The following is a 57,671-nucleotide window of genomic DNA, read 5'->3' on the forward strand; positions in this document are numbered from 1 at the left end:
ATCTACGAAGCAGGCTTTATGCCCAGGGGGCGCCCCCATCTCACCAGCAACTTCCCGATGATCAGTCGGGGATCATCATACCCGGAGGAGAATGATCGGGATATAAGGGGCGCCATTCATGGCGACCAAAAAAAGCAGGGAGAAATTCCACAAACCCGCTGCCGCACATTGTATCACCGGGCCGACGGATTTTCCCCCACCGAGCCGCGCACCACCATCCAGCTGTCAAACGCGGGTAAGGCGCCGGGGGATTGCTGGCGGATATGGCAAATCAACCGGCGCGCGGCTTCGCGCCCCATTTCATACACCGGCTGGGCGACCACGGTCAGCGGCGGTGACATCAGCTCGGTCCAGGGAAAATCGTCGTACATCACAAAAGAGATATCTTCGGGTACGCGCAGGCCGCGTTTGGCCAGACCGCGCAGGATGCCCATCGCAATCAGGTTATCGGAGGCAATCAGCGCGCTGGGTGGTTCGGCGAGCGCCAGCAGTTCAGTCAGGATCTGCTCAATGATGGCTTCGCTTAGTGCATTAAGCCGAATCAGCGCTGGATCCAGTTCCTTACCTGCGGCCCGGTAGGCATCAATCATTCCACTAACACGTTGCGCCACCGGCGTGGGGCCCAGCGTGATTGCCGGCGAATACGGTGCAGCGCTGCGCATGCTGGAGAGATAAGCAATACGCTGATGCCCGGCCGCCAGTAATAGCTCCGTCGCCTGTTTGGCCACTGCGACAAAGTTCGCCTGGATGGTCTCCACTTCCATCCCCTGCACTGCCCGGTCGAACATCATTAATGAACGCCCTTCTGCCAGCACCTGGCGCAGATGTTCATTATCCTCAAACAATGAGCTGCATGGCGCGACGATGATGCCATCGACGCGCTTATCCAGCATCACGCGCACGGCTTCCCGTTCCTCGTCCAGCGTTTCATCGCTGTTACTCAGCAGCAGGTGAAAACCCGCCTGGCGCGCGACGTCGGCCATGCCGCGCAGCGCGAGGCCAAAGTGCGGGTTTTCAATGTCGCCGACAATCACCCCGATAGTATTGGAGCGGCCGGTGTTCATGCTGCGCGCCAGCTCGTTCGGTCGGTATCCCAGCGCTTCAGCAGCCTGATTCACCCGCATCTGCACGTCTTCACTGACGGAACCATACCCGCCCAGCGCGCGTGCCGCCTGAGCTTTTGAAACATTGGCGGCGCGGGCGACGTCGGCGACGGTCGGACCGCGTGAACGAGCATTTTCATTGGTCATAATTATTTCGAATCACAAGTTGATAACAACATAATTGACGCTGCTGATAGCGTGTGCTTAATATCAGTATATCCGAATGAGACCGGTCTCACAACCAGAGCCGGTTTCATTTTGCCCCGCGTTGAGACCGGTCTCAATAACAATAAACCGGCTTGGCGAACTCTGAAGTTTCACCTGCACAGACGGAAGAGCCTTATGACATCGCACAAACGTTTCAATCACCTGACCGCCGCCCTGTTCGGCACGGCAATGCTGGTTTCCGCCAGCTGGAGCGCCCACGCCGCCAGCGACAGTAATCCCTGGGGTTTGATCGAACCCGGTCATCTCCGCGTTGCCAGCCTCGGCGACGCGAAGCCCTACACCTTCACCGATAAAAACGGCAACTTCACCGGCTTTGACGTCGAATTCTTCAAAAATGTGGCGCATCGCATGGGCATCGATCAGGTGGATTTTATCGGTCAGGACTTCTCCGCCATTTTGCCGGCGGTGGCAAATGGCCAGTATGATGCCGGCGTCGCCGCGATTGGCATCACCCCGCTGCGCGAAAAAACCGTCGATTTCTCCACCGGCTATCTTGCGGGCTATCTGACGGTGCTGACCCGCAGCGATTCCGGGGTGAAAAACGTTGAAACCCTGGCGCATAAACGGCTGGGGGTGATTCAGGGCACGCTGCAGGAGAACTATGCGCTGCAGCACTTCAAACAGACCGATCTGGTGCGTTTCCCCGATAACAACGCAGCGGTGTCCGCGCTGAATAACGGCACGCTCGATGCCATGTTCCTCGACTACGAAGCCGCCAAAGATTATGCCACCCGCTTTAAGCTGGTCACGGCGGCGAACATCCCTTCATTTGACGCGCCTGCGGGTGTCGCCATCGCCAAAGGCAAGCCCGAGTTCAAAGCAGCGCTGGATAAAGCCATCAAAGCGGCGATGCAGGATGGGACCTGGAAACAGCTGTACCAGAAGTGGTTCCCGGGTTCGCCAATGCCGCAACAGTATCTGCCCGGCGGCCAATAACCCTGCGCATCGTTATGCGTGAGACTGCATCCGGTGACGGCGCATGTCCGTCACCCGCAACCGAGAATCGGCTATGGATCTGATCACTATTCTTTCCCGTACGTTTTTTGATATTCCATCGATGATGGACGTCCTGCCACAACTGCTGGCAACCGGACTGGTGAACACCATCATTATCTCCGTGGCGGCCACCGTGCTGGGCACGTTATTCGGCCTGATACTGGCGCTGATGGGCATCTCGCCCTCGCGCTGGCTGCGCGTGCCCGCGCGGCTGTATACCGATCTGTTTCGCGGCTTGCCTTCCATCCTCACCATTCTGTTGATTGGTCAGGGCCTGGCGCGTTTCAGCTATCAGCTATTTGGTCCGACGCCGTATCCGCTCGGCATTTTTGCCCTGAGCCTGATTGCCAGCGCTTACATGGGCGAGATTTTCCGCTCCGGTATCCAGAGCGTGGAACAGGGGCAGATGGAAGCCTGCCGGGCGCTGGGAATGAGCTATGGCCGGGCGATGCGCCTGGTGATCATTCCGCAGGGCATCCGCCGCGTGTTGCCTGCGATAGTCAATCAGTTCATCGCCATCATCAAAGACTCGTCGCTGGTTTATCTGCTGGGCCTGATGACCGGTCAGCGTGAGCTGTTCCGCGTCGGCCAGGATGCCGCCGTGCTAAGCGGCAACCTGTCACCCCTGATGCTGGCCGGGCTGTTCTATCTGGTGATCACCGTGCCGCTCACCCACGCCGTGAACTACATCGACGTCCGCTACCGTACCGGACGTCGCCGCGCCACCGCGCCACAAAGCGGCCTGAAGGAGCTCGATGAAGTGCAGCAAAAGCGCAACGTGGTTCCGGCGGTCTCACTTACCAGCGAGCGAGGACATTAATATGGCCATGCCATCTGCATTTCACGGCGCCAGCCTCGAGCTGCGCAATCTGACGCTGGCGTACGGCCCGATTGAGGTGCTGCGCAACGTGTCGCTGAGCATCGAACCGGGCACCACCACCTGCATCATCGGTCCCTCGGGATCGGGAAAATCCACCTTACTGCGCGGCATCAATCGCCTGCATGAGCCGAAGAACGGCGATGTCTTACTGGCCGGGCGTTCTGTGCTCAAGGACAAGCCCGATGCGCTGCGGCTGAGAATTGGCATGGTATTTCAGCATTTCAACCTGTTTCCCGATCACAGCGCGCTGGAAAACGTGGCGCTGGCACCGTGGAAAGTGAAAGGCCGCCCGAAAGCCGAAGCGCTGGAGATTGCCCGTCAGCGGCTGGCTGAAGTGGGACTTGCTCAGCGAGCCGATCACCGGCCGCGCGATCTCTCCGGTGGCCAGCAGCAGCGCGTGGCAATAGCGCGCGCGCTGGCAATGGAGCCGGAAGTGATGCTGTTCGATGAAGCCACCTCGGCACTCGATCCTGAGCTGGTGAAAGGCGTTCTGACGCTAATGGCCGATCTATGCCAGCGCGGCATGACCATGGTGGTCGTGACTCATGAGATGGGCTTTGCCCGGCGCGTGGCCGACCAGGTAGTGTTTATGGATGAAGGCGAAATCGTGGAAGCCGGCACGCCGGAACAAATCTTTGACCGTCCGCAGTCCGCGCGCCTGCAGCGTTTTCTGTCGGAGGTGCTGTAATGACACATCTTCAGGTTAGCGGCCCAGTCCGCACGGCGCTGGTGGGATTTGGTGTCGCCGGCAGCGTGTTTCATGCACCGCTGATTGCCCATAACGACGACTATCGTCTCGACGTTATCGTTACCGGCGATGCCCAACGCGTAGCGGCGGCGCAGCAACGTTACCCCCAGGCGCGCGTGCTGCCGGACTGGCCAGCGCTGCTTAAGGCCATTGATGGCGGCGAGATCGGCATCGATCTCATCGTGCTGGCCACGCCGCCGGCGCAACACGCGGAGCAGGCTGTACAGGCCAGCCAGCGCGCGATCCATCTGGTGGTGGATAAACCGTTCGCACCAGACGTGCAGGCGGCAGAAATGATGATCGCTGCCGCGCAGCAGGCCAATACCTTGCTCACCGTGTTTCATAACCGACGCTGGGACGGTGACTTTCTGACATTACAGCGCCTGGTGCACCAGGAAGCCTTCGGCACCGTAAGGAGTTTTGAGTCGCGTTTCGAATGGTGGCGACCGCAGGGATTCGGCAACTGGCGTGACAGCGTCACGCTGGCACAGGGCGGTGGTTTGCTGCTGGATCTCGGCAGCCATCTGATTGACCAGGCCATCCAGCTCTTTGGCCCGGTAGAACACGCCACGGCAGAGCTGGCGCGCCATTCCGGCCCGCAATCGGACAGCGACGAGGACTGTTTTGTCTCATTGCTGCACCACTGCGGCGTGCGCTCGCGGCTGTGGATGAATGGCCAGGCGGCACTGAATGCGCCGCGCTTTCACCTGCTAGGCAGCAAAGGCGCTTTCACCCACTGGGGGCTGGACAATCAGGAGCCGCAGCTGGCGGCTGGCATGTCGCCCGGCGATAGCCAGTACGGCGTCACGCCGGCAGAAAACTCTGCCCGGGCCGGCACGGTCGGGGCAACCACAACGGTGCCGATTGAACGTGGCCACTACCCCGCTTTCTATCAACTGTTAGCCAACGCCCTGATACATGGCGGGCCGCCGCCGGTTGATGCGCGTGAAGCGCTCGGCGTTTTACAGCTTATTGAGCAGCTCCATCGGCAGCATCGCGTACGTATTGCCTGAAGGGCGAACATTTTTTTAACAGAAGGAATGAATGATGTCTGACAAAACCGTGGCAAAAACCGTCATCGTGCTGGGTGGCGGCATCCTCGGCGTCTCAACCGCCTGGCAGCTGGCGCAGGCGGGCGCGCAGGTCACGCTGGTGACGGAAGCGGCACTCTGCTCCGGCGCCACCGGCCGATCCCTCTCCTGGCTCAACTCCGCGGGCGAGCGTTCGCAGCCTTACCATGCGCTGCGCATGGCGGGCATTGACCGCTATCGCACGCTGTTTGCCCGCCATCCGCAGCTCGACTGGCTGCGCTTCGATGGCGCGATTTACTGGGCCGCTGACGATGACGCGGGCACCAAAGCGCGCCATCACTATGAAAAAGCGCAGGGCTACGACTCAAAGCTGATCAATCGCACCACGGTCGGTGATGTCGATGCGCAGGTGAATCCGGCCAGCCTGAGTCAGGTGGCGATTGCCAACCCCGGTGAAGGCTGGGTCAGCCTGCCGCACCTGGTTGAGCATCTGGTTCAGGCATTGCGCGCGCTGGGCGGAGAGATCGTTGAGCACGCCGGTAAAGCCAGCGTGATCACCAAAGATGGCCGGGCCAGCGGCATTCGCAGCGAAAAACGCGGTGAGCTGCTGGCCGATCGCGTACTGGTAGCGTGTGGCCCGTGGACGCCGGAAGTGGTTGCCCCGCTCGGCGTGCACATCCCCAACGGTTCTCCGGTCTCTATGCTGGTAACCAGCCAGCCCGGCGATCACCGGCTGCAGGTGGTAATGAATACGCCGCGCGCGGCGGTCCGGCCTAATCCCGGCAACACCATCGCCGTCGATCACGACTGGTATGAAGAGCACATCGTCGCGCAGGCCGACGGGCAGTACAGCATTGATACCGCAGTCATTAACCAGCTGATGGCGGAAGCGGGTAACCTGATCGCTGACGGCGCGCCGCTGCAAGCCAGCAGCTGGAAAATCGGTCTCAAGCCGATTCCCGGCGATGGCGAACCGGTGGTCGGTGAGCTGCAGCAGGTTCCCGGCTGTTTTGTTGTCTTCACCCATTCCGGCGCCACGCTGGCGTTGATCCTCGGTGAGATACTGACGCAGGAGATGCTCACCGGCGTTAAACACCCGATGCTGGCGACCTTCCGCCCGGAAAGATTCAGCTAACGTCAGGACCAGCGCCACGAAGAAAGTGGCGCTGGCTACACGCCCTGTTGTCTGTCACACACCGCGACTTTGCCCGATCCCATCGCCTCATCCACGCGCCCTTTCCGCTTCCCTGCTGGTCTGATATCCGCGTATTGCCGGTTTCTTTTCCGATGACAACCGCCAGGGCCAGATAAAATAAGAGTCCGCTATTGAGGCCATAAAGCTACAGCGGCGGAAAATGTCACATTTTTCACGCAAATCACGACAATCTGAACACAGGAAAACCCATATGCGTATCGCCATACTCGCCCTGGAAGGCAGCGTACTGTCCGCCGTTGCCGGAATGACCGACCTTTTCTGGATAACCAACAAAGCGATTGCCTCTTCCTCCGTGCACGCCGCACGCTTTCCCGATAAAGCTTTTGAAACGCTGATTGTCAGCGCCAACGGTGACCCGGTGTGGGATACGGAAGGCCGCCTGATTCACATCGACAGCTCGTTTCAGGGGGCCGGTGCGGTTGATGTGGTGATTGCGCCCGGCATGTTGCTGGGTCCCGATCTGCAACCGATCAACCTCGACAGTATCCGTCAGGCTGCCGGCTGGTTTAACAAACTCTATCAGCAGGGTGTCTGGGTTGCTGCTGCGGGCACCGGTGGCGTGATCCTTGGCGAGGCGGGTTTGCTGAATAACCGTTCCTTTACCACCACCTGGTGGGTCAGCCATATGCTGCAGGCGCGCTATCCGCAGGCGCGACTGGCGAAAGGCAAGACGCTGGAGGAAGACGATCGCGTCATTACCAGCGGTGGCTGTTTTTCGTGGATATCGCTGGCCCTGTATATCATTGAAAAAAGCGCCGGCAAGGCGGTGGCGGACCTTACCCGGGAGATGTCGCTGGCCGATAACCCTGTGCTGCACACCCACCTTCCCGGCTCGCCGGGTACGGGGAAAAGCAGCACGCCGTTTCTGGTGCGGGCGCAGGAGATCATCCGCCTGGAAAATCCAGCCATCAATGCCGCGCAACTGGCTGCCGCGCTGAACGTTACCGGGCGTACTCTGCAGCGCAGAATGAAAGCCCTGTCGCAGGAGACGCCAAAAGAGTTTATTACCCGCATCCGCATTGAACTGGCCTGTACCATTCTGGCCAGCACCGACGTCAGCGTGCGTCAGACCGCCATGCAGTGCGGCTACAGCGAAGACACCGCCTTCCGTAAAGCCTTCCATCAGGTGATGGCGATGACGCCGGCCCAGTATCGTGAGTGGATAGCACACCGTAAGGCGCAGGTAATTAGCGCCAAATAATACGCCACGCATTTTGAAAGTTTTTTAATTACTTCAAAATTAATGATCCTGAGAAGTTAATTTATTCATATTTTTTGAAATAACCTTTTGTGATGTGATGCCGATTAACGCTGAGTTGTTGTGTTCTTCCTTTTAAACTTTTTTCCAGGTAAACAGATGATGAATATTACTCAAAGACTTACCCTGGCTTTCATTTTGCTCTCAGCTTCACTGGTGGTGACGGGTATTATTTCTGTGCGACTGCTGGGCGGTTTTCAGGACCGTTTTGAATACGTACAGGCTAACGCAATTCCTTCTATTCGCGATTTATCCGAGCTGATCGATCGCAGCAATAAACTCTCTCTGTCGCTATATAAGCATCAAAGCCAGACTGACAATGCGCGCATGCCGCCGGTCGAGAAAGAGATCGCCCAGCGCCTGGCCGATATTAAAACGCTGGCAGAATATTATTTAGCCAATGATATCTCCAGCGACGAAGACAAGCAGATCACCATTAAAGGCCTGGCGACGCTGCGGCTGGTGGAGTCGCGGTTGCCGGCGTTTCTTGCTGCTTCACATGCTCATCAGGATGACGTCACGCTCGGCATGCTGGAAGCCGAAAGCGGTATTGGCGGCGCCATCAGTCAGTTAAAAAATGATTATCGCCAGCAGATGGCGCTTAATTTGTCGCTGGGTGACGGCTTGCGCGTGGTGAACCAGGAGATCTATCACCGCACATTCTGGGGATTGAGTGCCGGGGTAACGCTGACACTGCTGTTACTGGGTACGCTCACCGCGTTAACCCTGATGCGCATTCGTCAGAGCCTGAAAGCAATTGGGCAGGTAATGGATCACGTTGGCAGCAGCCTTGACCTGAGCGTCACCGCCGATGACAGCAAAAAAGACGAAGTCGGCAACATGGCCCGCGCCTTTAACCAGCTGCTTGACCGGGTTGGCAGCGCGCTGGCGCAGGTCAGTACCGCTTCTCACGCCGTCAGTTCGGCGTCGGCACAAATCGCCGCCGGCAACGAGGATCTCTCCTCGCGGACGGAACAGCAGGCCGCCTCGCTGGAACAGACGGCGGCCAGTATGGCGGAACTGAGCGAAACCGTGCGTCAGACGGCCGACAATACCCGCCAGGCCAATCGTCTGGCCGGTAACGCGACAGAACTTTCAGACGCCAGCGCGGTGTCGCTGGGCAATATGCTCAGCACCATGGCGGAGATCCGCTCCAGCTCGAAAAAAATCGCCGAAATTGTCACGCTGATCGAAGGCATTGCCTTCCAGACCAATATCCTGGCGCTTAACGCTGCTGTCGAAGCGGCACGCGCCGGTGAACACGGTAAGGGCTTTGCGGTCGTCGCGGGTGAAGTGCGCAACCTCTCACAGCGTTCGACCCAGGCGGCCAGAGAGATCAAACAGCTGATCGATACCTCTTACAGCCTGGTGGAATCGGGTGCGGTACAGGCCGAAGCAGTGGAAGAGAACATGGCCGGACTGAAAACCGCGTTCCGCCAGGTGAATGATTTAGTCAGCGAAATTGCGGCGGCTGCGGAAGAGCAAAACACCGGCATCTCGCAGGTGCACCTGGCGATCAATCAGATGGATGATGTGACGCAGCAGAATGCGGCGCTGGTAGAGGAGGCCTCTGCCGCATCGGCGTCATTGCAGGATCAGGCGCAAACCCTGTCCGGCCTGGTGAATCAGTTTTCACTGGCCGGGTCCGCGCGACCTGCTGAGCGCCCGAAAACGGTCTCCGCGCTGAAACGTCCGGCTGCTGTACCCGTGGCCGCCGGTCACGGCATGGACGCGGACTGGCAGAGCTTTTAACCCCATCCGGCCAGCCTGGCGCTAAATAGCGCATTATTCCGGACCGCCGTGACGTTGACGGCCGGTCCGGACTGACTCAGGTGACAGCCGATCAAAGCAGCTGGCTGAGGTGCAGCTGCCCCATCAGCAGCGGGTTATCGCTGTAATCTACCGGGATGGCCACCACGGCCGGTCCTTCCACCTCCATCGCCCGCCGCAACGTGGGTTCCAGCTCAGCTGCGCTGTTCACCGAAAATCCAGCGGCACCAAACGCCTGCGCGTAAGCTTTGAAATCCACCGGCCCGAAGTTCACACCGGAGACGCGCTGGTATTTCTTCTCTTCCTGAATCGCCACCATGTTATAGCCATTGTCGACCCAGATGATGTGCAGAATATTGGCCTTTAACCTGACGGCGGTTTCCAGCTCCATGCTGGATTGCAGAAAGCCGCCGTCGCCCGACACCGAAACCACTTTACGGGACGGATCGACCAGCCAGGCGCCAATCGCCCACGGCAGCGCCACGCCCATGGTTTGCTGCCCGTTGGAAATCATGATTTGCCGGGCTCGGAAGCTGTAGAGATAACGGGCAATCCAGATATGAAAACTGCCCATGTCGACCGTCAGGCTGACGTCACTGTTAATGATGTCCTGCATCGCCCGGACGATACGCAGCGGATGCAGGGCGAACTGATCGAGGCTGGCACCCTGCATCGCCAGCAGCTGACGCTGTTGCTGACGATCCTGCAGAATGGTGGCGGCAGCGTCGCTGAGCTGCAGCGGCGACGTGATTTGCGCGGCGATTTTGCGTACTGTCCCGGCGATATCGCCCACCAGTTCAGCGTCGGGTTGGTAGTGGTTATCGGTCTCGGCGGGCAGCACGTCGATGTGCACCAGCAAGGCGTTGCTGCGGTTCCACATGGCCGGTTCATACTCGACCGGGCTGTAACCGATGGTGATAATCAAATCCGCCTGCTGGAGCAATCGGTCACCGGCCTGATTGTTAAACAGGCCAACCCGCCCGGCAAAGCGTGAGAAGTGATCCTGCCGCACCGCGCCCGCCGCCTGATAGGTGCTGGTCACCGGAATACGGCTTTTGGTTAACAATTCATGAATCGCCGCGCTGTTTTCCGGCTGGCTGGCCATCAGGCCCAGCAGGATCACCGGATTTTTCGCCCGCGCAATCTCGCGGCTTACGGCATTCACCAGCGCGTCTGGCGCAGCGCCCAGCGTGATGTGTCCTGAACGCTGTAACAGGCTGCCTGACACCGGCTGGTCAACAATGTCCTGCGGCAGACTGAGGAACGATGCGCCGCCGCGCCCGTTTTCGGCATGGCGAAACGCGTTCGATACGCACTCCGCGAGCGCCGAGGCATCAGTGACTTCGACGGCAAATTTGGTCACCGGGCGAAACATCGCCACCGTGTCCATGCTTTGATGCACCTGTTTGGCACTGTCAGAGCGCTTAACCGCCCCGCCGATCGCCACCACCGGATCGCCTTCGCTGGTGGCGGTGGCCATGCCGGTCACCAGGTTTGAGCAGCCGGGCCCGGAAGTCACCAGCGCTACGCCGGCGTGGCCGGTCAGGCGGCCCATTGCCGCGGCCATAAACGCCGCGTTAGCCTCATGACGCACCGGAATCAGCTGAATGGAAGAATCTACCAGCGAATCAAACACCTTGTCGATTTTGGCACCGGGAATGCCAAAAATATGGTTTACGCCCTGCGCTTCCAGCTGAGCGACAACCAGGTCTGCGCCACTGTTCCACAGCGTCTGGGTTTTAAGCTGTTTCATGATCACCTCTGCGATTAACTTTCGACGGAACGGATCGCGGCATCGAGATCCTGAGGATTGAGATCGGCCTGTAAAAACTCGCGATCCTGCGGCAGGTCGACCACCAGCTTGCTGATGGCACCAAACGTCAGCGTGCCCTGCTCCAGCACATAGTCGAGGATATGCCCGCCGCCCTGACGATCGTCGGTGATGAAGTGCTCGTGATAGCCGGCGACGTTAATACCCTGCATATATTGCGGCGTGCGGAATCCAATCAGCTCACCGTCACGCTGGCGAAAATCGAAGGTGGGCTGATTGCCCAGCACTTCCGGCATAGAGCGATACGGACGGCACTGGCAGGGCACGGTGCGCGTCTGCACTGAGGCAAAGCGACCGCTCAGGCGCAGCGCGCAGAAATGGTTATCGGAAGTTATGATGCGATCAATCACCTGATGGACGTCATCGCGCGTGGCGGTATGCGCAAAGCGGTGCTGATGTTCCGGTTTGAAGAAGGTCATCACGGCGAACGGGGTTTGTTGTTCAGGCCGTGCCGGGCTGGCGCTGCCATCGGCGCGCAGCTGATAAATCTGCCGGTCAAATGCCACCAGTTCACCATCCAGCTGATTGAACGTGCCGAGGCCAAAATCGCCCTTCTGCAACAGCTGCGCGACGGTGGTTGAACCGTCATAGACGCCGTTGAGCAGCGCACTCATCAGGGAGGTCTGATAGATAACCTTTTCTGGTGATTGCTGTCCCAGTTGAGTGACGGATGCCTTTAGCTGATCTTCGCATGAACAATCAGATACAAAGTTACACATTTGCTGCCTCACAATCAGATAGTTAAGCCGTGTTAATATCATGGTGGGCTACATGGCTCACAGAATCCAATAGTGAAAACTGCCAACTTCGAGACGTTTTTGATATGGAACTTCGCCACCTGCGTTATTTCGTTGCCGTTGCTGAAACGCAGCACTTTACCCGCGCCGCCGAGTTGCTGGGCATATCGCAGCCACCGCTCAGCCAGCAAATCCAGCGGCTGGAGCACGAGATCGGCACGCCGCTGCTGAAACGCCTGACGCGCGGCGTGGAACTGACCGATGCTGGCCGCGCGTTTCTGCCCGATGCGATAGCGATTGTGCAGCTGGCCGATATGGCGCTGGAAAAGGCGCGCGGCGTGGCGCGCGGAATGAGCGGCCAGATGTCACTGGGTTTTGCCAGCTCGGTGGCGTTTGGCGCGCCGGTGTTTGAGCTGATTCGCGCCTTCAAAACGCGCTACCCGGCGATGGAGCTCATCACCCGGGAAGAGAACATGGCGCTGCTGATGCAGGACTTAGGGGAAGGTTTGCTGGATGCGGCGTTCATTCGTCTGCCGTGTGAGAGCAGTAAGGCGTTTAACCTGAAAGTGATCGCCACGGAGGAGATGAAAGTGGCGCTGCCAGCCAGCCATGCGCTGAGCCAGCAGCAAAGTGTTGCGCTAACGAAGCTGGCCGAAGAATCACTGATTATTTTCCCGCGCGAGGTGGCGCCCAGCCTGTACGAATTAATCGTCAGTGCCTGTCTGCGCGCCGGCTTTGCCGCAAGTCGCTTTCAGCAGGCACCGCAGATTACCTCCTCGCTCGGGATGGTGGGCGCAGGCTGCGGGATTGCGCTGGTGCCGGCTTCGCTGTGCTGCGTCAACAATCCACAGCTGGTATTTCGTGACATTGAAAACAATACGCTGTTCACCGACATTGCCTTTGCCTGGCGGCGTAATCATCCGGCCAAAACGGTGTTACACCTGCTGAGTTTGATTAACGGGGAATAATTTGAGGGGGAAATCTGATGTCTGTGGTGACAGAGCGGACTGAACAATACGCTTATATAACATTAGCCAGGATAATAAATATACCGGCAGGTGCGTTTTTTATCAGGATAATAATACGCAGTGATACTATTATTTTGCTCATCAATCACTAAAAGCCAGTATTATTACCTGATTCATCCCTGCCAGAAATTAATAATTCCTTCATTCTCAGTGATTAATGTCTGCTCGTTCTACTTAATTAGAGTTAGCAGTAAGGACGCGTAACCTGTTATCAATCAGACTGATAAAAATATTACGATAAATTATCAGAATCGTCGCTGCTTAAAAATTTCGTTAAAGAAAATAAAAATGACAGATGCCGGTGTTAAGCCTACCATGAGAAAGACCATTATAATATTTACGCTTATTAACCACGCCAGCGGCAGGGTGTTGCAGGCCTCACACTGTACTTTTTGCTGTTAAATTTCGCACCGGAACCAGGCCGGCGCGGAGGAAATTATGCTGATGAATTTCAACGGTGACGACGATCGCCGTGCGCGGGCATTGAAAGCGCTGCGCAGTCGCGACGAAAGCCGTGACGACGTATTACAAAACTTTGTCCGGCTGACCAGTCAGGCACTGGGTATTCCAGGTAGCTTTGTCTCCGTTCTGGATGATGAACATCAGCATATCTGCGCCGCCCATAATTTTGCGTTGAAGCACTCGTCCCGTGACGACTCGCTGTGCCGCCACGCCGTGGACAGTGACGGCGCGGTAGTTATCTCCGACACCCTGCTGGATGCGCGTTTTGCCCGCCATCCGCTGATCATCGGTGCCCCTTTTATCCGCTTTTACGCCGGTGTGCCGCTCAGGCATCGCGATGGCTATGTGCTGGGCACGCTGTGCGTCACGGACGTCGCGCCACACGCGTTCAGCGCTGATCAGGTGAAGGTATTACAGCTGCTGGCCGATCTGGTGATGTCCTTCCTCGAAGCGTGGCACTGTGCCGGCTTCACCGATCCGGTCACGGCACTGCCTAACCGCCAGCGCCTGATTCGCGACCTGCAGCGGCTGGCCTCCATCGGGGACCGGACGCCGCAGCGGCTGATCCTGATCGACTGCATTGATATGCCGCGCGCCTACGAGCTGGCGCGCTCAATGGGCATGGGGCCGGTGGAAAGCCTGCTGAAGCACGTCACCACGTTACTGCCTTTGCGCCTGCAGCCCGGTGCGGACGACATCATTTATACCGTCGCCACCGGGCGCTTTGCGATTCTCACCATGGATAACAGCCCGCTGACCGCCGCATCGGTGGCGGAAAACCTGGCAGGGATCAGCGCGGATTTGGACGCGGGCATCTCTGTCGCCCTCAGCTGCTTTACCGGCGAGGTCATTTTCATTCCAGCAGAACTTCGCGCGCAGGAAGTGCTGCGCCGTGCGGTAAGTGCCCTGCATGAGGCGATCGGCAACCGGGTGCCCGCCATGAGCTTCAGCCTGGTAGCCGATCAGCGCCGCACTCAGGACTTTCTGTTGATGAACGATCTGGCTGCGGCATTGCAACAGGATCAGGGCCTGTGGCTGGCGTTCCAGCCCAAGATCTGCCTGAACAGTGGCCGGCCCATTGGACTGGAGGCACTGGTGCGCTGGCGGCATCCGCAGCGCGGCGAACTCGCTCCCGATCTGTTTATCCCGCTGGCGGAACAGACCGAGCTGCTCAGCACCTTAACCAGCTGGGTGACCGACAAGGCGATCGCCAGGTTAAAACGCCTGCAGCACAGCCCTCTCCAGCTGCCGGTGACTATCAATATCAGCAGCCGCGACTTCTCTGATCCCGGCTTTGCCGATGCGCTGGAAATGAAGATGCTGCAGGCCCGCCTGCCGACCTCGCTGCTGGGCATTGAATGTCTGGAGACCGAGCAGATTATTAACAGTCCCGCCGCGCTACAGGGGCTGGAGATGCTCAAGCTGCGTGGGTTTGGCATCTCGCTGGATGACTTTGGCACCGGCTACAGCAATATCGGCTATCTGCGACGGATGCCGCTGGATGTGATCAAGCTTGATCGCGCGCTGATCAGCGAAATCGCCTCAGATACCGCGTCGCGGATTATCGCGCGCAGCATCATTACCATGCTGAAACAGCTGGATTACACCGTACTGGCTGAAGGCGTAGAGAATGTCGACACCGTTGCCGCGCTGGCGGAGTACGGCTGCGATCAGGCGCAGGGTTACTTCTATGCGCGCCCGCTGCCGGAAAGCGAGCTGGATGCGTGGCTGACGCGCCAGCTCGCGGCACAACGCTGAGGTGTGGTTCAGTGTACGCCGGGGAGCGTCTGGAGCAGAGTCAGTGGCAATACGATGAGTCTGTTAGCTTAAAGCAGAATGATACTTCAAAGGTGAAACAGAAATACCCGGCTTAGTTTTAGAGAATGCGCTTCACGGCCTCGTTATAAACCTCCGCGCGTTCTCTTTTACCAACCGAAATCACGAAAACCACCACCTTCTCGTCTATCACCTGATAGACAAGGCGATAACCTGAAGACCTGAGTTTTATTTTGTAGCAGTCAGGCATACCGCGAAGCTTGTTCGCTTCAATACGGGGTGCCTCAAGTACTTCAGCCAGCTTTTTTTTTAATTGTTCACGTACCGTCGAGCCCAGCTTTCGCCATTCCTTTAGTGCCCGCTCGTCAAAATCCAGAAAATAGGCCATCAAAGGTCATCCAGCGTCACACGAACTGGCTTAGGATTGCGAAGCCGCTCTTTCACTATTTCGACCAGCTCAGCATCTTCGTCGCTCAGCAGTGTCTGTTTGAACGGTAAACGTTCATTTTCGGCGATATACTCAAGCATGAGACGAAGCGCTTCAGAGGGAGTCACCCCCATTTTTTCAAGCGCAGCGTAAGAACGTGCTTTGAGTTCATCATCAATACGCAGGTTGATGCTGCCCATGTCCTACACCTCTTGTACATACAAATGTCATTACAAGTATTTCACTCCCTCATGCATATATCAAGTCCTGCCCAGCGTTATACGCGCTCTGCAGGTAATGAGATTCACCGCAACACGACTTCTGCCTTAAACGTAGCCCATCAGTTTCAGCATTGACTGTGCCTGGTGCATCGCTTCGGCGCGATGGGTGACGCCCAGCTTCTGGTACAGATTACGGATATGGGTTTTGATGGTGGTTGCCGCGACGTCCAGCTCGCCGGCGATCTGATCGTTGCTGTAGCCGGAGTAGATCAACCCCAGCACCTGCCATTCGCGCTGGGTCAGCGGACTGGTGCGAATCAGCTCCGGCACATCCGGGTGGTTCAACAGCCGGCTGACGAAGCCCTCATCGAAATGGGCAAACTTATGCCGGTGATACTTGTTGATCTCATTGAGAATGCGCCGGGCCCTATGCTGATCGAGTTCGCTCAGCGTATTGAGCTGAATTAACTGGCGCAGCTGCTGCGCCATCATTTCGCCCTCAATCACGAAGTGGCTGACGAAGCCGGTGCTGCGTGCCAGCTTCAGCGCTTCGATCAGCGCCTGCTGCGCCTCCGCTTTGCGCGCGGTTTGCCAGTAGATTTGATTTAGCAGCAGCAGGTTACGGTTTAAATCACTCATCAGCCGCAGCGCATGCGCATTTTCATTCAGCTCATCGAGGATCACTTCGGCCTGGCTTAGATTGCCCAGCAGGATCTGCGCCCGCGCCACATTGCGCCACTGGCCCTGCAAAAAATGATTGTTGGCAAAGGCGGGTTTATCGGTTTGGCGCATCCAGTGGCTGGCGCTCTGCGCATCGCCCGTCATCTGCCAGTAGATCAGCCGCACTTTGTCGGCGTTAGCAATCCAGTCGCTGTGCAGCACGCCGTTATTCATCAGGTTTTCCAGCCGGCTGAGATAGCTGCGCGCATTATCCAGATTGCCGCGTGCCAGCGAGCACTGAATCAATAGCCCAAGGCACTGGATTTGCTGCTGGGGCGGATAGCCTTTCAGGACTTTGATGCCCGCGCGCGCGGCGTGTTCGGCCTCATCCAGCCGGCCCCACGCCCACATCAGCTGCGCACGGATGCGCAGTAAAAACTCGTGCAGCGGGATGTTAGCCAGATGCTGTTCACTTACCAGCACAAACGCTTTCTCCTGAATCTCCCACGCTGATTGTAAAAAGCCCTGCGCGAACAGGATTTCGCTCTGCTGAATCAAACTCCACAGCGCGTAGTGCCAGGCTTCATCGCGGCGCGCCATCTGTTCGGTTTGCCGCATCAGCGCCAGCGAGTTGGTCAGATCGCCTTTGCAATGCATCACTTCGCCGTGCACTGAAGTGGCCACAATGCGGCTGTAGCGACGCGTTTCCGGCAGCGTTTCCAGCGCCAGCCGTGCCAGCCGCTCTGCTTCGTCGGCGTTGCCGTGATTGATGGCCACCTGAGCGCGCACCGCATTGAATTCGCCCTGCAGCGCGGCGTCAATTTCGCAGTCGCAGCCTTCCTCAAAGCGCGCCAGCAGCCGGTTAACTTCAGAAAAGCGATGCTGGCTCTGCATCAGCCAGGCCTGCAGCAGTACCAGTTTCGGACTGGCCAGCAGCGTGCGCCACGGCAGCGCATTCAGCGACTGCTCCAGCAGTGCCAGTTCGCTGCGGTTGAACAGCGTCCACGCATGCTGCAGCAGCACGTCGCGCAGCATATCGGTATCGCCGGACGCCAGCGCATGATGAATCGCTTCGCCGGGAAAACCCTGCGCCATCCAGCTTTGCGCAGCCGCGCGGTGAATGGCCGGTAGCTCGCTGGCCAGCTCCCATTCGCAGCGCTGACGCAAAAAGCTGCCGAACAGCGGGTGATAGCTGAACCACTGCCCTGAATCATCCATGCGCTGAATAAACAGCCCCTGACGTTCAATTTCTTCCAGCCGCATGCGCCCGTTGTCTTCACCGGTCACGCAGGCGACCAGCGCATCATTCATCGACTGCAATAACGCGCTCTTCAGCAAAAAATGGCGCGTGGCGGCATCGACGTTATCCAGCACTTCCTCGACCAGATAATCGGAAAGGTGGCTGGCATTAATACCGGAGAGCCGGCGAGCGGAGTCCTGCGCCGATGCCGCGCCCTGACGGGTGGACAGTGCGATCAGCTGTAACGCGGTCGCCCAACCTGCTACATCATCACACAAACGGTTGCTCTCATCCGGCGCGAGCGGCGCACTCAGGCGGCAGTCGAAGAACTGTTTCGCCTCCTGATGGGTGAAGGCCAGCTGCTGGCTACCCAGCTCCAGCAGTTGTTCACGCACGCGCAGGTTAGCAATACCCAATTGCGGCAGATTGCGGGACAGCACCACCAGCGTCAGGTTATCCGGCTGATGGCGCAGGAAAAAGCGCATCGCTTCATGCACGGCGGGATTAGTGATGTGATGATAATCATCGATGATCAGCCACAGCGGCTGCTGCCACGCTGCCAGCTCATTGAACAGCTGGGCGAACAGCGCATTGAGGTTCACGTACTGACGCTTTTGCGCCAGCGTCTCGCTGCGGCTGCATGCGCCGCGGGTAGCCTGCTGCAGCGCGGCGATCAGGTAATCGGCGAAGCGCTCCGGCTGATTGTCGCCCTCGTCTAATGAATACCAGCCCAGCTCGCTTTTATCAGCCGCCCACTGCGATACCAGCGTGGTTTTGCCGTAGCCCGCCGGGCTGGCAATCAGCACCAGCCGGTAATTCGCCGCTGCGCTGAGCTTTTGCAGCAGACGATCGCGGGTAACCGTGCTTTCAGGACGAACGGGACGACTCAGTTTTGAGGGTATCAACATGGGCGCACGCTTCTCCGTTAACGTTCAGCGCATCATTTTTTTACGCTTCGTAATTAATAGTCATACACGTTCGGAGATTCGGTTACCGAATGCAAGCGAACTGATTAGTTACGCTTTACAAAAGCGAGTGTTATCACACTCCTGCCGCGCTTTCAGATTTACCTCAGCCTCTCCACCCTCCCTGTCCTCCCCGTGGAATTTTTTGCAGGAGGAGGTAGCCGCCTGGCGGCAGCGTCACACTGCCTGTAACCCTATTTATTCGACTGGAGTTTCCCTATGGCACTGCCCACATTTGACCCTGACCGTTTTTCTGCCGCGCTGGTGCGCCAGTGGCAACGTTTTGGCCTGCCGGATGCGCAGGAAATGAGCCCCGACCAGTGGTGGCAGGCGCTGAGCGGCGCGCTGGCCGAACTGCTGGCGGATATACCGGTGCAGCCGGCCGCTGGCGGACAGCGCCACGTTAATTATCTGTCAATGGAGTTTCTGCTGGGCAGGCTGACCGGCAACAATCTGCTCAATCTCGGCTGGTACGACGGCGTCAAAGCGACGCTGGCCGCAGCAGGCGTGACGCTGAGTGATGTGCTGGAGCGTGAAACCGATCCGGCACTGGGCAACGGCGGTCTGGGACGGCTGGCCGCTTGTTTTCTCGATGCGATGGCGACCACCGGCCAGCCTGCGATCGGCTATGGTCTGAACTACCAGTACGGCCTGTTTCGCCAGCATTTTGTCGGGGGCGCGCAGCACGAACAGCCGGATGACTGGCAGCGCGATCGTTATCCCTGGTTTCGCCACAACGCGGCGCTTGACGTGCAGGTCGGACTGGGCGGCAGCGTGACCACCATTGACGGCGTGACGCACTGGCAGCCTGCTTTGGTGGTGCAGGGTGAAGCCTGGGATCTGCCGGTGGTTGGTTTCCGCAACGGCATCACGCAGCCCTTGCGTCTGTGGCAGGCAAAGCATGCCCGACCGTTTGATCTCCAGCGTTTCAATAACGGCGATTTTCTGCGTGCAGAACAGCAAGGCATTGAGGCGGAAAAACTGACCAAAGTGCTCTACCCGAATGACAACCATCAGGCCGGCAAAAAACTGCGTCTGATGCAGCAGTATTTCCAGTGTGCCTGTACGCTGGCGGATATTCTGCGCCGTCATCAGGCGGCGGGACGATCCATCGAAACGTTAGCGGATTATGAAGTGATCCAGCTGAACGATACGCATCCGACGCTGGCCATCCCGGAGCTGTTGCGCCTGCTGCTGGATGAGCACCGGCTCAGCTGGCAGGACGCATGGCGCATTACCCAGCGAACCTTCGCCTATACTAACCACACGCTGATGCCGGAAGCGCTGGAGTGCTGGAACCTGCGCCTGGTGCGCAGCCTGCTGCCGCGCCATGTGATGATTATCAATACGCTCAATGCGCAGCTAAAACAGCAGGTTGAGGCGCGCTGGCCGGGTAATCAGGCGATCTGGTCAAAACTGGCGCTGGTGCACGATCAGCAACTGCGCATGGCAAATCTGTGCGTGGTCGGCAGCTTTGCAGTCAACGGCGTGGCGGCGCTGCACTCGCGGCTGGTGGTACAGGACCTGTTCCCCGAGTATCACGCGCTGTGGCCGGAGAAGTTTCACAATGTCACCAACGGCATCACACCGCGTCGCTGGATCAACCAGTGCAATCCGGCGCTAGCGGCGCTGATCAACAAAACGCTGCAGCGTCCGTGGCTTAACGATCTCGATGCGCTGCAGGATCTGACGCCGTTCGCCGATGATGCCGCCTTACGCGCCGAATATCGCGCCATTAAGCAGCACAACAAGCAGGCACTGACAGAGTGGATCGCCGCCCGAACCGGCATTGTGGTGCAGCCTGATGCGCTGTTTGACGTCCAAATCAAGCGGCTGCACGAATACAAACGGCAGCACCTGATGCTGCTGCACATGATTGCGCTGTGGCAAACGCTGGTCAGCGATCCGCAGGCCAATCTGGCTCCGCGCGTGATGCTGTTTGGTGCCAAAGCGGCGCCGGGCTATGCGCTGGCAAAAAACATCATCTACGCCATCAATAAAGTGGCGGAAACCATCAACCACGATGCGCGGGTCGGCGACCGGCTGAAAATTGTTTTTATCCCTGATTACAACGTGTCGGTTGCCGAGCGCCTGATCCCGGCCGCCGATCTATCAGAACAGATCTCTACTGCGGGCAAAGAAGCATCCGGTACCGGCAATATGAAGCTGGCGCTGAACGGCGCACTCACCATCGGTACGCTGGATGGGGCCAACGTTGAAATCGCGCAGCAGGTCGGTGAAGAGAATATCTTTATCTTTGGCCATACCGTAGAGCAGGTCAGCGCGCTGAAACAGGCCGGTTACTCGCCCTTGAACTGGCGCAGTAAGGATGCGCAGCTGGATCGCGCGCTGACCGCGCTGGAAGATGGCACCTTCAGTAACGGCGACCGCACGGCGTTTAGCGATCTGGTCAACAGCCTGGGCGCGCAAGGCGGCGATCCTTATCTGGTACTGGCTGATTTTCGCCACTACCTCAACGCACAGCAGCAGGTTGAAGCGCTGTGGGCCGATCCTGAGGCCTGGACGCGCGCCGCAATCCTCAATACCGCGCGTTGCGGCATGTTCAGTGCCGATCGCGCCATTCGTGACTATCAGCAACGTATCTGGCAGGCCAGCCGCTAAGGAACGCCATGAAACCCAAAGATGCTCTTGATCGCCGTGCTGACGCGCTTATTGCTGCGGAATATATTGATGCGCACGGAAAACCGCGGCAGATTTCTGCTCTTACCCATCAGCGTCTCGCCGCGCTGATGCAGGCCCCTGCGAACGGCTCCGCATCGCTGCCGCCGGTGGTGATTTTTTATGTCGGACAGCCACTAAGTCTGGCACCGGCGCTCAGCGCCGATGCGGAATGGCAGCTGACGAGCGAAAGCGGCGAAAGCTGGTCCGGGTGCTGCCAGCCGGGTGAAGCATTGGTGTTGCCCGCGCTGCCCGCCGGTTATCACCAGCTAACACTAACTCAGGCGTTACAGTGTCACCGCTGCCCGATTATAGTGGCACCCCGGCGCTGTTACGAACCTGCGGAACTGCTGGCGGGCGAATCGCTGTGGGGCAGCTGTATTCAGCTGTATACGCTGCGCTCTGCGGCAAACTGGGGTATCGGTGATTTCGGCGATTTGCGGCAGATGATCGCTGAAACCGCGCGGCGCGGCGGCGCGTTTGTCGGGCTCAATCCGCTGCACGCGCTGTTTCCTGCCGCACCGGAGAGCGCCAGCCCTTACAGTCCCTCGTCCCGGCGCTGGCTCAACATCCTCTATATCGACGTGGGCGCTGTGGCAGATTTTGGCCTCAGCGACGCGGCGCAGGCCTGGTGGCAAGCTGAGGAGACGCAGCAGGCTATTCGGGCAACGCGTGATGCCGCGTGGGTGGATTACACTGCCGTCACCCGGCTTAAGTTGCAGGGACTGCGGCTTGCCTGGCAGCAGTTTCGCCGGCGCACGGCAGATGATGGACAGGCGCAGGCGTTTGCGGAGTTTGTGCGTGCCGGGGGCGACAGCCTGCTGCATCAGGGACTGTTTGATGCGCTGCACGCGGCGCGCAGCGCCCAGGATGGCACGGGTTATGGCTGGCAACACTGGCCGGGCGAATGGCAGCAGGCCAACAGTGCGACAGTGCTGGCGTTTCGCATTGAGCACAGCGACGAGGTGCGTTTCTACATGTGGCTGCAGTGGCTGGCGGCAGAGCAATTCGCCGCCTGCTGGCAGCTGTGTCAGCAGCAGCAGATGGCGATCGGGCTGTATCGCGACCTGGCGGTGGGCGTGGCGGCGGATGGCGCGGAAACCTGGCGCGATCGGCAGCTTTACTGCCTGGACGCCAGCATTGGCGCGCCGCCGGATATCCTCGGTCCGCTCGGTCAGAACTGGGGATTGCCGCCGATGGACCCGCAGGTGATGGCCGCGCGCGGCTACGAGCCGTGGATCGCCCTGCTGCGCGCCAGCATGCGCGACTGCGGCGCGCTGCGCATTGACCATGTGATGGCGCTGCTGCGTTTATGGTGGATACCGAAGGACGAAAGCGCGGCGCACGGTGCCTATGTGCACTATCCGGTGGATGATTTGCTGGCGATTCTGGCACTGGAGAGCCAGCGCCATCGTTGCATGGTGATTGGCGAGGATCTGGGCACCGTGCCGGAAGCCATTGTTGATAAACTGCGCGACGCCGGTGTGTACTCCTACAAAGTGCTCTACTTTGAGCAGGAATCGCAGCGCCACTTCCGCGCGCCAGCGACGTGGCCGCGTCAGGCGATGGCAGTTACCACCACCCATGATATGCCGACGCTGCGCGGCTGGTGGCAAAGTGACGATTTGCGGCTGGGCAGCGCGCTGGGGCTTTACCCCGATCGGGCGATTCTCGCTGGCCTGTATCGCGATCGGCGCCTGGCCAAACAGGCGTTGCTGCGTACGCTGTTGCGCAGCGGTGATTTGCCGCCGCGCCGCCGCTTCCGGCGGGCCAGCGTCCGCATGAGTCATCAGCTTAGTCAGGCGATCCATCGCTATCTGGCCCGCAGCCAGTGTGCACTGCTCGGTTTGCAGCCGGAAGAGTGGCTGGATATGGCACTGCCGGTCAACGTGCCGGGCACCGTCGATCAATATCCCAACTGGCGACGTAAGCTAAGCGTAACGCTGGAAGCGATGGCGGAGGATGACAGAATCGATGCGTTGCTGACGGCGGTACAATCACGTCAGCGTCAGCGTAACTAGCACGAAACCGACCTGCTGCGTGCAGGTCGGAGTGCCATAAAAAAGGTGCGCCGAAGCGCACCAGGTGGGGCAACTCAGCACTGTCGGGGCAGTTTCACCCCTTGCCTTTAACACTGCTGATAAAGGTTTGCCGCGCCGATGTCGATCCCAGACGCTCTGCTTCATCCAGCAGCTTCAGCGCTTTATCGATATTGCCCTGTTGCACCGCCTGACGAATGCTCTGATTGAAATAGCTTTCCGTCTCATTCACCAGCGGTGCCAATTCAGGCGCTGGCGCGCGCGCCGTCGTGGCGGCCATGGCCGGCCGGGTGCTGCCAACGGTGACAGCGGCAGGCGCGGCTGAGCCAAACAACGGGCCAACCAGAATCGACGAGCCGGAACTGGTTGCTACTTTCAGTTTGATTTTGCCGTCGCGACTGTGACGCGCCACCGGATCGGGAATATCCGGTACCGCATGGCCGGTGCCTTTGGCATAAGCTTTGGCCGGATCCAGCAGCGTCGTGGTCTGGGTTAAATCCTGGTCGGTGGTGAACACCAGCAAATAGATCTTCTGCTGGCCCGGCACCGGCGTCAGCTTCATCACCCCTTCCAGCCGATCGGCGCTCATCACGCCGGGCTGCTGATAGCTAAAGAAGCGGCTCGGAAACCACGCGGCCGGCTGCAGGTTTTCGTCCAGTACCAGCACATTAGGGGCAAAGACTTGATTGTGTACCACCTCGCTGCTCAGCGTAACCGTCAGCTCGCCCTGATTAGCAGGCAGGCTGTAAGCCGCGATGGCCCCCGTGACGCCACGCACATCCAGCGGCGTTGCGCTTTGCGTCAGCGTGGTGGTTTGTGCACGCGTTGCATCTACCGGCTGCCAGCTGAGCTGCTGCAGCCGCGCGGTGGGAATGGCGGGTGCAGCGGAAAGATCCTGCGGTACCAGATTGATGTCGGCCTGGACTGGCGCAATGACGCCGGTCAGCAGCGCGCTGCTCAGGCAGAGGGCGATAAGATGTTTTTTCATTGTGATATCCCAACAAGCTGTCAGGCAGCGGCGTGGGCCAGGCAATGGCTGCCGCTGTCCGAAAACGCCGTGCGTCTGACGCACGGCGGGTGTTTGCTTAACCTGTGCAGCGCCTTACCACCAGATTTCCATCTGTGCGCCGAAGGTCCACTCATCGTTGTCGCCACGGCTGTTGGTGAACAGACCGTTGCCGCTGCTGTCCGCCGCGGCCAGCGACGTGATATCGCCGGAGGCGTCTTTGCTGTAGCCCCACTTCTCATCCCATTTGGCGTAGGTGGCGAACAGGCGCAGCGCCGGACGTGACCAGATGCTGTCGCCAGCCTGCCACTGCTGCGCCAGGGTGATTTTGTACTGACCGTTGCGTTCGCTGACCTGCTGTGACTTGACGTTGTCATAGCCTACTTCCAGCAGGGTGCTCATGATCGGCGTCCATTTGTACATAGGACGTACGCCGACGGTGTACCACTCGGTTCCGCGGTTGTTATCCAGATCGACGTTCTGGTACATCGCCACGTACATCAGATCCCAGCGATCGGCCAGCGAGATCGCACCGTGATCGAGGATGCGGTACATCTTGCCGTTGTTATTGATGTTGCTGCCCTGCGGCAGGCCTTTGCCCTGCGAGGTCAGCGCATCAGTGGCGTACTGCAGCACAAACTTGTTGTAGCCTTTCAGCATGCTCTGCGTGTGTTCCGCGGTGAACATCCAGCCATCTTTCGACGCGCCGTCATCTAAGCGATAACCGTCACGCGCGTTGGCGCGGCCATAGTCGACACCCAGTTCCAGCACGCCATTGGGGTTAGTTTCCATGCCGGCGAGACGCACATCAAAAACGTCATTGGCGGTACTGGTGGCGTAATCACGGATCTGGTCACTGGAGAAGGTGTAAGAGCCGCCCGCTTCAGAAGAGCGCGTCGCGGCGAACGAGAGCTTACCAAACCCGAGATCGACATCTTCCAGACCGGCGCCCGGACCGGAGATATCCCAGTAGTAGAAGTCGATCATGTGAACATCGTGACGCTGATAAAAGCGTTTACCGGCCCAGATGGTGGAACCCGGCAGCGCATCGATCAGGTTTTTTCCTTTCACGTTGGCTTCACGGAAGGCCGGTGAGGTCGCTTCCCAGTCATTCTGCTGGGAGACGGAATAGGCGACGTTAGTATCGAAATAGAAACTTTTATCGCCCTCTTTCCACACTTCCTGGCCCAGTTTCAGTTCAGCATAGGTTTCACATTCGTTGCCCAGACGGTATTTGCTTTGCGCGCCGGTAGCCTGAAAGCACTGTTGCTCGCCGCCGCTGCCGGTCCAGCCGATACCCGAACGGGCGTAACCCGTAAAATCGACCGCCATGGCTTGAGCGGAGAGCGTACCCGCTGCGATGGCAATCGCGACGGGAAGTTTGCGCAGAGTTAACATTTTCTATCTCCTGAGGTCATTGCTTTTATTGTTTTGCAGGGCTAAACACCGGGTTCCTGATGCAGCCTGCGGCAGGCGCTCCCGTCCTCGCGGAACAGGTGACAACGCTCCGGCGGCAGGCCAATACCCATCAGGGCGCCCTCTTCTACCAGCACCACGTCCTCCTGGCGGTACACCAGGTTCTGACGAATGGCGGGGATCTGGATATGGATCTGCGTCTCGTGGCCGAGCTGCTCAACCACCTGCACTTCGCCCTCCAGCGTGACATCGGCGATGTCGCTGGAGAGCAGATGTTCCGGACGAATACCCAGCGACATGTTGCTGCCGACCTGGACGCCGGCGCTCTCCACCGGCAGCCATACAAGCTGATCGTTGGGAAAACGCACCTGCACCTGATCGATGGCGGTGGCGGTCACTTTGACGGGCAGAAAATTCATGCGCGGCGAGCCGATAAAGCCGGCAACGAAGCGGTTAGCGGGATAGTGATAGAGTTCGAGCGGCTTACCGACCTGGGCGATGCGACCGGCGTCCAGCACCACGATCTTGTCGGCCAGCGTCATCGCTTCGATTTGATCGTGCGTAACGTAAATCATGGTGCGCTTCAGGCGCTTGTGCAGGCGTGAGATTTCAATGCGCATCTGTACGCGCAGCGCGGCATCGAGATTGGACAATGGCTCGTCGAGCAGAAACACACGCGGTTCGGCCACCAGCGTGCGCCCGATGGCCACGCGCTGCCGCTGTCCGCCCGATAGGGCTTTGGGCCGCCGTTCCAGCAGGTGCGCCAGCTGTAACACCTCCGCAACCTGATTGACGCGCTGCTGGATTTCAGCGCGCTTTACGCCAGCCAGCTTCAGGCCAAACGACATGTTTTCGGCCACCGAAAGGTGTGGATAAAGGGCGTAAGACTGAAACACCATGCCGATACCGCGCTCAGCGGGCGGAACATCGTTCATACGCTGACCGCCAATCAGCAGATCGCCGCGGGTGATGGTTTCCAGGCCGGCGATCATGCGCAGCAGCGTTGATTTGCCGCAGCCGGAGGGACCGACGAACACCACAAATTCCCCTTCGCCGATCTCCAGATTGATGTCTTTTGATACCTCGGTATCGCCCCAGGCCTTGGTGACATGGTGTAACGCAACGCTCGCCATGATGCTTTCCTCTTCGCAGGCTCATGCTTGCCTGCAGCACCGCAGGCAGACTCCGGCGACCACTATGGGCAGGCGCAGACGGCGCAGCATCCTCCACCGTGTGGGTTTTTACTGGGGGATGAGGCGGGAGGAGGAGTACGCGCACGCCAGCCGCGCCGGCGCGACGTTCACGGCAATTTTGTGAGCTGTCACGCAGAGCTGACGCGTCAATAGTGTGCGCCAGCGCGTATTAAGGCGCTGTTTTGCAAGCGCGATCACGGCTTAGTGCCGTTGGGCGTAGAGCGCAGGAGGATGAGGAAATGGCATAACGCCGCACAATGATGCCACTAATGATTTCCGCTTCCGCTAACAGGATGGAGTTATGACAATGAAAACCGGCGCACGCGTTCTGGCCCTTTCCGCCCTTACGGCCGTACTGTTTTCGGCTTCGGCCGTGGCCAAAATTGAAGAAGGTAAACTGGTCATCTGGATCAATGGTGATAAGGGCTATAACGGCCTCGCCGAGGTAGGCAAAAAATTCGAGCAGGACACCGGTATCAGCGTGACGGTCGAACACCCGGACAAAATGGAAGAGAAATATCCGCAGGTTGCCGCCACGGGTGACGGTCCGGACATTATCTTCTGGGCGCACGATCGCTTTGGCGGCTATGCCCAGTCAGGGCTGCTCGCCGAAGTCACGCCGGATCAAAACTTCCAGCAAAAGCTGTTTCCGTTTACCTGGGATGCAGTGCGCTTCAACGGCAAGCTGATTGGCTATCCGGTGTCTGTGGAGTCGCTGTCGCTGATTTACAACAAAGATCTGCTTCCCACCCCACCGAAAAGCTGGGAAGAGATGGCGGCGCTGGATAAGCAGCTGCGCGCCAAAGGCAAGAGCGCCATCATGTTTAACCTGCAGGAACCCTATTTCACCTGGCCGCTGCTGGCCGCCGGTGGCGCCTATGCTTTCAAAAAGACCGATAGCGGCTATGACGTGAAAGATACCGGCGTCGACAACGCCGGCGCGAAAGCAGGCATGCAGTTCCTCGTCGATCAGGTGAAAGCCAAAATCCTTAATGCCGATACCGACTATTCGATTGCCGAAGCGGCCTTCAATAAAGGACAAACCGCGATGACCATCAACGGTCCGTGGGCGTGGAGCAATATCGACAAAAGCGGCATCAACTACGGCGTTACGCTGTTACCGACGCTGAACGGCAAGCCGACCAAAACCTTTGTCGGCGTACTGAGCGCGGGCATCAACGCGGCCAGTCCTAATAAAGAGCTGGCCAAAGAGTTTCTGGAAAATTACCTGCTGACTGACGCCGGTCTCAACGCGGTTAACAAGGACAAGCCGCTGGGCGCGGTCACCCTGAAGTCATTCCAGCAAACGCTGGAGAAAGACGCGCGCATCGCCGCCACCATGAGCAATGCGCGTAATGGCGACATCATGCCTAACATCCCGCAGATGGCGGCCTTCTGGTATGCGATGCGCACCGCGACGCTGAATGCGCTGAGTGGTCGTCAAAACGTCGATGCGGCGCTGAAGGATGCGCAGGCGCGTCTCAATAAGTAATGCTGTTACGGAGCCGACGGCTGTCGGCTCGCCACTGGCTGTTAAGGAACACCGTATCATGTCAGGAATACCGCAAAAGAGACGGCACAGCCTGGTGCTGCGCAGCCTGCTGGTCGGGATCGGCTGTCTGCTGGTCGGCTACCTTCTGGTGCTGATGTATGCTCAGGGTGAATACCTGTTTGCGCTGGTCACGCTGGTAGTCAGCGCGGCAGGCCTGTGGATTTACACCAACCGGCGTGCCTATGCCTGGCGCTATGTGTATCCGGGACTGGCCGGCATGGCGCTGTTCGTGCTGTTTCCACTGGCCTGTACCGTCGCCATTGCCTTCACCAACTACAGCAGCACCAACCAGCTCAGTGAGGCGCGCGCGCAGCAGGTGCTGCTGAGTCGACAGTATCAGGCCGGGGACGCGATGAACTTCGCGCTCTATCCGCAGGGCGATCGCTGGCAGCTGGCGCTCAGCACAGGCGAAAACAGCTTTCTGTCTGCGCCGTTTACGCTGGGTGGTGAACAGCAGCTCAGCCTCACGCCAGCCGCGCTGCCCGCCACCGCGCGCGCCAGCTTAAAAATCATTACCCAAAACCGTCAGGCGCTGAGTCAGTTAACTGCCCGACTGCCGGACGGTCGCGAGCTGGTGATGAGTTCGCTGCGCCAGTTTTCCGGCACGCGGCCGCTGTATGTGCTTGACGCACCGGGACAGCTGAGAAATCAGCAAAACGGCGCCCGCTATCAGGCCAACCGGGACACGGGGTTCTATCAGCAGATCAACGCCGATGGCAGCTGGGCCAGCGAACAGCTCAGCCCCGGCTTTACCGTTGGCGCGGGCTGGAAAAACTTTGCCCGCGTGTTCACCGACGAGGGCATTCAGAAACCGTTCCTGGCGATATTTGGCTGGACGCTGCTGTTTTCGCTGTTGACCGTGCTGCTGACGGTCGCGGTGGGCATGGTGCTGGCGTGTCTGGTGCAGTGGGAAGCGCTGCGGGGCAAGGCCATCTATCGCGTGATGCTGATTCTTCCCTACGCGGTACCGGCATTCATTTCGATACTGATTTTCAAGGGGCTGTTTAACCAGAGTTTTGGCGAAATCAACGTCATGCTCAATGCGCTGTTGGGCTTTAAGCCAGCGTGGTTCAGCGATCCGACGCTGGCGCGCGCCATGCTGGTGATCGTCAATACCTGGCTGGGTTATCCCTACATGATGATCCTGTGCATGGGCTTGCTCAAGGCGATCCCGGACGATCTGTATGAAGCGTCCGCGATGGATGGCGCCGGGCCGCTGCAGAATTTCTTTTTGATTACGCTGCCGCTGCTGCTGAAACCGCTATTGCCGCTGATGATCGCCAGCTTTGCTTTTAACTTCAATAACTTCGTACTGGTGCAGCTGCTGACTAATGGTGGCCCCGATCGACTCGGCACCACTACGCCGGCGGGTTACACCGATCTGCTGGTCAACTACACCTGGCGCATCGCCTTTGAGGGCGGCGGCGGTCAGGACTTCGGCCTGGCGGCAGCCATCGCCACGCTGATCTTCCTGCTGGTCGGTGCGCTGGCGGTGATTAACCTGAAAGCGCTACGCATGAAGTTTGATTAAGGAGGCGTTATGGCCATGGTACAACCGAAATCGCAGAAGCTGCGTCTGCTGCTGACGCATCTGCTGCTGCTGCTGTTTATCGCGGCAATTCTGTTCCCGCTGCTGATGGTGATTGCCATCTCGTTGCGCAGCGGCAATTTCGCCACCGGCAGTCTGATCCCGGAACAGATTTCCTGGGAACACTGGCGGCTGGCGCTCGGGTTCAGCGTTACCCATGCCGATGGTCGCGTGACGCCGCCGCCCTTCCCGGTGCTGCTGTGGCTGTGGAATTCGGTGAAGATCGCCGCTATCAGCGCACTGGGGATTGTGGCGCTCTCTACCACCTGCGCCTACGCGTTTGCCCGCATGCGCTTCGCCGGTCGCGCCAGTTTGCTTAAGGGCATGCTGATTTTTCAGATGTTCCCGGCGGTGCTATCGCTGGTGGCGCTCTATGCGCTGTTTGACCGGCTGGGGCAATATCTGCCGTTTCTCGGCCTCAATACCCACGGCGGCGTGATCTTCGCCTATCTGGGCGGTATCGCGCTGCACGTCTGGACCATTAAGGGCTATTTCGAAACCATTGATGGTTCGCTGGAGGAAGCGGCGGCGCTGGATGGTGCCACGCCGTGGCAGGCGTTTCGTCTGGTATTGCTGCCGCTTTCGGTGCCAATCCTCGCGGTGGTGTTTATCCTGGCGTTTATCGCTGCGGTCACCGAAGTACCGGTCGCCTCGCTGCTGCTGCGCGACGTCAACAGCTCTACCCTCGCGGTCGGGATGCAGCAGTATCTTAATCCGCAGAACTATCTGTGGGGCGATTTCGCCGCGGCGGCCGTGCTGTCCGCTATTCCCATCACGCTGGTGTTTTTACTGGCGCAGCGCTGGCTGGTGAGCGGCCTGACGGCAGGCGGTGTAAAAGGTTAAAGATTCATCAGTACCACTGCTTCCTCAACGGCAACCACCTGTTGAGGTTTTGGCGGCCAATGGCCGCCGTTTTTATTGCGGGCATAAAAAAAGTGGGGCACCGTGGCCCCACTTTGTTGGTTTACTGCGCTGGGTTATTCCGGCAGTGCGTAAACCACCACCTGATCGCCCACCTGATCCTTCAGGATGGTGTTACCACCGGCGACAAAGGCAACATACTGCCGGCCTTTGTATTCATACACCGAGGGGTTGGCAACCGCGGGCGCTTCGACCTGATCGGACCACAGCTCTTCGCCGCTATCCAGTGAATAGGCGCGTACTTTGGCATCCATTGAGGCACCGATAAAGATCACGCCGCCGGCGGTGACTGCCGGACCGCCAATGGTTGGCGAGCCCCAGCTTTCCGGCATGAAGAAGCCGTACTGCTGCGACGCGCCGACCGGACGACGCCATTTCACATCACCGGTGTGCATATCCAGCGCCACGATCTCGCCAAACGGCGGCTGCCAGCACGGCATGCCGAGCCAGTTATTCGCCACCATCAGGCGCAGGCCGTAAGGCGCACCTTCCTGCGGGGCGAAACCACTCTCGTTGCCCGAGCCGTTGTCGGCCTTGTCGTAATCGGCGCGGCTGTACAGTTTCACGTATTGCACAATGTGCGAGGTATTCACGATGGCGATCTGTTTTTGCGGATCGAACGCCACACCGCCCCACTGCACGCCGCCCGCGCTGTCCGGATAGGTCAGTGCGCCTTCGCCTTTGGTGGTCGGCGGCGTGTACATGCCGTCATAGCTCAGTTTATCCCACAGGCGTGAGCACTGACCGGCACCAACAATATCAGCCAGTTTCCAGATTGCCGGTTTTTTGGACTGATCCAGCAGCGGTGCCGGTTTGGTCGGAAACGGCTGGGTCGGCGACAGTTTCTCGCCCTGCACCGAACCATCGCCCTGCGGCACCGGACGCTCCTCAATCGGCCAGACATCTTCACCGGTCAGGCGATTGACCACAAACAGGAAGCCCTGCTTGGTGGCCTGAATCAGCGCCGGAATCTGCTTGCCGTTCACGGTAATGTCCATCAGCGTCGGTGCTGAGTTGATGTCGTAATCCCACACATCATGATGCACCCACTGTCGCGACCACACCACTTTGCCGGTACTCACATCCAGCGCAGTCGTGGAGGTGCCGAGCGGAATTGGATCGACGCGGTTGCCGCCCCAGTAGTTTGGCGAAGGTGATGACACTGGCAGATAAACCAGGCCATGCGCTTCATCGGCCGACATGTGGGTCCAGACGTTAGCCGTGCCGGTGCGCGGGCGAATGCTGGCCGGGATGGCGTCAAAGGTCCATTCACGTGCCCCGGTCTGCGCGTTGATTGAAAACACCGTGCCCGGCGGCGCTTCTGCGTAAGCCCAGTCTTTGCCCGCCCAGCCAACGATCAGGTGATCACCCACCACCGTCGGCGGCTGGAGCAGAGACAGCGGGAATTTAGCGTTAACCGTATTCCACTGGTTGACGTTGAGCACGCCTTTATCCGCAAAGTTTTCGCACGGCTTGCCGGAATCAGCATCCAGGGCATACAGCTTGCCGTCAACGGTGCCCATATAAACGATTTTCTGGCAGGCCTGACCTGCCTGCGGATTTTTCGCCTGCCAGTAGGAGACGCCACGATTTTTCAGCACCGGCTGCGTCAGCGCTTGGCGTGGCGCTTTAGTATCGTAGTGCCACTTCTCCTTGCCGGTGCCCGGATCCAGCGCAATCAGCCGATCAAATGGCGTGCCGATGTACAGCGTATCGTTGGCAAAAATTGGCGTGGCGGACCAGACGGTCGCTGGCGTGTCGCCCTTGCCATCCGAAACGTCACCGGTGTGAAACTCCCAGATTTTTTTCAGCTTGCTGACGTTGTCAGCGGTGATTTGTTTCAGCGGGCTGTATTTCTGCGCGTTGAGCTGGCCGTGAAAACTGTCCCACGTCGCCGTGGAGGGCACCAGCGGCGTGGCCGGCTGGCTGGCGGAGGCCACTTTCTCGCCGTCGCGCTTGCCGCTGGAGACATCATCGGTGGCGTGCGTGGTGCCGGGCGCCTGCTGATCGGCCGCATCCACGTTGAGTTTCTCCTGCGTACCCATCGACGCCTCAGCGGCTTTATCTTCGGCGCGTAGCGTGGCAGGTGCCATCAGCAGCGCCAGGGCGGTCATGCCGACTTTGAGCAGCGGAATGTATTTTTCATTATGCACGGTTAGCTCCTTGTGCAGTGGCGTGGCGAACGCGATGCGCCGGGTTGCGCGCCAGCATAATCAGACCAATCAGGCCGATGACCATCGCCAGCGTAATGATCCCCTGATGCAGCAGCGCGGCAGCAAAACCGATCGCGCATAGCAGCAGCAGCGTGATGACGATCAGGAAAATGCGCCCGGCACGGCCGGTAGCCGCGCGCAGCAGGAAGGTCAGCACCGCCAGCACGACGCTGGCAATGGCGACGCCCAGCGCGCCAATGGTGCCGGTGACACCGGTGAGTGGCGTGAGCCAGGCATACAGCGCGACAGCAAAGCCGATGAGTGCCGCCAGCAGCAGCAGTAAACTGCCCAAACGGGAGGATTGAGATTGCAACATACCAGGAAGTCCCTTAAGGATGAAAGCACGGAAAACAGCGTGTACTGATGAGTCAATGCGGCTGTTGTTCGCGCGGGCTAATCAAATTAACGCCAGCGCAGCGTGAAAAGCAGCGGCATATATCACTTCGCGTTGCTGAGTATAGACGATGATATTCAGGCTGCCCGCCGGATTAGAGGCAGAGAATGAATCCGGTATAAATGGGGGATTTATGACCGTCGCCGCCGGGTGTTTTACAGGATTATTTAGCGAGGCCAGCGAGTCAGGCAGGGAAGTTAATTACAAACGCTCAGTCCGCAGGATATTTAAACCCTGCGGACTGAGTAAGAGACCAATAAGGCGTTACGTGTTAGCCCAGCAGTTCTTTACGCACAATTTCTGCACCGGCACTTAATGCCTGCAGCTTGCCGTAAGCCACATGACGTGACAGTGGCGTCATGCCACAGTTGGTGCTTGGATAAAGTTTATCGGCATCAACAAACTGCAGCGCTTTACGCAGCGTGGCAGCCACTTCTTCCGGTGTTTCGATGGTGTTGGTGGCGACGTCAATCGCGCCAACCATCACTTTTTTACCACGAATCAGTTCAATCAAATCCATCGGCACGCGTGAGTTCTGACACTCAAGCGATACAATATCAATGCCGGAACTCTGCAGTTTCGGGAAGATCTCTTCATACTGACGCCACTCGGTACCCAGCGTTTTCTTCCAGTCGGTGTTAGCTTTGATGCCGTAGCCGTAGCAAATATGCACCGCGGTCTCACATTTAAGCCCTTCGATGGCGCGTTCTAAGGCGGCAATGCCCCAGTCATTCACCTCGTCGAAAAAGACGTTAAAGGCGGGTTCGTCAAACTGAATAATATCAACGCCAGCAGCTTCTAATTCGCGCGCTTCCTGGTTGAGAATTTTAGCGAATTCCCAGGCCAGCTTCTCACGGCTTTTATAGTGATCGTCATACAGCGTGTCGATCATGGTCATCGGGCCAGGCAACGCCCATTTGATTGGACGCTGCGTCAGCTGACGCAGGTATTTGGCATCATCGACAAAGACCGGTTTCTGCCGGCTCACTTCGCCCACCACGCCGGGTACACTGGCATCATAACGATTACGGATGCGCACCGTTTTGCGATTTTCAAAGTCAACGCCGTTAAGGTGTTCGATAAAGGTGGTGACGAAGTGCTGGCGCGTTTGCTCGCCGTCGCTGACGATATCAATACCGGCCTGCTGCTGGTCGTCCAGACATAAACGCAGCGCATCCTGTTTGCCCTGAATCAGCTCATCGCCCTGCAATTTCCACGGCGACCATAATGTTTCTGGCTGCGCCAGCCAGGAAGGTTTTGGTAAGCTGCCAGCCGTTGACGTCGGTAATAATGTTTTCATTAATCAATAACCTTATTTATTCGTTAATCAAAGAGCGAAATGATCAGACCACTGTTTCAGAATGCTGTGGTAAGGCTTAATAAACTGCTCTTCGGTAAATTTGCCCTGCTCAATCGCCAGGCGGGTACGCTCTTCGCGATCGTAAACAATTTTGGTCAGCGAGTGATCCTGATGATACAGGTCTGGCTGATATTCAATGCCCGCCGGTGAGTTCGCATTGTAAATCTCCGGGCGGTAAATCTTCTGGAAGGTTTCCATGGTACTGATGGTGCTGATCAGCTCCAGGTTACTGTAATCACTGAGCAAATCACCGGCGAAGTAGAAGGCGAACGGCGCCACGCTGTTGGCCGGCATGAAATAGCGCGCCCTGAGTCCCATTTTGGCGAAATAGAGGTCGGTTAATGAGGATTCATTTTGCTGATATTCAATGCCCAGCACCGGATGCTGGTTACCGGTACGACGGTAAATATTTTTGCTGGAGACGCTGAGGCAAATGACCGGCGCTTTGCGGAAGTTGGCCTTATATGTCTCCGAGTTGACAAAATGGCGGAAAATATTGCCGTGCAGCACGCCAAAGTCATCCGGAATACTGAAACTGGAACGGCCTTTATTATGCTCGGACAGCAGAACGCTGAAATCATAATCACGCACGTATGAAGAGAAATTGTTGCCGGTGATGCCTTCAATGCGCTCACTGGTTTTTTTATCAACAATATTGGTTTTCAGGATCTCAATCGCCGGAAAGCTTTTGCCCTCGCCGCCTGCACCCAGATTCATTTCCACAGAGATGATATCCAGTTCAATCGCATAACGATCGCCTTTCGGGTTGTCCCAGTTTGCCAGCGAATTGAAACGGTTGTTCATCATGATCAACGCGTTGCGCAGATTCTCTTCGCGATTGCTGCCGCGCGCCAGGTTGGCAAAATTGGTGGTAATGCGCGTATCTTTGGAGGGATTGTAATTCTCATCGAAGCGCGTGCTTTTTATACTAAAGGTAAAATCATTTTTCATCGCGAGCGGGCATCCTGATTTCTGCTTGCAACCTGAAGCGGTTCTCTCCTTTGCAGGATTTCCCAAATCGTTTACAGGATTGCAAATTCAGCAGTGGTCATATTGTCGAAAATATTTAACATGACCTTAGTTATGCCAGAGTCCCTGCGAGAGGAAAAGTGATTAAATTTCAAAGCAAGATGAGCTAACTTCATGTTGCCTGCACCAGGCTCGCGCTGAAGTAAAACAGGCCGCGCTTGCGCAAAAAACCTGCAAAATCAAGCGCTAATCTGCGCTATCACACTGTCGATCCTTAGCCTGACAGCTGACGGGGCGTTTGTCAGTTGAAAAAACTTCACCATCACCGTTTTCCATCCCCCTTTAGCGCTGTCCATCCAGATTTTCAGCGGCTAGAATAGCTGACTTCATATAATTGGCATTATATGAAGTCAGGATCCGCAGGATCATCACCTTTGGTTAACATGATGCAGTGTGTCAGCGCCACGCCGTGCATAAAAAACCGGCACTGCTACGTTAAATCTGGCGGGTGATGACCCTGCAACATGCACAGAATTCACGTAGCGACGTCATAAATTAATGAGTAAAACGGACACCCTGCCCGGGATTACCGCCAGCCCGGCCCTGATGCACAGTACTGATGAGGATATTGCTGAACGCCTGAGAGAATTTGTCAGTGATAAAGAAGCGTTTTCTGATAACACGTGGCGACAGTTGCTGAGCGTTATGCGCATCGGCAGCCGCTGGGCGACTGAACATGGCCGGCAATTTTTGCCGATGGATCCTGCCGATCTGCGTGATTATCTGCTATGGCTTCAGGCATCGGGACGCGCCTCTTCGACCATCGCGACTCATGCGGCGTTAATTTCCATGTTACACCGTAACGCCGGTCTGGTGCCGCCCAATGTTTCGCCGCTGGTGTTCCGCGCCGTGAAAAAAATCAATCGCAGCGCGGTGATAGCCGGTGAACGTGCCGGTCAGGCTATCCCCTTTCGCATTCGCGATTTACTTAAGCTGGATCAGCGCTGGGCGGGCTCTGACCGCCTGCAACAGCAGCGCGATCTGGCATTTTTGCATGTGGCTTACGCCACGCTGTTACGCATCAGTGAACTGAGCCGCCTGCGGGTGCGTGACATTTCGCGCTCGGCCGATGGCCGTATCATTCTCGATGTCGCCTGGACCAAAACCATTGTGATGACCGGGGGACTAATTAAGGCACTCGGGGATCTCTCATCACAACGTCTGACCGAATGGCTGGTTGCATCCGGGCTGATCGCTGAACCCGACGCGTTCATTTTTGGCCCGGTGCACCGCGCCAACCAGGCGCAGATTGTCTGCGATAAACCGCTCTCGACCCGCGCGCTGGAGGATATTTTCGTCCGTGCGTGGCGTGAAGCGGGACCGGGCACCGGCTTGCAACCCAATAAGAATCGCTATCGCGGCTGGTCGGGACATAGCACCCGGGTCGGTGCCGCCATCGACATGGCCAGCAATAAGTACAGCACCGCGCAGATCATGCAGGAAGGCACCTGGAAGAAGCCGGAAACGGTGATGCGCTACATTCGCCACGTTGATGCCCATGCCGGGGCGATGGTGGATTTGATGAATGGGCACCTTTAATCACGCGGCTTTGCTTCATAGCCATACCTTTTAGGGTATCAAACAGGCCAATCTTAGTATTGGAATCAACGCTCACCCTGCTTCTAAGATAAATTCAGCCCGGAAACTGGCGGATTATTAACCGATAGTCAGAGGTGAACAACGATGAATAAACCCATTGCAAAATTAAACGACACCCCGGTACGCCGCGGTGGTGATGTCCTGCTGGAAGTGTTAGAGAGCGAAGGCGTTGAGTATGTGTTCGGTAACCCAGGTACGACTGAATTACCGTTCATGGACGCCCTGCTCAGAAATCCCAACATCAACTATGTGCTTGCCTTGCAGGAAGCCAGTGCGGTTGCGATGGCCGATGGTTACGCGCAGGCCGCCGGTAAGCCCGGTTTTCTCAATCTGCACACGGCCGGTGGTCTGGGTCACGGCATGGGCAATCTGCACAATGCGGTTTGCTCGCAAACGCCATTAGTAGTGACGGCTGGCCAGCAGGATTTACGCCACAGCATCACCGATCCCCTGCTGTTGGGGGATTTAGTGAGTATGGGTAAGATTTTTTCCAAATGGTCGAAGGAAGTCACCAGCGTTGACCAGCTGCCAATCCTGGTTCGCCGTGCTTTTCATGATGCGGATGCCGCGCCCAAAGGCCCGGTTTTCCTCTCTTTGCCGATGGATGTGATGGAAGCCATGAGCGCCGTTGACATCGGCGCGCCGTCTAACGTTGATCGTAAAGCGGTCGCAGGTTCACTGCCGCTGTTAGCCAAAAAATTAGCCGCCTTTACCCCCGGCAAGGTCGCGATTATTGCCGGCGATGAGATTCATCAAAGCGGCGCGGCTGCGGAAGTTGTCGCACTGGCTGAGTTGCTGGCCGCTGACGTTTATGGCTCAACCTGGCCGAATCGGATTCCGTATCCCACCGCGCATCCTCTGTGGCGAGGCAATCTCTCTACTCAGGCGATAGACATTGCCAAAGCGCTTGATCAATACGATGCAATCTTTGCGCTCGGCGGTAAATCGCTCATCACCATCCTCTACACCGAGGGGCGTGCCGTGCCGGAGCATTGTAAAGTGTTCCAGCTCTCAGCTGATGCCGGCGATTTGGGACGAACTTATCGTAGCGAGCTCTCAACTCTCGGCGATATTAAATTATCGCTGGCGGTGCTGCTACCTGAGCTGAAAGAGGCTACCGCGCATAATCGCCCGGATTATCAGCGTCGTTTCTCGGCTGCGGCAGCACAGTTCGAACAAACTAAAGAGAACTTATTACAGTCGGTACAAGAGCAGCAGTCGGCCACGAAGATCACGCCATTGATTGCCGCATTTGAGGCCGCGCGCGCTATTGGTCCGGATATAACAATTGTTGACGAGGCCATTGCGACCTCACAATCGCTGCGTAGATCGCTGTCGAGTAACAGAGCAGATCAATATGCTTTTATGCGCGGTGGCGGTCTGGGCTGGGGCATGCCTGCTGCAGTGGGGTATTCCCTCGGACTGGGCAAAGCCCCTGTTGTCTGTTTTGTTGGGGATGGTGCGGCAATGTATTCGCCTCAGTCGCTGTGGACCGCCGCCCATGAGCAATTGCCGGTAACCTTTATTGTGATGAACAATACTGAATATAATGTTCTTAAGAACTTTATGCGGTCTAAAGACGATTATACCTCGGCGCAAACCAATCGCTTTATCGCCATGGATTTGATAGATCCTGTGATTGATTATCAGGCACTTGGCACCGCGCTGGGGCTGAAAACGCGTAAGATTGAGGTGGCTTCACAGATCGCTGCGGCTGTCGAGGAGGCTATCGCCAGCGGTAAACCCAGCCTGATCGAAATCGTGATTGCTAAGAACTGATGCGGGTATCCGATGCCGTGCTTAACTCCTCTGCGAGGGCACGGCATTGGTTAATAAAGTGTTCCAGCGCTGGATTTTTATTATTAGAAGACCACATCAGGATATTTTCGATGGTATTTGCGTCCGCAATTCTCCGATAATTAATGCCTCTTATCTGCGCCGTCGCCATACTTGCCGGGATGATGGCCACCCCTAATCCATGAGCGACGAAATTAACGATGGTTTGCTGGACCGAAACCTCAACGCCAATATGTGGACTAAAACCGGCTTTCAGGCACTGATTAAAAATCCTGTCATAAAGCAGCGGCGACATAGGGCGAGGCACAATGATAAACGGGTCATTGGCCAACGTTTCCAGGGCGAAATTTTCGACATTAGCCTGGGGATGATCCGCAGGAAGCGCGACAATTAACGGTTCACGCAATAACACCAGCGAGTTAATCGCGGAGCTGGTGACTTCCGAAAAGCTGATCGCAACGTCCAGCCGCCCATCCTCCAGCGCAGCGTTTAACCCGGTCGGGATCATTTCCTGAAATTGCAGATCAATACTGGGATAATTCATTCTGTGTTTCATGACCAGTTGCGGCACCACACTGTACGATGCGTACATGGTTGCGCCCAGCTTAATCAATCCCATTTGCCCTTCTGAAACAGCCTGCACATTACTACACGCCTGCTGCATCATTCTTAATACGGCGTAAGCATCTTTCAGGAATTGCTCGCCGGCAAAGGTAAGTTTCATGCCTTTGGCATTACGGGTAAACAGTTTCGCACCCACATCACGTTCGAGCTGGGCTATTTGTCTGCTTAGCGGGGGCTGCGAAATATTCAGCTTGTCTGCTGCCCGGCCTATATTCCCCACTTCTGCCACGGTACAAAAACTCATTAGCTGATTCAGTGTTGGCTTCATGACTGCGCTTCTCACGCATAATCTGACAATAGATACGTCAGTGAATCACAATTTAGCCGATATGGCATAGCAATTCGCCATATTGATCCCCATAACGCCGCTGAGGCTGGAATACCCGCCTGATTACGCAGCGGGTTCCTCACCATAGTGTGACTGCGCGTACCCGGTAAAGCGCCGGATCTCCGGGTTAGCAGCGCCGGTTTTCCAGCACAGGTAGAGTGCCGTCGTGACATCCTGCTGCGCCAGCGGCAGCAGTGCCACATCCTGCCGCAAAAATCTCTCCGGGGCGTGGGGGATGAAGGTCACGCCCAGCCCCAGCGCAGCGAGGTCAACGGCGGTGGCCACATCGCGCGCGCGGAGCACGCTGGCGGGAATCTGCCTGGCGGCCGCATAGAGATTAAGCACCGCGCCACCCAGCCCGATGCCTTCCGGATCTTCCTGCAAAATCAGTGGCTCCACCGCTAAATCAGCCAGCGAGACGCAGGCCTGCTTCGCCAGCGGATGGTCGTCGGCCAGCACCGCACACAGTGAGGTTTGATGCAGAATTTGCCGGCTAATCTGGCGACGTTCCGGCAGCGGCCCGCGCAGGATGCCGATATCCAAATCGCCGCTCTCCAGCAGGCTTAGCTGTTGGTTGACGCTGTACTCCACGGGTTGCAGCGCGATCTGGGGAAAATCACGTCTGAAGGCACGGATAATTTTGACCAGCGCCGGCTCCAGCATGGACGTGCCCACATAGCCAATGCGTAACATGCCGCGTCGTCCGGCGGCCACCTGCTTAATCGTGTCCTGCAGATGCTCCACACGCTGCACCGTCTGCTGGACTTCCCCGAGCAGCAATAAGCCTTCGCGCGTCAGACTCACCTTACGCTTGTCGCGCGCAAATAACTTCACGCCCCACTGCTGCTCCAGTGCCTGAATATGCTGAGACAACGCCGGTTGCGTCAGGTTAACCGCCGCCGCCGCTCGCGCGAAATGCAGCGTATCGGCGAGTGCCAGAAAAGAACGCAGCTTACGGTAATCCATGCCACACCTGATAAGGATTCGTTATTAATGAAAGCATAATACCAATTAGACCCTGATTAGCGAGCGCATTATCTTTGCCTGCAGGACGGCGACGGCAGGAACGCGCCGGAAATATTTTGCCTTTCACAGGAGGCCTTATGCGCATCATTGTCGGCGTAACCGGCGCTACCGGTGCCCCACTCGCGCTGCGATTACTGCGGCAGCTGGCGGACATTCCGCACATCGAAACGCATCTCATTTTGTCACGCTGGGGAAAAGTGACGCTGGAACATGAAACCAACTGTTCTCTCAACGACATCAAACAGCTGGCCGATGTGTTTCATCCCGCCGGTGACCAGGCCGCGACTATCTCTTCGGGCTCATTTGTCACCGACGGGATGGTGATTATTCCCTGCAGCATGAAAACGCTGGCCGGTATCCGCAGCGGGTATGCGGAAGGGCTGATTGGCCGCGCGGCGGATGTCGTCCTGAAAGAGCAGCGCAAACTGATTCTGGTACCGCGCGAAACCCCGCTCAACACCATTCATCTGGAAAACATGCTGGCGCTGTCACGCATGGGCGTCAGCCTGATTCCCCCTGTGCCGGCCTGGTACAACCATCCGGCCACGATCGCCGATGTGGAAAATCATATCGTGGGTCGCGTGCTGGATCAGCTTGGTATCGACACTGCTGGCGCCACGCGCTGGCAGGGTTTGCATCCCGCCAGTGATGACCTGACACTCTCAAACTAAGGAACAGCCTATGTCAAACACATCTCCCTCTTCGCACAGCAGTGAGGTTTACGATCTGCGTTCTGCCATCGAACTGCTGAAGCAATTTGATGGTGAGTATATTGAGACCGATGAACCGGTGAATCCCGAAGCGGAACTGTCCGGTGTCTATCGTTACGTTGGCGCGGGCGGCACCGTGATGCGTCCCACACAGACCGGACCGGCGATGGTGTTTAATCACATCAAAGGTTACGCCAACTTTCGCGTACTGATTGGCTTGCTGGCTTCACGGCAGCGCGTGGCGCGCCTGTTAGGGGTGCCGAAAGAAAAGCTGGCGCATCTGCTGCGTTCATCGGTACATAACGCCATAGCACCGGTGGAAATAAGCCAGCAGCAGGCAGTTTGTCAGGAAGTGGTGCACCTCGCCACGGATGACGGTTTTGATATCCGCCGCCTGCTGCCCGCGCCAACCAACACGCCTGAAGATGCCGGCCCCTATTTCACCATGGGGATGTGTTATGCCGCCGATCCGGAAACCGGCGAACATGACGTCACTATTCACCGCTTGTGTGTTCAGGGCAAAGATGAGATCTCGATGTACTTTGTGCCAGGCCGCCATCTTGATCAGTTCCGCATTAAGGCTGAGCAGGCGGGCAAAGCGTTGCCGATTACCATCAGTATTGGCGTCGATCCGGCCATCGAAATTGGTGCCTGTTTCGAGCCGCCGACCACGCCGCTCGGTTTTGATGAGCTGGCGATAGCCGGGGGCTTGCGCGGTCGGGCGGTTGAGCTGGTTAAGGGTGTCGCCGTTGATGCCCGCGCCATTGCCCATGCAGAGATCGTGATTGAGGGTGAACTGGTGCCGGATTATCGCGTACAGGAAGATCAGCATACCCATAGCGGTAAAGCGATGCCGGAATTCCCGGGTTATACCGGTGAAGCGCAGGCGGCAGTGCCGGTGATTAAAGTCAAAGCCGTGACGCACCGCAAAAACCCCATCCTGCAAACCTGCATCGGACCGAGCGACGAGCACACCAATCTGGCCGGAATCCCGACCGAAGCCAGCATTCTCGATATGGTTGAGCGTGCGTTACCGGGTCTGGTGAAGAATGTACATTGCCCGTCGCCAGGCACCGGGAAATATGTTGCGGTGCTGCAAATCAATAAGCGCGGCCCGCAGGATGAGGGACGCCAGCGTCAGGCTGCCCTGCTGGCTTTCTCGGCCTTTTCAGAGCTGAAGCACGTGTTCCTGGTCGATGAGGATGTTGATGTGTTCGATTTAAATGACGTGATTTGGGCAATGACCACGCGTTATCAGGGCGACGCGGATACCATCTTTATTCCCGGCGTGCGCTGTCACCCGCTCGATCCTTCACAGGATCCGGCCTTCAGCAACTCGATTCGCGCCCATGGCATTACCTGTAAAACCATTTTTGACTGTACGGTGCCGTATGACCTGAAACACAACTTCCAGCGCTCGCAGTTTATGGAAGTCGATGTTTCACGCTTCATTCCTGGTTTTAACCGTTAATCACTCACTGCCCGCCAGGCCTGCGCCTGATTGCGTCCGCTATGCTTGGCCTGGTACAACGCCGCATCAGCATGCTCGATCAGGTTGCCGGCCTGATCGTCATGCCAGGTGGTCGCACAGCCCGCGCTGAGCGTCACCTGCGCATCGGGCAGTGCGGAGGCGGCGTGAGGCAGATGCAGGTCAGCAATCACCTGTACTGCCTGACGCGCAATATTCAGCGCCGCCTGCTGATCGGCACCGGCGAGGATGATGGCAAACTCCTCGCCGCCATAGCGCGCGACCATGTCGCTCTGCCGTAGCTTAAGGCGTTTGAGCGCGTCGGCCACCTGGCGTAAACAGTGATCGCCTGCCACGTGCCCGTAGCGATCGTTGTAGTGTTTGAAGTAGTCAATATCCATTAATATCAGTGACACCGGTGCTGATTTTTCCCGCAGATTATGCAAAGCATTCTGCAAAAAGCGGTCAAACTGTCTGCGGTTAGCCAGACCGGTCAGCCCATCGAAAAACGCCAGCTGATCAAGATGATGATTGGCATCGGCGAGGTCGTTTTTTAGTTTGAGCAGCGCTTCCTGATAATGCTGGCTATGCCGAGCCTGACGAATGACAAACAGTCCCAGCAGGATAATCGCGACCAGCAGCGCCACGTTCAGGGAAATATCCTGCAGTCTTCCTTTCACCCAGCGCAGATACAGATTGCGTTTGTCGTAACCCGCCGCGACGACCAGCGGATAGCGTTCTGAGCTGGCGAAGCCGAAGATGCGCACCTGGCCATCCAGCGCCGCGTTCCACTCGCCGCTGCCGCGATCGGCTTTCACCAGCATCTGCTGGAACAGATGGCTGGCGGAGAGACTCTTGCCGATATAGCTGTCGGGCATCGGACGGGCATAAAGCACCGTGCTGTCTGCCAGCATCAGAACCAGCACGTCGCGCGGCCCCAGCTCGTAGTAACTGTAAAAACGGCGGAAATAATCCACTTTAATGGTGGCTAACAGGATGCCTTTGAAATCACGCACGGCATCGCTGACGCGCAGGGAAACCGGAATAACCAGATCGCCAGTGCTGCGGCTGCGAATCACCGGGCCGATGTGCAAGCTGTCACGGCTGTTGTTGCGGTGATAGCGGAAATATTCACGGTCAGAGTTGTTGGTGCCCACCGGCACGCTGCGCGTGGAGGTGGCGATCCAGCGTCCCTGCTCATCATAGTAAAACAGCCCGTGCAACTGCGGCAGACGGCTTTGCAGATCGCGCATAATCTGGCTCAGGTTGGCGGCGTTGAGCTTTTCCAGCGGCTGCGCCTGCAGGTCGCGCTGCACTTCACGCAGGGCCAGTTCGGTCTGGAGCACGGTATCTTCCGCCTGACGTGACTGTGACAGGGAAAGATTGACCGCCATCTCTTCCGTCTGGCGCACCGCGCCGTGCCAGTCTTCGCGCAGCGTCCACAGGGTGAGCGCAATGATCGCGCATATCAGCAATCCGCCGGACAGCAAAATACTGCGCAGCAGCGAGGAACCTGAAATGATTGCCGCTTCATTTTTCCTTTTAAACGTCATGTTTCACCCTGTTGCCGTGTCAACGCTAAGTTAAGCACATAATCAGCGACGGGATTTTCAGGATTAAAGGCGGTAATGATGTCATGCGTGGCGATGGCCGCTGGACGACGGGTGAATGCTGCATAAATCGCCAGCGATCAGTTCGCCCAACCCTGGATTGAACGCGGCGAACTCAGGCAGGTACTGGGCGAGTGGTCTGCAGTGTTTTCAGGTCTTAATCTCTATTACGTTAACAATCCCCATATGTCGGCCTCGCTGAGAGCGTTTATTGACCAGTTAAAATCCTTTGTCGCGACGAGGCGTTGAAATCAGCCAGCGCCATGCTGCTGGTCCCGCCACGAATATTAAATCACGCTAATCATTAACCCTGCTGTCGTTCCGGTTGTTACCGCCGGTATTTTCTCCCCTGTAACGCGCCTTACCCCCTGCCGCCACGCTTTTCTGAAGATCTAAATTTGCAGCAAAAATTTATTTATTCATTAAATTATATTTATTATATTAGCGAAAATTTAATGTGGACTGGTTGAGGATTACAGTGCATTTAACAAGGAAATCAGTGATTAGCAGCGCTATCTCTGATGGCGTACTGACAAAAAGAACCCACAGAATGTGCAGGATACTTAATGGTATCGATCAGCGCATCAGCATTACACCGGCAAGCGGATTGATTGACTTCCTTAAAGGGATGGAGGTGACTAATGAACAGTACCGGCGCAGTGGAATCGTTAAGGAAAAACACTCAATTTTTCTCTATAACGAAGGGCTGCTGAATCCGGAAAGCACGCTGTTTCTCGCCCGCAAAGGCCAGGATATCCTCGGCACGCTAAGCGTCATCGCCAATCACAATAACCGTTTGCCGTGCAGCAAACTTTTTCGTGAAGAGATGGCCGCCCTGCAGCTGGAAAAGCGCAAAGTGGTAGAGCTTGGCACGCTGTCGGTACGCTATCAGGCAGACAGTGAAAATATTGTGTTTATGCTGTACCTGAAAATCATGATCTACACCATTTTCATTGAACAGGTGGATGACATCTTTATTCAGGTCAAAGAGAAGGTTGCTGCGTTTTACGAGCGCAATTTCCTGTTCAAACAGGTCGGCGGCACCAAAAAGCACCCGGATTACAGTGATCTCAACGCCACGCTGCTGCGCGTGGACGTGAAAAGTATCCGCGACAAAATTTATGAGCAGCAGTGTTATGGCCCGATGGGCTGGCTGCGCATGCTGCGTGAACTTGGTTTACTGCAGCACTACCGCACGCTGAGCCAGCAGTGCCACAGCTGCCCGCGCTTTACGCCAGATCAGCGGGACGCGGAGCTCTATCAATATCTATGTAATCTGTGACGGCGCCAGCCGTCTCTGCACCGTTTTCGATTTTCACACAGATTACTTGCCGGCATTGCTATCCACGTTGTGCTGCAGGAAGAGTTCTTTTAGCCATTCGATGAAGACCCTGACTCTGGGTGAAAGCTGTCGGTTACGCGGATACAGGACAGAGACGGGAGACGGTTCAGGTGGAAAGGCTTTGAGCAATTCGACGAGCGCCCCCGTCTTCAGATCATCTTCCACGTGATAACGCGGCACCTGAATGATGCCGAGACCCATGCGCGCCACGGATACAAAGGTATCAGCCGCATTAACGGTAATTGAAGTTTTGATCGTCGTGGTGATGCGCTTGCCGTCCACCCTGAATTCCAGCGGGAGTATGCCGCTACTGCCCGTGGTGCGAAATCCGATCATCCTGTGGCCGAAATGCAGTTCATCCGGATCCGACGGAAGTCCGAACCGGGAGACGTAACCGGGCGAAGCGACCGTGACCTCTTCCAGCGTGGCGACGCAGCGTGCGATCATATCGCTGTCCTGCGGCGTTCCGACACGCAGGACACAATCAATTCCCTCACGCACCAGATCGACCAGCCGATCACCCTCGCTCAGATAGATTTCGATATCAGGATAAGCTTCGAGGAAACAAGGTAGGTGCGGCAGAACAAAATGTCTTGCCAGCGTGCCATGAACATCGACACGCAGCAATCCCTTCGGCCGGGCGCCGGCAAACGCGCCCTCGGCATCCTCGATATCGTCCAGTATAGAAACGCAGCGCTTGTAATAGGCTTCACCGTCCAGCGTCGGGCTGACGTGACGCGTGGTGCGTTCCAGCAGCTTAATCCCGAGGCGCGACTCAAGTTGCTTAATCGCGTCCGTTACGGTCGAGCGTGGCAGGCCGAGATCTTCCGCCGCCCTTTTGAAGCTGCGGCGCGCTACCACACGCGTGAAAACGCGCATCGTATCAATTCTGTCCATGATATTGTTCGTCATAATCGGATTCTGATACCAGATAATGACTGATTATCCGGAAAGGATACAGTGCTAGATTTTCTCCGTGTTCAGGCGCGATACCGCGCGAAAATCGGAGAATATCTATGTCTGTTTCAGAGAAAGTTGCAATCGTAACCGGTGCATCCCGCGGAATTGGTGCCGCAATTGCCAGGCAGCTTGCTGCGGACGGCTTTGCCATCGTGGTGAACTATGCCGGCAACGCAGAGGCCGCTGCCGCCGTGGTTGAGGAGATCGAAGCCGCCGGTGGCAGAGCCATCACCGCGCAGGCGGACGTTGCTGATGCCAGCCAGGTCAAACGCATGTTCGATTTAGCCGAATCTGCGTTTGGTGGTATTGATGTGCTCGTCAATAATGCCGGCGTAATGATGCTGTCTCCGCTGGCCAGCGCCGACGATCAGAGTTTTACCAAGCAGATTGACATCAATCTGAAGGGGACGTTTAACACCCTGCGCGAAGTGGCAAACCGCCTGCGTTCTGGCGGGCGCATCATCAACTTCTCCACGTCGGTTGTCGGGCTTAAGCTTGAGAATTATGGCGTCTATGCCGCGACCAAGGCGGCCGTCGAAACACTGACAACCATCATGTCCAAAGAGATGCGCGGACGCAGCATCACCGTCAATGCCGTCGCGCCCGGTCCGACTGCGACCGACCTCTTCCTCAACGGGAAAAGCGATGAACTGATCGCGCGCATGTCCAAAATGAATCCGCTGGAACGCCTCGGCACGCCTGAGGATATCGCTAATGTCGTTTCTTTCCTCGCCGGACCACAGGGCAGCTGGATGAACGGACAGATCCTGCGCGCCAATGGCGGAATGGTCTGAGCCGCAAACTGCAGAATTAGTCAAAGGAGTACTGTTATGTCTCAGAAGATTATCCTGGTGACCGGATCGTCAAGCGGCTTCGGTCGCCTGACTGCCGAAGCGCTGGCTCGTGCTGGCCATACCGTTTATGCATCGATGCGGGATATTGCGGGCCGTAATGCCTCAAATGTCCGCCAGTTAAGCGAACTCTCCACGCGGGAAGGAATGGACCTGCGGCCGCTGGAACTTGATGTTCAGTGCGACATATCGGTTGATGCTGCCATTGAAACGGTAATATCCGCCGCCGGGAAGCTTGATGTGGTGGTACACAATGCTGGCCACATGATGTTCGGCCCGGCCGAAGCCTTCACGCCAGAGCAGTGCGCCCAGCAATATGACGTTAACGTGCTGGGAACGCAGCGCGTTAACCGGGCCATACTGCCGCATATGCGCTCCCGCCGTGAAGGCCTGCTGGTCTGGATTTCCAGTTCCAGCGTGACCGGCGGCACACCGCCCTATCTGGCCCCTTATTTTGCCGCCAAAGCGGCGATGGATACGCTTGCCGTTCAGTATGCGCGCGAGCTCAGCCGATTCGGCATTGAGACGACAATCATCGTGCCGGGAGCCTTTACCAAAGGGACGAACCATTTTGCCCATTCAGGAAGTCCTGCCGACACCGGGCGTGTCGCGGAGTATGAAGCAGGTCCTTATGCCGGATTCGGCGATGTTGTGCAAAAGGCCTTTGCGGGGATAGTGCCGGAGGATGCCGATCCCGCGCGCGTTGCAGCACAGATAACCGATGTTGTCGGTATGCCGTTTGGTACACGTCCATTTCGTGTGCATAACGATCCGTCCGAAGACGGCGCGAATATTGGCTTTGCGGTCATCGACCGTTTGCGCGCCGAAATGCTACATCGGGTTGGATTGTCCGATCTTCTGACGCCAGCGAAAGCACCGTCGTGTGAAGGGTAACAGCCGTGACCGGCGGGATCGCTCGCCGGTCGCTTTACCATGCAAACAGGAGCGCCGGAAATGCACACCGTTGTCATCCTTATCTGTGGCTTTGCGCTATTTGGCATCTTCCTGGCATTTGGATGGCTCTGGCATTTAGGGCCCTTTCCCAGTGAGTTAACCACGAAAAGTTTCATCGCCGTCTGGGTGATAATCGCATTCATCAACATGTGGACAGGTATCAACAAAGCCGGCTATGCGTTCAGTGAAGAATTGTCCGTACTGCCGTTCGTGTTGCTGCCGCCGGTCATCGCTGCCGGTTTCGTGCTGTTTCTCTGGTAAATCGATTACAGGTAACCAGCAAGTCAGACTAATGACGTAAGCTGCTGTTTCAAAGTTAAATTAACTAACATCGAAACATGATTCACAGATGGCGATTTATCGCCTGTTTTCGGGTAAACTCACTGGTGATGTTATGGTGAATTTTAAGGATGAAATCCATGAAAATTAGCGAAGAATCACTGCTGGAGTCCGGCTTCAGTCATAAAGATCTCCAGAAAATCAAAAGCAATGTGGAAAATTTCGGGGGAACTCTTGATGAAGTGGTTCAGGATTTAGCAAAACGATTCAATGTAGCTAAGTGGATAACTATTATTGCTTTTTTAATCCTGATTTTTACATCTTTTTTATCTACAAAAAATAACACACTCTCTCTGGCTTTTGCGTTAATTGTAGGGTTACCTTTTATCTGGTATTTAACGCCCGCCAAACTCGCTTTTAAAGCCTGGCGGTATAAAAAACATGCTTCCGGGATTAAGGGCGATCTGTAATTGTCATCAGATCAAAAATAACTTTGGCCTTCACGCCGTATCCAACAATTTTCATGGTTAGTTTTGGCCGACTTAACGTACTGACTTTCCTGTAATAATCGATGGGCATATAGCGAAATAGCCTCCATGCTCCAGGCTTTCTTATTAAGCCTAAAATGCTGTAAGCGTTAGCAATAAGTGAGATTGATTTATATACGCCTAATCCACTTTTAGAACTAAAACCCATAAATTCAGCCGCAGACATAGCAGCATTGGCAGCGAACCCTTCAGATGAAGGATCATGAAGTATCTGATGGCTAAATTCTTTACTAAGGCCATTGAATCCATCCACAACGAGTATTGCGCCAGCCAGCACACCCAATGGATTAGCGCTAGCCAGTAGCGTTGTTCCTAAAGCTATTTCTGCACCCGAAAGCACTACATTCACAGCAGAAATCACATAACCGACAATTTTGTTATTTTCCCGGACGAACTCCACTTTGGCGTAAAGTTTCGCAGTATTCCTGCGCAGCATTTGCCCCTGCTCTGCAAGATTTTCGGTCTCTGCCCTGAGATTTTTTACGCAGGCCATGCACTCTTCATCAGACTTTGCGCGCCGGGCAATCGAGAACTGCTCTTCAATCACATCCCTTATTTCCTGCACAAACTGGAGTCGTGTAAGTCCATCCCTGATGTGAAACCCGGCTTCACGGTTAGCCGTTTCAATCAGCTTACGGGCTTCAAGATTGACCATCGATTCTGCCCAGGCCCTGTTGCGCCCATTTGAACGCATCATTGCGAGTAGTGCTTCATCCATTTCACAGTTCCTTTGATTAGCCAATAATTCGATAATACTTAATCAGATCCCTCTTTAACATGAGGAGTTATTTTGAACCGCCAGGTTTACGCCTGTCCAGAATCCCTTAGCGTTAGCTTGCGTTCTGTTAAACCTCAGCCCCTGGTTTGAATAAAGGGCGCTAGTCAGCCTTACCGGCACGTTAGCCGAACCCGGCGCCATTACATCAATCACTAAAAGTATGTTGTAATTAATGTGTGTCATTGCCGCTTACATCTGGCATTGCTGCAAATCCGGCTGCAGCTCCTATGCTGTAGTGAGTCATTAACGTGCGGATATGAGGTATGCATGAGTTTACTGTTTAGCGCGACGCAGCTTGGCGAGTTGTCGCTGGAAAATCGCATTGTGATTGCACCAATGTGCCAATACTCAGCGGAAGAAGGTCAGGCAACGGCCTGGCACCGCATTCATCTCGGCCAGCTGGCGCTCTCTGGCGCGGGACTGCTGATTATCGAGGCGACGGCAGTGGAAGCCATTGGCCGTATCACGCCGGGCGACCTGGGGTTGTGGGACGACGCGACAGAAGCCGCGCTGGCCAGCGTGCTGCAGGACGTGCGGCGCTACGCTACCCTGCCGATTGGCATTCAGTTGGGTCACGCCGGGCGCAAAGCGTCCTGTGCTGCGCCATGGCAAGGCGGTGCGCAGCTCTCTGAGGAACACGGCGGCTGGCAGACCGTCGCGCCGTCTGCACAGCCGTTTGGACAGGATGAGCGTCCGCCGGCCGCACTCAGCAAACAGGATCTGGCAAAGCTGAAACAGGCCTTTGTCGATAGCGCCCTGCGCGCGGTACGCATCGGCATTCAGCTGGTCGAACTGCATGCTGCGCACGGCTATTTGCTGCACCAGTTTCTGTCGCCGCTAAGCAACCAGCGTGACGATGAATATGGCGGCTCATTAGAGAACCGTCTGCGTTTTCCGCTTGAGGTGTTCAAGGCGCTGCGCGCTGTGCTGCCGGCGGAAATCCCGGTTGGCGTGCGGCTTTCCGCCACCGACTGGATCGAGGGCGGTTGGGATAATCAGCAATCGATTGTTTTCAGCCAGCAGCTCGAAGCCGCAGGCTGCGCCTACATTCACGTCTCCAGCGGGGGCCTGGCACCGCAGCAGCAAATCAGCGTGGGCCCTGGTTATCAGTTGCCGTTCGCCCGCGAGATTCGCCAGCAGGTCTCGATTCCGGTGATTGGCGTGGGGCTGATTACCGAACCTAAACAGGCCGAGCAGGCGCTGCAGGAGCAGGATGCCGATTTGATCGCGCTGGCACGCGCGGTACTGTATGACCCACGCTGGCCATGGCACGCCGCCGCCGAACTGGGCGCGCAGGCCAAAGCGCCGCCTCAGTACCTGCGTTCCGAACCGCACGGCCTGAAAGGCACCCTGAACAGCAACCAGTGATTTCCCTAACCGGCAGCCGCCCGGTTGCCGGTTCTGTTCTGGGAAATTTCACAGATTTCAGCCCATTGTGCGCGACCGCACTATTTTCGTCTTATGCTTTCCCGGCCAATTAACCAAAAGGAAAATGAGATGAAATTGCAGCATTATTTACTGGGCGGCGCGCTCTGCGCTTTCAGCGTGAGCGGCCTGGCCGCTGAGATGAAAAATCCCCTGAGCGTGCATGTGCTGAATCTGCAAACCGGCGTACCGACCGCAGGTATTGAAGTCGAGCTGGATAAGAAACAAGGTGACGAGTGGGTGAAACTGGCGCAGGGCACCACCAACGAACAGGGGCGTATTCCGGCGCTTTACCCGGCGGGCCAGAAGGCGCAGACCGGTATCTACCGCGTAATTTTTAAAACCGGTGACTATTACAAAAAAAACGCCCAGCCGACCTTTTTCCCGGAAATCCCGGTGATGTTCAACCTGGATAATGCCGAGCAGCACTACCATATTCCACTGCTGCTCAGCCAGTACGGCTACTCCACCTATCGCGGCAACTAAGCAAAAAAGGCGCTGCGGACGGTATATTTATACCAGTACGTTTTGTTGAACAGTTGCCTCGTTAAGCGATTGAATCAGGCAGGAGAATCTCTATTCCGTTGCTCCTGCCCATTACAGGGTAAGCCTGTTTTTTCGGCTGGTGTGATTGCTATAGCGTGCTGGCTGACGCATTAAAAACTGTCTGACTCAGACTACGCGCTGAGCTGAGTTCTGCGAAATCCAGCGCTCTGTTTTCGCTCTGCTTTCATCGGTTGCCGGATTAAAGAGCATCATCGTTAAATCCGGCCTGCCTTCAACAGAAAAGGTCGAGAACTCCAGGGCAATCGTTCCCATTTGCGGATGATGCAGCACCTTAAACCCTTCGCCATGCCCGGCCACATCGTTGTTACGCCACAGGCGGGCGAAGTCAGCACTTTGAGCGGATAGCTCCTCAACCAGTCGATCAATTTCCTCTGAAGCCCCCAGGCGCGCGGCATCCGCCCGAAAGGCGTTGACGATGAGATGGGCCACGCCCTCCCAGTCGTCTTGCATCCCCCGCGCTTCCTGATCGGTAAACAGCAGGCGCAGAATATTGCGCCGCGCGGGCGGGAGTTGCCCATAATCCTTCAGCACAACCGTCGCCGGGTGATTCCATGCCACCACATCCCAGGTGGCGGTTTTAATAATCGCCGGAATCGTCAGGCTTTCCAGTACGCGTTGCAGCCGTGGGGTTATGCTATCGGACCGACTTACCCGGTTTTCTGGTGGATGCCCAAACGCGAGGATAAACAGATGATCGCGCTCGGGAGACGTAAGCCGCAGCCCGGCAGCAATGCGGTTCAGTACCTCACGCGAGGGCGCTCCCCCGCGGCCCTGCTCAAGCCAGGTGTACCAGGTCGGGCTGATATTCGCGAGCTGGGCAACCTCTTCGCGGCGCAGGCCCGGCGTACGTCGGCGGCCGGGCAAAAAACCAAACGAAGCCGGGTCAATTGCCAGACGGCGTGCCCTTAAAAACTCACCCAGCGGATTTTCAGAAAGCAGCGTCATAAATCACCCTGTTAATGTTTATACCCTGATAACCTCACTACTTTAATAGTAAAAGATCCGCGCTTACGCTGTCGCACTAAATCACTCAGGAGACAGGCTATGCGTATTTTTGTAACGGGAGCGACGGGCTTTATCGGCTCACGCGTTGTATCGGACCTGCTGGCTCGCGGCCATCAGGTGACCGGTCTTGTACGTTCAGAAGAAGCAGCTCAGCAGTTAAACGATAAGGGCGCCACAGCCCAGCGCGGTACGCTGGAAGATCCCCAGGCGTGGATTGCCGGCATTGACCAATGTGATGCGGTGATCCACACCGCTTTCGATCATGATTTCAGCCGTTTTGTCGAAAATTGCGAAAAAGACCGCCGCGTTATTCGCGCGATTGGCTCTGTGTTGCAGGGCAGTCAGCGTCCGCTGCTCATCACTTCTGGTACCGGAATGGGTGATGACGGCAGCGGCCAGCCCGCTCTTGAGCAGAATTTCAACCCGGCACACCCTAACCCACGCGTCGCCTCGGAGCTGGAAGGCACTAAGCTCCTTGAATCGGGAATCGATCTACGTGTGGTGCGTTTACCTCAGGTTCACAACACCGAACGTCAGGGATTAATCAGCTATTACATCGCTCTTGCCAGGGAGAAAGGCGCGGCAGCTTATATCGGCGGAGGTGAAAACGCCTGGTGTGCGGCACACGTTGATGACGTGGCCGGGCTGTACGTAAAAGTGCTTGAGCAAGGCGAACGCGGCAAACGGTATCATGCGGTAGCAGAGGAAAGTATTGCCTCACGGCTGATTGCTGAAACCGTAGCAGCAGGCCTGGGTATTCCTGCCGTTTCGCTGAAACCCGATCAGGCCGCGGAGCATTTCGGCTGGTTCGCCGCTTTCGCCAGGCTGGATCTGCGTGCCAGCGGTGCCTGGACGCGTCAGCAGCTCAACTGGCAGCCCAACGGACCGGGTCTTATCGCTGACTTGAGCAGAGTGAATTATTCAACCCAGTCGTAGCCCCAGCGCCGGGTAGCGGCGCAATTCATTGCGCAATTTACAACGCTGCGGCGGATGGATTAGCGCGATAAATCGCGCCGCTACGAGCTGGTGCTGTGACCGTAAGCGGTGCAATTCATCGCACAATATACAACGGCGCGGTGGCCAGATTCGCGCGATAAATCGCGCCGCTACGAATAGTGTGCAGCCTTACCTCTGAACCTCACGGCTCTCGCCACTCAGGCCGCAGCAAATTGCGGTAACACACCCAGCCAGCTCAGCGTCCATGCCAGCACATTCAGCGCGCCGAAAAGCAGTACCAGGCCAATCGCCAGTGGCGTACGCGGCCGATCGGCGAAGCGCTGTTGCGCACGCCGCGCCAGCAGCGCCGGAATAATCACCGCCCATAGCGTGGCAAACAGACCGGCAAAACCGATGGCGGCGACGAAGCCATGTGGCCACCATAGCGAAGCGAGCAGCGGCGGCAAAAATGTCAGGCAGGCAGTTTGCAGCCGCGCGCGCGGGGAATGCCCCCAGCCGAGGCGGTCGGCGATGAAATCAAACAGGCCTGCCGTCACGCCGAGAAACGAGGCTATCACCGCGAAATGTGAGAACACCGACATCATCAGCGATAACGCGCGCACGTGCAGATGATCGCGCAGCGCGGCCATCAGCGCGGCAATATCTCCACCCTGCTGCACGATGTCAGGAAACGCGGCGCGCGGCAAATTCCCCATGGTGCAGACAATCCAGAACAGATACAGCGCCAGCGACATCAGCGTGCCCAGCACCAGCGCGCGTGTCACCGGCGACTCGCAGCGCTGATAATAACTCACCAGCCCGGTGATGTTACCGTGATAGCCAAAAGAGGCCAGACAGAACGGCAGCACGCCCAGCGCGTAAGGCCAGTAGCTGTCTCCCGGCGCGGCGGCAGCGAACAGCGAGGGCACATCCACCTGGGTTAACAGCCCGCCGAACAGCAAAATCAATAGCAGGATTTTTGCCAGCACGCAGAACGTCATCAAACGACTGACGCCGGTGGTGCCGAGCCATACCACGGCGGCGACACACAACGTCAGCGCGATTTTGGCCCCGGCGGTTGAGAGCGGCACGCCAAGCTGATTCAGCGAGTGCTGGTAAACCGGACCGCTGGCTGAGATATAGGCGTAGGTGAGAATGCCCAGCACAAACAGGATGCTAAGGCCATTGATGCTGGCCCAGCCGCGCCCAAGCAAATCGCGCGTCAGCGTATCATAGCCCGCGCCTGGCGGATAATGCAGGCTGACACGCATAAACAGCAGCCCGGAGAGCAGCATTGCGCCCCAGCTGATGCCCAGCAGCAGCAGTGCCCAGCCAAACCACGCCCCGGCCATCACGATCGGCAACGTAAACATACCGGCGCCCACTACCGTCCCACAGATGATCATGGCGCCCCACCATACCGAGGGCTGGCGGCGCGCCATTACGCTCTCCGTCATCACACTTTTCCTTGCACAGCATAAAGGCGGCGATGATACACGGGATTGCTAACAAATGTGAGGCGCGGGCGGTCACTGACGGGAAGACAGCTGTCAACAGGTGACAATGTCACATAAAAGCGCACCGGTTAGGGTGCGCCAGCCGCGATGTGGCGGGATTAACGATAAAAAGCCGGACGTGGCGGCATGGTAATCGGGACAATGTCACCGTTGTTCTGTGCCGCAACACAGGCATCGGCCGCCACGGCGGCGGCATAGCCGTCCCACGCCGACGGGCCTGTCATTTTGCCCGACAGCACGTTGTTAATGAAATCCTGCAGCTCAACGTCATACGCAGCGATAAAACGCTTTTTCCAGTCGGTCAGAATGCCGGTGGAGAGCTGCGCCGCATGGCGGGTTTGCACCGACATCGGTTCAGGCAGGCGGGCAATGCCGCTCTCGCCAACCACCTCACACTGAATGTCGTAACCATAGGCACAGTTCACGAAGATCTCGACATCAATGCGGATGCCCTTCGCGGTTTCCAGCAGCACAATCTGCGGATCCTTCAGGTGCGATGACGCGTGGCGGGTCTTGCGTGGGTAAATCACCTGCGCACTGACATAATCATCGTTCAGCAGCCAGCGCAGCACGTCGAGTTCATGGATCAGCGTATCGGTGATCGCCATATCGGTGGTATAAGCATCGCCGACCGCCGGATTGCGGTGCGCGCAGTGCAGCATTAGCGGCTCACCCAGGGTGCCGCCGTCGATAACCGCTTTCAGCGCGCGATAGCCGCTGTCGTACGGTCGCATAAAACCCACCTGCACCAGTTTTTTGCCCGCGGCAATTTCCGCTTCGACGATATTCATACAGCCCTGCGCGGTCACCGCCAGTGGCTTCTCGCAGAATACCGCTTTGCCGGCTTTGATGGCTGCCAGCACAAACTCTTCATGCGTCGGGCCCCATGAGGTAACCAGAATGGCCTGCACCTCCGGCGCGACGATTAAATCGTGCGCGTTGTCGTAAATCTCCGCCTGCAAGCCGAGCTCGTTAATCACCTGCTCACAGTTGTTGCGATTGATATCATTAAGCGCGACCACGCGCGCATGCTGCAGCACCTGGCTGCAACGACGAATGTGTTCACGGCCAATAGCGCCAGTGCCGATTACACCAATATTGAGTGTCATGCGAGGTTCCTTCAGCAAAATGCCGGATTGGTTAGTGGTTGAGATAATCAATGCTGCTGCGGATTTCGCGCGCAATATCCTCAGCGCTCCAGCTCTCCATCACCGACGAAAACGGCTCGAAAGCATAAACACCGCGATAGCCCATCTCTTCCAGGCGCTGCACCTGCTCGCGGGATTTCAGCAGGTCATCCGCGCTCAGCATGATGCGCTCTTCGTCGGTGAGTTGATGAGTCGGGCGCGCATCCGTTACGCCAGAGAGATGCACCAGGCC

Annotated in this window: 48 protein-coding genes (1 of these 48 running past the window's edge); 26 read left to right on the forward strand and 22 right to left on the reverse strand. The window is 57.1% G+C overall.

The features are described 5' to 3' along the window. Window positions 1-173: 173 nt before the first annotated feature. Window positions 174-1,250, reverse strand: a complete 1,077-nt coding sequence (locus C1Y42_RS09380) for a LacI family DNA-binding transcriptional regulator (RefSeq protein WP_104093261.1) — start codon at window positions 1,248-1,250, stop codon at window positions 174-176. 195 nt (window positions 1,251-1,445) lie between these two features. Here C1Y42_RS09380 and C1Y42_RS09385 point away from each other — a divergent pair, with 195 nt between their 5' ends. The 7 genes from C1Y42_RS09385 to C1Y42_RS09415 all read left to right on the forward strand — a co-directional run bounded on the left by C1Y42_RS09385 (window position 1,446) and on the right by C1Y42_RS09415 (window position 9,212). Continuing rightward, window positions 1,446-2,267, forward strand: a complete 822-nt coding sequence (locus C1Y42_RS09385) for an ABC transporter substrate-binding protein (protein ID WP_058759175.1) — start codon at window positions 1,446-1,448, stop codon at window positions 2,265-2,267. Between the two features lie 73 nt (window positions 2,268-2,340). Further along, complete coding sequence (locus tag C1Y42_RS09390; RefSeq protein ID WP_021509434.1) at window positions 2,341-3,147, forward strand: amino acid ABC transporter permease; 807 nt, start codon at window positions 2,341-2,343, stop codon at window positions 3,145-3,147. Window position 3,148: 1 nt separating this feature from the next. Next, window positions 3,149-3,895: an amino acid ABC transporter ATP-binding protein gene (locus C1Y42_RS09395; protein WP_021509433.1), complete on the forward strand. Its 747-nt coding sequence runs from the start codon at window positions 3,149-3,151 to the stop codon at window positions 3,893-3,895. Next, window positions 3,895-4,968, forward strand: coding sequence for a Gfo/Idh/MocA family oxidoreductase (locus C1Y42_RS09400; RefSeq protein ID WP_104093262.1), 1,074 nt, complete (start codon window positions 3,895-3,897; stop codon window positions 4,966-4,968). The genes C1Y42_RS09395 and C1Y42_RS09400 overlap by 1 nt, the downstream gene beginning before the upstream one ends. A gap of 34 nt (window positions 4,969-5,002) precedes the next feature. Further along, window positions 5,003-6,121, forward strand: a complete 1,119-nt coding sequence (locus C1Y42_RS09405) for an FAD-binding oxidoreductase (protein ID WP_104093263.1) — start codon at window positions 5,003-5,005, stop codon at window positions 6,119-6,121. A 271-nt stretch (window positions 6,122-6,392) separates the two neighbouring features. Further along, a complete protein-coding gene (locus C1Y42_RS09410) occupies window positions 6,393-7,403 on the forward strand; it encodes a GlxA family transcriptional regulator (protein WP_104093264.1) in 1,011 nt (336 codons plus the stop codon). A gap of 159 nt (window positions 7,404-7,562) precedes the next feature. Then, entirely contained in the window at window positions 7,563-9,212 is a 1,650-nt protein-coding gene (locus C1Y42_RS09415) for a methyl-accepting chemotaxis protein (protein WP_104093622.1), read from the forward strand. A gap of 91 nt (window positions 9,213-9,303) precedes the next feature. Here the strand turns inward: C1Y42_RS09415 and alsS are convergent, their stop codons facing one another. Both alsS and budA read right to left on the reverse strand, forming a co-directional pair. Beyond that, entirely contained in the window at window positions 9,304-10,983 is a 1,680-nt protein-coding gene (gene alsS, locus C1Y42_RS09420) for an acetolactate synthase AlsS (RefSeq protein WP_104093265.1), read from the reverse strand. 14 nt (window positions 10,984-10,997) lie between these two features. Then, complete coding sequence (budA, locus tag C1Y42_RS09425; RefSeq protein ID WP_104093266.1) at window positions 10,998-11,780, reverse strand: acetolactate decarboxylase; 783 nt, start codon at window positions 11,778-11,780, stop codon at window positions 10,998-11,000. Between the two features lie 104 nt (window positions 11,781-11,884). Here budA and C1Y42_RS09430 point away from each other — a divergent pair, with 104 nt between their 5' ends. Together C1Y42_RS09430 and C1Y42_RS09435 are read left to right on the forward strand one after the other, a co-directional pair. Then, entirely contained in the window at window positions 11,885-12,766 is an 882-nt protein-coding gene (locus tag C1Y42_RS09430; RefSeq protein WP_104093267.1) for a LysR family transcriptional regulator, read from the forward strand. A 498-nt stretch (window positions 12,767-13,264) separates the two neighbouring features. Next, window positions 13,265-15,046: a sensor domain-containing phosphodiesterase gene (locus tag C1Y42_RS09435; RefSeq protein ID WP_104093268.1), complete on the forward strand. Its 1,782-nt coding sequence runs from the start codon at window positions 13,265-13,267 to the stop codon at window positions 15,044-15,046. 118 nt (window positions 15,047-15,164) lie between these two features. On the opposite strand, the gene C1Y42_RS09440 is transcribed toward C1Y42_RS09435, so the two are convergent. The 3 genes from C1Y42_RS09440 to malT form a co-directional block, all read right to left on the reverse strand. Next, window positions 15,165-15,452, reverse strand: coding sequence for a type II toxin-antitoxin system RelE/ParE family toxin (locus tag C1Y42_RS09440; RefSeq protein ID WP_021509424.1), 288 nt, complete (start codon window positions 15,450-15,452; stop codon window positions 15,165-15,167). Beyond that, the gene (gene relB / locus C1Y42_RS09445) at window positions 15,452-15,691 is read right to left on the reverse strand and encodes a type II toxin-antitoxin system antitoxin RelB (RefSeq protein WP_058759167.1); all 240 of its coding nucleotides are present in this window, start codon (window positions 15,689-15,691) and stop codon (window positions 15,452-15,454) included. Before relB ends, C1Y42_RS09440 begins: the two co-directional genes overlap by 1 nt. 126 nt (window positions 15,692-15,817) lie before the next feature. Further along, entirely contained in the window at window positions 15,818-18,520 is a 2,703-nt protein-coding gene (gene malT, locus C1Y42_RS09450; protein WP_058770166.1) for an HTH-type transcriptional regulator MalT, read from the reverse strand. 276 nt (window positions 18,521-18,796) lie between these two features. Between malT and malP the strand changes: the two genes are divergently transcribed. Then, window positions 18,797-21,199: a maltodextrin phosphorylase gene (gene malP / locus C1Y42_RS09455; protein ID WP_104093269.1), complete on the forward strand. Its 2,403-nt coding sequence runs from the start codon at window positions 18,797-18,799 to the stop codon at window positions 21,197-21,199. Window positions 21,200-21,207: 8 nt separating this feature from the next. Beyond that, window positions 21,208-23,277 (forward strand): 4-alpha-glucanotransferase, encoded by a 2,070-nt coding sequence (malQ, locus tag C1Y42_RS09460; RefSeq protein WP_104093270.1) that lies wholly within the window; start codon window positions 21,208-21,210, stop codon window positions 23,275-23,277. Between the two features lie 94 nt (window positions 23,278-23,371). Here malQ and malM read toward each other — a convergent pair whose 3' ends face one another. From malM to malK, 3 genes are all read right to left on the reverse strand, one after another. Further along, window positions 23,372-24,283, reverse strand: a complete 912-nt coding sequence (gene malM / locus C1Y42_RS09465; protein ID WP_058770169.1) for a maltose operon protein MalM — start codon at window positions 24,281-24,283, stop codon at window positions 23,372-23,374. Between the two features lie 114 nt (window positions 24,284-24,397). Beyond that, on the reverse strand, window positions 24,398-25,699 hold the full coding sequence (locus C1Y42_RS09470; protein WP_021509418.1) for a maltoporin: 1,302 nt from the start codon (window positions 25,697-25,699) through the stop codon (window positions 24,398-24,400). A 41-nt stretch (window positions 25,700-25,740) separates the two neighbouring features. Further along, window positions 25,741-26,850: a maltose/maltodextrin ABC transporter ATP-binding protein MalK gene (malK, locus tag C1Y42_RS09475; RefSeq protein WP_104093271.1), complete on the reverse strand. Its 1,110-nt coding sequence runs from the start codon at window positions 26,848-26,850 to the stop codon at window positions 25,741-25,743. A 361-nt stretch (window positions 26,851-27,211) separates the two neighbouring features. Here malK and malE point away from each other — a divergent pair, with 361 nt between their 5' ends. Genes malE through malG form a run of 3 tightly spaced genes read left to right on the forward strand, consistent with a single transcriptional unit; the run spans window position 27,212 to window position 30,893 of the window. Beyond that, entirely contained in the window at window positions 27,212-28,402 is a 1,191-nt protein-coding gene (malE, locus tag C1Y42_RS09485; RefSeq protein ID WP_031280090.1) for a maltose/maltodextrin ABC transporter substrate-binding protein MalE, read from the forward strand. Between the two features lie 58 nt (window positions 28,403-28,460). Further along, complete coding sequence (malF, locus tag C1Y42_RS09490) at window positions 28,461-29,993, forward strand: maltose ABC transporter permease MalF (RefSeq protein WP_104093272.1); 1,533 nt, start codon at window positions 28,461-28,463, stop codon at window positions 29,991-29,993. Between the two features lie 9 nt (window positions 29,994-30,002). Then, entirely contained in the window at window positions 30,003-30,893 is an 891-nt protein-coding gene (gene malG / locus C1Y42_RS09495) for a maltose ABC transporter permease MalG (RefSeq protein WP_104093273.1), read from the forward strand. A gap of 134 nt (window positions 30,894-31,027) precedes the next feature. Here malG and C1Y42_RS09500 read toward each other — a convergent pair whose 3' ends face one another. The 4 genes from C1Y42_RS09500 to C1Y42_RS09515 all read right to left on the reverse strand — a co-directional run bounded on the left by C1Y42_RS09500 (window position 31,028) and on the right by C1Y42_RS09515 (window position 35,889). Further along, complete coding sequence (locus C1Y42_RS09500) at window positions 31,028-33,085, reverse strand: pyrroloquinoline quinone-dependent dehydrogenase (RefSeq protein ID WP_370445694.1); 2,058 nt, start codon at window positions 33,083-33,085, stop codon at window positions 31,028-31,030. A gap of 31 nt (window positions 33,086-33,116) precedes the next feature. Then, on the reverse strand, window positions 33,117-33,500 hold the full coding sequence (locus tag C1Y42_RS09505) for a hypothetical protein (RefSeq protein ID WP_104093275.1): 384 nt from the start codon (window positions 33,498-33,500) through the stop codon (window positions 33,117-33,119). 349 nt (window positions 33,501-33,849) lie between these two features. Further along, on the reverse strand, window positions 33,850-34,878 hold the full coding sequence (locus tag C1Y42_RS09510; RefSeq protein ID WP_104093276.1) for a methionine synthase: 1,029 nt from the start codon (window positions 34,876-34,878) through the stop codon (window positions 33,850-33,852). A gap of 27 nt (window positions 34,879-34,905) precedes the next feature. Continuing rightward, complete coding sequence (locus tag C1Y42_RS09515; protein WP_104093277.1) at window positions 34,906-35,889, reverse strand: DUF1852 domain-containing protein; 984 nt, start codon at window positions 35,887-35,889, stop codon at window positions 34,906-34,908. Window positions 35,890-36,465: 576 nt separating this feature from the next. Here C1Y42_RS09515 and C1Y42_RS09520 point away from each other — a divergent pair. Together C1Y42_RS09520 and C1Y42_RS09525 are read left to right on the forward strand one after the other, a co-directional pair. Further along, on the forward strand, window positions 36,466-37,506 hold the full coding sequence (locus tag C1Y42_RS09520; protein ID WP_104093278.1) for a tyrosine-type recombinase/integrase: 1,041 nt from the start codon (window positions 36,466-36,468) through the stop codon (window positions 37,504-37,506). 144 nt (window positions 37,507-37,650) lie between these two features. Continuing rightward, window positions 37,651-39,345 (forward strand): thiamine pyrophosphate-binding protein, encoded by a 1,695-nt coding sequence (locus C1Y42_RS09525; protein ID WP_104093279.1) that lies wholly within the window; start codon window positions 37,651-37,653, stop codon window positions 39,343-39,345. Here the strand turns inward: C1Y42_RS09525 and C1Y42_RS09530 are convergent. Then, the gene (locus tag C1Y42_RS09530; RefSeq protein ID WP_104093280.1) at window positions 39,335-40,255 is read right to left on the reverse strand and encodes a LysR family transcriptional regulator; all 921 of its coding nucleotides are present in this window, start codon (window positions 40,253-40,255) and stop codon (window positions 39,335-39,337) included. The two genes, C1Y42_RS09525 and C1Y42_RS09530, sit on opposite strands and share 11 nt — an antisense overlap. A 123-nt stretch (window positions 40,256-40,378) precedes the next feature. Beyond that, a complete protein-coding gene (locus C1Y42_RS09535) occupies window positions 40,379-41,281 on the reverse strand; it encodes a LysR family transcriptional regulator (protein WP_104093281.1) in 903 nt (300 codons plus the stop codon). Between the two features lie 137 nt (window positions 41,282-41,418). On the opposite strand from C1Y42_RS09535, the gene C1Y42_RS09540 reads away from it, so the two are divergent. Together C1Y42_RS09540 and C1Y42_RS09545 are read left to right on the forward strand one after the other, a co-directional pair. Beyond that, window positions 41,419-42,012 (forward strand): UbiX family flavin prenyltransferase, encoded by a 594-nt coding sequence (locus C1Y42_RS09540; protein WP_104093282.1) that lies wholly within the window; start codon window positions 41,419-41,421, stop codon window positions 42,010-42,012. 10 nt (window positions 42,013-42,022) lie between these two features. Then, entirely contained in the window at window positions 42,023-43,522 is a 1,500-nt protein-coding gene (locus C1Y42_RS09545) for a UbiD family decarboxylase (protein WP_104093283.1), read from the forward strand. Here C1Y42_RS09545 and C1Y42_RS09550 read toward each other — a convergent pair. Beyond that, window positions 43,519-45,072: a sensor domain-containing diguanylate cyclase gene (locus tag C1Y42_RS09550; protein ID WP_104093284.1), complete on the reverse strand. Its 1,554-nt coding sequence runs from the start codon at window positions 45,070-45,072 to the stop codon at window positions 43,519-43,521. The two genes, C1Y42_RS09545 and C1Y42_RS09550, sit on opposite strands and share 4 nt — an antisense overlap. 607 nt (window positions 45,073-45,679) lie before the next feature. Here C1Y42_RS09550 and C1Y42_RS09555 point away from each other — a divergent pair. After that, a complete protein-coding gene (locus tag C1Y42_RS09555; RefSeq protein ID WP_158251398.1) occupies window positions 45,680-46,411 on the forward strand; it encodes a hypothetical protein in 732 nt (243 codons plus the stop codon). A 42-nt stretch (window positions 46,412-46,453) separates the two neighbouring features. On the opposite strand, the gene C1Y42_RS09560 is transcribed toward C1Y42_RS09555, so the two are convergent. Continuing rightward, window positions 46,454-47,368 (reverse strand): LysR family transcriptional regulator, encoded by a 915-nt coding sequence (locus C1Y42_RS09560; RefSeq protein ID WP_104093623.1) that lies wholly within the window; start codon window positions 47,366-47,368, stop codon window positions 46,454-46,456. Window positions 47,369-47,487: 119 nt separating this feature from the next. Between C1Y42_RS09560 and C1Y42_RS09565 the strand changes: the two genes are divergently transcribed. From C1Y42_RS09565 to C1Y42_RS09580, 4 genes are all read left to right on the forward strand, one after another. After that, window positions 47,488-48,225, forward strand: a complete 738-nt coding sequence (locus C1Y42_RS09565) for an SDR family oxidoreductase (protein WP_104093286.1) — start codon at window positions 47,488-47,490, stop codon at window positions 48,223-48,225. Between the two features lie 36 nt (window positions 48,226-48,261). Then, on the forward strand, window positions 48,262-49,176 hold the full coding sequence (locus tag C1Y42_RS09570) for an SDR family oxidoreductase (protein WP_104093287.1): 915 nt from the start codon (window positions 48,262-48,264) through the stop codon (window positions 49,174-49,176). Between the two features lie 60 nt (window positions 49,177-49,236). Next, window positions 49,237-49,497 (forward strand): hypothetical protein, encoded by a 261-nt coding sequence (locus C1Y42_RS09575; RefSeq protein ID WP_058770190.1) that lies wholly within the window; start codon window positions 49,237-49,239, stop codon window positions 49,495-49,497. A 158-nt stretch (window positions 49,498-49,655) separates the two neighbouring features. Next, the gene (locus C1Y42_RS09580) at window positions 49,656-49,985 is read left to right on the forward strand and encodes a hypothetical protein (RefSeq protein ID WP_104093288.1); all 330 of its coding nucleotides are present in this window, start codon (window positions 49,656-49,658) and stop codon (window positions 49,983-49,985) included. Here C1Y42_RS09580 and C1Y42_RS09585 read toward each other — a convergent pair. Beyond that, a complete protein-coding gene (locus C1Y42_RS09585) occupies window positions 49,969-50,781 on the reverse strand; it encodes a DUF4225 domain-containing protein (RefSeq protein ID WP_104093289.1) in 813 nt (270 codons plus the stop codon). The two genes, C1Y42_RS09580 and C1Y42_RS09585, sit on opposite strands and share 17 nt — an antisense overlap. Before the next feature lie 327 nt (window positions 50,782-51,108). On the opposite strand from C1Y42_RS09585, the gene C1Y42_RS09590 reads away from it, so the two are divergent. Further along, window positions 51,109-52,209, forward strand: coding sequence for an NADH:flavin oxidoreductase/NADH oxidase (locus C1Y42_RS09590; protein ID WP_104093290.1), 1,101 nt, complete (start codon window positions 51,109-51,111; stop codon window positions 52,207-52,209). Between the two features lie 129 nt (window positions 52,210-52,338). Then, a complete protein-coding gene (uraH, locus tag C1Y42_RS09595; protein ID WP_104093291.1) occupies window positions 52,339-52,752 on the forward strand; it encodes a hydroxyisourate hydrolase in 414 nt (137 codons plus the stop codon). Between the two features lie 186 nt (window positions 52,753-52,938). Here uraH and C1Y42_RS09600 read toward each other — a convergent pair whose 3' ends face one another. After that, complete coding sequence (locus C1Y42_RS09600; protein ID WP_104093292.1) at window positions 52,939-53,778, reverse strand: helix-turn-helix transcriptional regulator; 840 nt, start codon at window positions 53,776-53,778, stop codon at window positions 52,939-52,941. 99 nt (window positions 53,779-53,877) lie between these two features. Here C1Y42_RS09600 and C1Y42_RS09605 point away from each other — a divergent pair, with 99 nt between their 5' ends. After that, on the forward strand, window positions 53,878-54,774 hold the full coding sequence (locus C1Y42_RS09605) for an SDR family oxidoreductase (RefSeq protein WP_104093293.1): 897 nt from the start codon (window positions 53,878-53,880) through the stop codon (window positions 54,772-54,774). 218 nt (window positions 54,775-54,992) lie between these two features. Here the strand turns inward: C1Y42_RS09605 and C1Y42_RS09610 are convergent, their stop codons facing one another. From C1Y42_RS09610 to C1Y42_RS09620, 3 genes are all read right to left on the reverse strand, one after another. Continuing rightward, window positions 54,993-56,231: an aromatic amino acid transporter gene (locus C1Y42_RS09610; protein WP_059012441.1), complete on the reverse strand. Its 1,239-nt coding sequence runs from the start codon at window positions 56,229-56,231 to the stop codon at window positions 54,993-54,995. A gap of 158 nt (window positions 56,232-56,389) precedes the next feature. Then, window positions 56,390-57,400, reverse strand: coding sequence for a Gfo/Idh/MocA family protein (locus C1Y42_RS09615; protein ID WP_104093294.1), 1,011 nt, complete (start codon window positions 57,398-57,400; stop codon window positions 56,390-56,392). Between the two features lie 31 nt (window positions 57,401-57,431). Then, a protein-coding gene (locus C1Y42_RS09620; RefSeq protein ID WP_058781498.1) for a TIM barrel protein crosses the window boundary here: on the reverse strand, window positions 57,432-57,671 show its end. The gene runs 582 nt beyond the window's last position; 240 of the gene's 822 nt are visible here — the last part of the coding sequence; its start codon lies off the right edge, out of view — the gene reads right to left on this strand; it ends in the stop codon at window positions 57,432-57,434.

This window comes from Pantoea sp. ICBG 985 (genome assembly GCF_002928365.1).
GTDB classification, from domain to species: domain Bacteria; phylum Pseudomonadota; class Gammaproteobacteria; order Enterobacterales; family Enterobacteriaceae; genus Pantoea; species Pantoea dispersa.

What these genes read in the sequence shown, in the direction of transcription:
- C1Y42_RS09520 (WP_104093278.1), top strand. Translation starts at nt 36,466, where the DNA reads ATGAGTAAAACGGACACCCTGCCCGGGATTACCGCCAGCCCGGCCCTG.
- C1Y42_RS09530 (WP_104093280.1), bottom strand. Translation starts at nt 40,255, where the DNA reads ATGAAGCCAACACTGAATCAGCTAATGAGTTTTTGTACCGTGGCAGAA.
- C1Y42_RS09505 (WP_104093275.1), bottom strand. Translation starts at nt 33,500, where the DNA reads ATGTTGCAATCTCAATCCTCCCGTTTGGGCAGTTTACTGCTGCTGCTG.
- malF (WP_104093272.1), top strand. Translation starts at nt 28,461, where the DNA reads ATGTCAGGAATACCGCAAAAGAGACGGCACAGCCTGGTGCTGCGCAGC.
- C1Y42_RS09400 (WP_104093262.1), top strand. Translation starts at nt 3,895, where the DNA reads ATGACACATCTTCAGGTTAGCGGCCCAGTCCGCACGGCGCTGGTGGGA.
- C1Y42_RS09470 (WP_021509418.1), bottom strand. Translation starts at nt 25,699, where the DNA reads ATGTTAACTCTGCGCAAACTTCCCGTCGCGATTGCCATCGCAGCGGGT.
- C1Y42_RS09605 (WP_104093293.1), top strand. Translation starts at nt 53,878, where the DNA reads ATGCGTATTTTTGTAACGGGAGCGACGGGCTTTATCGGCTCACGCGTT.
- malP (WP_104093269.1), top strand. Translation starts at nt 18,797, where the DNA reads ATGGCACTGCCCACATTTGACCCTGACCGTTTTTCTGCCGCGCTGGTG.
- C1Y42_RS09535 (WP_104093281.1), bottom strand. Translation starts at nt 41,281, where the DNA reads ATGGATTACCGTAAGCTGCGTTCTTTTCTGGCACTCGCCGATACGCTG.
- C1Y42_RS09385 (WP_058759175.1), top strand. Translation starts at nt 1,446, where the DNA reads ATGACATCGCACAAACGTTTCAATCACCTGACCGCCGCCCTGTTCGGC.
- relB (WP_058759167.1), bottom strand. Translation starts at nt 15,691, where the DNA reads ATGGGCAGCATCAACCTGCGTATTGATGATGAACTCAAAGCACGTTCT.
- C1Y42_RS09570 (WP_104093287.1), top strand. Translation starts at nt 48,262, where the DNA reads ATGTCTCAGAAGATTATCCTGGTGACCGGATCGTCAAGCGGCTTCGGT.
- C1Y42_RS09580 (WP_104093288.1), top strand. Translation starts at nt 49,656, where the DNA reads ATGAAAATTAGCGAAGAATCACTGCTGGAGTCCGGCTTCAGTCATAAA.
- C1Y42_RS09600 (WP_104093292.1), bottom strand. Translation starts at nt 53,778, where the DNA reads ATGACGCTGCTTTCTGAAAATCCGCTGGGTGAGTTTTTAAGGGCACGC.
- C1Y42_RS09560 (WP_104093623.1), bottom strand. Translation starts at nt 47,368, where the DNA reads ATGGACAGAATTGATACGATGCGCGTTTTCACGCGTGTGGTAGCGCGC.
- C1Y42_RS09565 (WP_104093286.1), top strand. Translation starts at nt 47,488, where the DNA reads ATGTCTGTTTCAGAGAAAGTTGCAATCGTAACCGGTGCATCCCGCGGA.
- C1Y42_RS09500 (WP_370445694.1), bottom strand. Translation starts at nt 33,085, where the DNA reads ATGACCGCCCTGGCGCTGCTGATGGCACCTGCCACGCTACGCGCCGAA.
- C1Y42_RS09525 (WP_104093279.1), top strand. Translation starts at nt 37,651, where the DNA reads ATGAATAAACCCATTGCAAAATTAAACGACACCCCGGTACGCCGCGGT.
- uraH (WP_104093291.1), top strand. Translation starts at nt 52,339, where the DNA reads ATGAAATTGCAGCATTATTTACTGGGCGGCGCGCTCTGCGCTTTCAGC.
- C1Y42_RS09515 (WP_104093277.1), bottom strand. Translation starts at nt 35,889, where the DNA reads ATGAAAAATGATTTTACCTTTAGTATAAAAAGCACGCGCTTCGATGAG.
- C1Y42_RS09435 (WP_104093268.1), top strand. Translation starts at nt 13,265, where the DNA reads ATGCTGATGAATTTCAACGGTGACGACGATCGCCGTGCGCGGGCATTG.
- C1Y42_RS09510 (WP_104093276.1), bottom strand. Translation starts at nt 34,878, where the DNA reads ATGAAAACATTATTACCGACGTCAACGGCTGGCAGCTTACCAAAACCT.
- C1Y42_RS09550 (WP_104093284.1), bottom strand. Translation starts at nt 45,072, where the DNA reads ATGACGTTTAAAAGGAAAAATGAAGCGGCAATCATTTCAGGTTCCTCG.
- malT (WP_058770166.1), bottom strand. Translation starts at nt 18,520, where the DNA reads ATGTTGATACCCTCAAAACTGAGTCGTCCCGTTCGTCCTGAAAGCACG.
- C1Y42_RS09590 (WP_104093290.1), top strand. Translation starts at nt 51,109, where the DNA reads ATGAGTTTACTGTTTAGCGCGACGCAGCTTGGCGAGTTGTCGCTGGAA.
- C1Y42_RS09575 (WP_058770190.1), top strand. Translation starts at nt 49,237, where the DNA reads ATGCACACCGTTGTCATCCTTATCTGTGGCTTTGCGCTATTTGGCATC.
- C1Y42_RS09395 (WP_021509433.1), top strand. Translation starts at nt 3,149, where the DNA reads ATGGCCATGCCATCTGCATTTCACGGCGCCAGCCTCGAGCTGCGCAAT.
- C1Y42_RS09545 (WP_104093283.1), top strand. Translation starts at nt 42,023, where the DNA reads ATGTCAAACACATCTCCCTCTTCGCACAGCAGTGAGGTTTACGATCTG.
- malE (WP_031280090.1), top strand. Translation starts at nt 27,212, where the DNA reads ATGACAATGAAAACCGGCGCACGCGTTCTGGCCCTTTCCGCCCTTACG.
- malG (WP_104093273.1), top strand. Translation starts at nt 30,003, where the DNA reads ATGGCCATGGTACAACCGAAATCGCAGAAGCTGCGTCTGCTGCTGACG.
- C1Y42_RS09410 (WP_104093264.1), top strand. Translation starts at nt 6,393, where the DNA reads ATGCGTATCGCCATACTCGCCCTGGAAGGCAGCGTACTGTCCGCCGTT.
- C1Y42_RS09555 (WP_158251398.1), top strand. Translation starts at nt 45,680, where the DNA reads ATGTGCAGGATACTTAATGGTATCGATCAGCGCATCAGCATTACACCG.
- C1Y42_RS09430 (WP_104093267.1), top strand. Translation starts at nt 11,885, where the DNA reads ATGGAACTTCGCCACCTGCGTTATTTCGTTGCCGTTGCTGAAACGCAG.
- malK (WP_104093271.1), bottom strand. Translation starts at nt 26,850, where the DNA reads ATGGCGAGCGTTGCGTTACACCATGTCACCAAGGCCTGGGGCGATACC.
- C1Y42_RS09380 (WP_104093261.1), bottom strand. Translation starts at nt 1,250, where the DNA reads ATGACCAATGAAAATGCTCGTTCACGCGGTCCGACCGTCGCCGACGTC.
- budA (WP_104093266.1), bottom strand. Translation starts at nt 11,780, where the DNA reads ATGTGTAACTTTGTATCTGATTGTTCATGCGAAGATCAGCTAAAGGCA.
- C1Y42_RS09610 (WP_059012441.1), bottom strand. Translation starts at nt 56,231, where the DNA reads ATGACGGAGAGCGTAATGGCGCGCCGCCAGCCCTCGGTATGGTGGGGC.
- C1Y42_RS09440 (WP_021509424.1), bottom strand. Translation starts at nt 15,452, where the DNA reads ATGGCCTATTTTCTGGATTTTGACGAGCGGGCACTAAAGGAATGGCGA.
- alsS (WP_104093265.1), bottom strand. Translation starts at nt 10,983, where the DNA reads ATGAAACAGCTTAAAACCCAGACGCTGTGGAACAGTGGCGCAGACCTG.
- C1Y42_RS09390 (WP_021509434.1), top strand. Translation starts at nt 2,341, where the DNA reads ATGGATCTGATCACTATTCTTTCCCGTACGTTTTTTGATATTCCATCG.
- C1Y42_RS09540 (WP_104093282.1), top strand. Translation starts at nt 41,419, where the DNA reads ATGCGCATCATTGTCGGCGTAACCGGCGCTACCGGTGCCCCACTCGCG.
- C1Y42_RS09585 (WP_104093289.1), bottom strand. Translation starts at nt 50,781, where the DNA reads ATGGATGAAGCACTACTCGCAATGATGCGTTCAAATGGGCGCAACAGG.
- C1Y42_RS09615 (WP_104093294.1), bottom strand. Translation starts at nt 57,400, where the DNA reads ATGACACTCAATATTGGTGTAATCGGCACTGGCGCTATTGGCCGTGAA.
- malM (WP_058770169.1), bottom strand. Translation starts at nt 24,283, where the DNA reads ATGAAAAAACATCTTATCGCCCTCTGCCTGAGCAGCGCGCTGCTGACC.
- C1Y42_RS09415 (WP_104093622.1), top strand. Translation starts at nt 7,563, where the DNA reads ATGAATATTACTCAAAGACTTACCCTGGCTTTCATTTTGCTCTCAGCT.
- malQ (WP_104093270.1), top strand. Translation starts at nt 21,208, where the DNA reads ATGAAACCCAAAGATGCTCTTGATCGCCGTGCTGACGCGCTTATTGCT.
- C1Y42_RS09405 (WP_104093263.1), top strand. Translation starts at nt 5,003, where the DNA reads ATGTCTGACAAAACCGTGGCAAAAACCGTCATCGTGCTGGGTGGCGGC.